The following is a 47,648-nucleotide window of genomic DNA, read 5'->3' as shown; positions in this document are numbered from 1 at the left end:
CTGCTCGGCACACCCGTCGGGCAGATCGTCGGCCGGATGAACAGCGAGCGCAGTGTCCAGGCCGTCTTCGACGACCTCACCCGCGGCTTCGAGCGGGCCGTCGACCGAATCAACCGGATCGCTGGAATCCCGGGCTCGTGGTGGTAGGCGACGTCCGCGGGAGCGGCGGTCCAGGGTTCGTCCGCGGGGGCGGTAGCCCAGGATTCGTCTGCGGGCGCCGTGGGCCAGGATTCATGCGTGGGCTCGGCGGTCCAGGATTCGCCCGAGGTCACGGACACGACCGGGCCGGTCGGGGCCTCCTCCGCGAGCGGGGCCGTGGGCGGCTTCTCTGGGAACGGACCCGTGGGCGGCTCCTCCGGGATTGGGCCCCTGGATGGCCTCTCCGCTATCGGGCCCCTGGATGGCCTCTCGACGAACGGGTCCCTGGGTGGCCTCTCCGCGAACGGGCCCATGGGGGCCTCCGCCGCGACGGGGCCCGCCTGTGCCTTCTCAATGCGGGCACGGCGGCCGGGCCGGGAATCGAGATACGGCCGTGCTCCCCAGCCGAGCACCGCCTCGGCCAGCAGCACCGGCCGCCGGCCGCCCGTCTGGTCCAATTGGTCGGCCGCATAACGGCAGTACCCGCACTTGTTCATGTGCCGGAGCAGATCGCGGCAAGTCTTGGTGCTGCCTTGCCGGACCGACGCCTCCAGCAGTCGGTTGTAGCGACGGCACTCCTCACGGGGGGCGAGTGCGGTGTGCGCCTCAAGCGTGGCGGTGCGTAAGAGCTCACGCGCCCGCTCCAGTTGGGCGGGAGCGTCGGCGGCGGTCAGGCCGAGCAGTTCGGCCGGTATCGCGAGGTCCTCCGCCTCGACTTCCGCGTGCCACAGAATGCCGCGGGCCGTCTCCGGCAGCTCCTTGAATGCGCGGGACACCAGGAGCCGGTTCTCCGGCGGAAGAAGCCGTACCGAGGCGCGGTCCCCGTCCTCGGGCCCGGAGTGGAGATCGGGGTGGAGCTGTGAGCGCCGGTGGTCCGCGTCCCATTCCGCCGCGATACCGCGCACGGCGACCAGCAGCCGTGGCAGCCACGCCACGGTCTCTCCGGGCCGCCGCCCGAATTCCCCGAACGTTCGTGTGAATGCGGCGGTGGTGAGCATTCCGGCGTACTGCGTGCTGCTGGTGCACAGTCGCGCGTACGAGTGGACCGCTGCCCAGTGCCGAGCCAGCAGTTGCTCGTCCGTCGCTTCGTTCACGTGCTCTTTCCTCCGCAGACCCCGCCGAAATCAGCCCATACCTCTCGGTATGGAATGGGCACACGCCGCCAATCGCAGCCTTCCACAGCGCACCGCCCCGTACAAGCCAAACCAGTCAATGCCCGTTTCTGCCCGAGTAGTTGGAGAGCGGCTTGAGAGCGGTTGAAGCGTTTCAAAGTGTCAACCAGAGTTTGCCGCAAGGTGATTCGAATTTCGTTTCTCTAAGTCACCTGGAGTATGTGCCGATTTGCCGTCCTGGAACACAGGGCATCGGATCTTCTACGGGGCTCGGAGTCCCGCCCGGTACGCGCCGGGAGGCGTCCCGTAACGCTGCCGGAATACGCGGTTGAAGTGGTACGGGCTGGTGAAACCGGAGGCCGCCGCCACCCGTTCCACCGGCAGATCGGTGGCCTCCAGGAGGCGGGCCGCGTGCAGCAGTCGGGCGGCGAGCACGGCCCGCATCGGGGACTGGCCGAGCTGCTGGCTGAAGAGGTGCGCGAACCGGGAGGGCGACAGCGAGACGTCCGCGGCCAGTGACTCCACGGTGTGCGGCGCGCCCGGGTCCGCCGCGATCAGCGCCTCGGCACGGCGGATCCGTACGTCGATGCCGGACCGCTGCGGCTCCGTGCGCGCGGTGGCGGCCGTGAGGAGCACGACCGACTCCAGGGAGCAGAGGGCGAGCTCGCGGGCGGCGGCTCCGTGGGCGACGGCGACCTGGCCGGCTTCAGCGGTGGCGACCGGCGTGGCGGTCCGGCCGGGCGGCGCGCCCTGCCCCGTCCACCGTGCGTCGGCGAGCATCCGCCGGAACGCCGACTCCACGCGGTCGTGGACGCCGTCGGGGGCCGGCGTCACGACGTACAGCCGGTCCCCGCGCGCGTACGGCCGCAGCCAGCCCGCCCACGACGCCCTGGCCTGGCAGTGCACCCACCAGAACGCCCAGTGCCGTGCGCCCGGCGCGACCGCGTACCGATGGGGAACGTCCGGTCCGAGGACCACCAGGTCCCCCGCGCCCGCCCGCGCTTCGACTCCGCCCTGGCTCAGCCGTCCGTGCCCGCCCGTGGTCCAGGTGAACAGCCAACTGTCCGCGCCGTGCGGGCGGTTGACGCTGTAGGCGGGCCGTTCGTCGAAACGGCCGACGGTGACGAGGCCCGGTGGCGGGGCAGGGACAGCAGGCTCGGGCAACCCGTCAGCGTTCACGGGCATCCTCCCGAAGGATGCGGCGGCCTAGCGTGAGAGGGACGGAGCCTGCCGGAAAGGGTTGACGCATGACAGTCACGGACATCGGAGCCTTCCATGAGCCCATCCTGCCCGAGGCCGGACACCGCCAGTTCGAGGAGGACGGCTTCACGGTGCTGCGCGGGCTGTTCGGCCGGGACGAGATCGCCGAGCTGAACGCGGAGTTCACGGCCCTGCACGCCGCCGGTCCGGTGCCCGGCCATTTCGAGCCGCGCGCGACGGAGACACTGGGGTCCGCCGATCCGCTGCACAGCTACCCCCGTGTGATGCATCCGCACCGCATCAACGACCTGGCGCTGCGTTTCCTCCTCGAACCGCGGCTGCGCGGCGTCCTGGAGACCCTCTTCGGCGAGGAGGTGCTGGCCGCACAGAGCATGTTCTACTTCAAGCCGCCGGGCGCGCGGGGCCAGGCCCTCCACCAGGACAACTTCTATCTCCGGGTAGAGCCCGGCACCTGTGTGGCCGCGTGGATCGCCTGCGATGTGATCGACCGGGAGAACGGCGGACTGGAGGTCGTTCCCGGCACGCACAAGATGGACCTGTTCTGCCCGGAGGAGGCCGACGAAGGCGTGTCGTTCGCGCGGGAGTATGTACCGCCGCCGCCCGGCCTCGCCGCCGTGCCGGTCGACATGTCGCCGGGTGACGTTCTGTTCTTCAACGGCACGCTGGTCCATGGCTCGCAGCCGAATCGCTCCGCTGAGCGGTTCCGTCGGTCGTTCATCGCCCACTACGTGGGGCGGTCTTCCGAATGCATCGGGAGCCACTACCGCACGCTGACGATGACCGGGGATCCGGTTCCGCTGCGGGAGGCCGCGGGGGCGGGGCCGTGCGGGACGGAGTTCGCGGCGGGCCCGCACTGAACGCTCCGCGGGGTGCCTCCGGCGGTTAGGCGGGTGTGGGTGCGTGGGTGGTTGCTCGCGTCAAGACCGCAACAGCCGCGGAGCGGTGAGGTGCAGGACTCCGTCCTGCCAGGTCACGCCGCTCAGATCGGGCACGACTACGCGGGCCTCGGTGGCCAGACCGCGCGAACCGACTCCGATGACGTACGCGCCGGCCGCGGCCCCCGCCTTCGCCCCCGCGACGCTGTCCTCGAAGACAACGGCCTCCGCGGGATCAAGCCCGAGCTTCTCGGCCGCCGCGAGGTAACCGTCCGGCGCCGGCTTGCCACCGGCGACGTCATCCGCGGCGATGAGCACGGGCGGCACCGGCAGACCCGCGGCACCGAGCCGGGCCCGGGCGAGCGCGGTGACGCCCGAGGTCACGACGGCCCAACTCCCGTGCGGCAGGCTCGTAAGGAGGTCGAGCGCACCGGGCAGCGCGGTCGTGAGGCCGGCGGCCTCGATCTCCAAACGATCGATCCGGCCGAGCGCAGCGTCCCGCTCGGCCGGATCGTCGACGAGCAACGCGACGGTGTCGGCGGAACGCCGCCCATGCACCATCGCGGTGACCTCCTCAGCCGGCAGCCCACGCTCCCGGGCCCACCGGCTCCACGCTTGGTCGACACCCGCGTCGGAGTCGACCAGAACGCCGTCGTTGTCGAAGAGCAGGCCTTGGCAGGGGATCTTCATGCGGGGTCCTTCAGCTGACGGGACGGTTGCGATAGCGGCCGACGAGTTCGCGTGCGGCGACCTGCATACGGGCGGGCGGCAGGCCCCGGGCGATCAGGGTCAGGTCGTCGACCACCATGTCGCCGATGGTCAAGAACGCCTCCGGGATGCCGCCCGCCCGGTGGGCGGAGAGCACGAGCCCTTCCAGGGTGCGGGCGGGGTCGTCGGCGGCGACGGGTTCCTCGGGCCAGACGTCGATGCCCGCCAGCAGCCGGCCTTCGGCGACCCGCGCGAGGAGCGCCGGAAAGTCGACGACGGGTGCCCGGCTGATGAGCACGAGCCGGGCACCGTCCGGCAACAGGTCCAGTTCGCGCGCGCCGAGCAGATGGCGGCTCTCGTCGGTGACAGTGGCCAGCACGAACACGAACCGGCTGCGGGTCAGGGTCTCGTCCAGCGTGGCGGGCACGAGCCCCTGCTCGCGCAGGACGGCGGGCGGCAGCCAGGGGTCGTACACCCGCAGCGTGGGACGGAAGGCCGCCAGCAGCGGGTGGAGGGCGCGGCCGAGCTGGCCGAAGCCGATCAGGCCGATGTCGGAGCCCCGCAGCAGTACGGCGTCGGCGTTGCCCTCGGACACGTACCGCTCCCGTCCGGCGCGGAAGGCCCGGTCCTCGCGGCTGATGCCGCGCGCCAGGTCGAGGGCGAGCCCGAGTGCGTACTCGGCGACGGCCTGGGCGTATGCGGGACCGCAGTTGAGGAGGTGGATACCGCGCTCGAAGCAGGCGTCGTAGTCGACGTGCGGGTAGAAGTTGCCCTCGACGTTGAGCACGGCCCTCAACTTCCCTGCGCGAGCGAGCCGTTCGGCGGGCAGGTCGGGCTGCCCGACGACGGCGAAGGCTTCGGGCAGGGCCTGGTCGAGGGCTTGCTCGGAGTCCGGTTCGATGACGGTGAAGCGTTCGCGCAGGCGGGCGAGGGCGTCGGGCGTGAAGATGCGGTCGGTGGGGTGCGGGGCGGCGCGCAGGATCACGAGCGGTTTGTCCGGGGTACTCACGGCTCTCCTTGCATCCGTACGGTGGGGAAGGCGGCGACCTCCCGGAACGGTAACCGCGTTCGCCGCCGCGCCGCGCCTGTGCCAACTTGACGCGCCCGTCGCCCTGCGGCTTTGATCCTGGCGTGTCGAGGCGCGCAGGACTCCCGATGGACCGAACGGGCATGACCGTCAAGCGCGTTGCCGTTGCCCTGGTCGCCGTCGTGGCACTGGCCGCCTGCACGTCGGGGTCCGGAGAGAACGGCGAGACAGGCGGGGCCACGGGCGGCAGCGCCGCACCGTCGAAGCCCGGAGCCGTTCAACTGCCGCCCCGCAACGCCGGCTTCGACTACCAGATCGGCGGTGCCTATACCCCGCCGGCCGGCGTCCGTATCGTCGCCCGCGACCGCGCGGCGGAGCCCGCGCCGGGCCTCTACAACATCTGTTACGTCAACGCCTTCCAGGCCCAGCCGGACGCCCGGGACGACTGGCCCGCCGACCTGCTGCTTCGTGACAAGAAGGGCGAGGTCGTGGTGGACGCCGACTGGGACGAGGCGCTGCTCGACATCGGGACGCCGGCGAAACGGGGGCGTATCGCCGACCGGGTCAACCAGTGGGTCGACGACTGTGCGGCCAAGGGGTACGACGCCGTCGAGCCGGACAACTACGACAGCTACACCCGTTCGCGCGGCCAGCTGACCGCCGACGACGCCATGTCCTTCATCAAGTTGCTCTCCGCGCACGCGCACGCCCGTGGTCTGGCCGTCGCGCAGAAGAACACCGTGGAGCTGGCCGGCCTCAAGTCCCGTACCGGGCTGGACTTCGCGGTGGCGGAGGAGTGCGGCGCGTACGACGAGTGCGGTGCGTACGCGAAGGCCTTCGACGACCGGGTCGTGGTGATCGAGTACACCGACCGTGGTGTGGAGAAGGCCCGTTCGGGCTTCGGGGAGCGGCTGAGCATCGTGCGCCGGGATGTGGAGGTGTCGACGCCGGGCGACGCCGGCTACGTCCGCGAGTGAGTCAGCAGTTCCAGGCCCTGCTCCCAGCGGAAGCCGTCACCCGGTCCGCCGAACCGGACCCCCATCCCGCGCAGCCGCGTAAGGCTCTCCTGGTACGCGGGGTGGACGGTCAGTGCCTCGCCTATGCTGGGCAGTACGGCGATCGGCACACCGAGGCCGTACGCCTCGCACAGGGTGCCGAGGGCCAGGGTGTCGGCGATTCCGGCGGCCCATTTGTTGAGGGTGTTGAACGTCGCGGGCGCCACGAGGACGGCGTCCGGGGCCGGAAACGGCCGCGGATCGCCGGGAGACCGCCAGGCGGACCGGATCATCCGGCCGGTCTGCTTCTCGACCGCCGCGGTGTCGAAGAAGCCGGTGGCGGGTGGCGTGGCGATGACTCCGACGTCCCAGCCCCGCTCCTGTGCCAGGGTGATCAACTCGCCGACGTTCTCGGCTACTTGGGCGGCGCACACGATGAGGTAGAGGAAGGGTTTCCGGGTCTGTTCGGTCACTCGGAAACCGTACTCAGCGGACCGGGGATCCGGTGATGATGTTGATCGACGTCTGATCAACATCACTGATTGACGGGGACCGGGTCACGTTGCAGACTCAATCCAACATTCAACGAAGAAGCGTTCACCAGGCGGACAAGCGGCTGAGCCCCGGGCGTGGGCATGGTCGTCCTGCCACGCATGACGGGAAGAGCCCCCATGACCCTCCATCGTGATCTGCTGATCGGCGGCAAGGACCAGCCCGCCGCCTCCGGCCGCACCGCTGAGGACGTGAATCCGTACAGCTCCGAGGTGTACGCCACGGTCGCCGCGGCCGGCGTCGAGGATGTCACGCGGGCCGTGGACGCCGCGGATGCCGCGTTCGCCGACTGGGCCGCGACCAGCCCGGTGCTCCGCCGCAAGATCTTCCTCGACGCGGCCGACCTGCTGGAAGCCCGTGTCGAGGACGCCGTACGGACGATGGCGGGCGAGGTCGGCGGGACCCGGCCCTGGGCCATGTTCAATGTCGGCCTCGCCGCGAACATGCTCCGCGAGGCCGCCGCCGCGGTGACCGCCCCGCGCGGCGAGGTGCTGAGCGCACAGAAGGAGGGCGCGCTCGGCCTCGCGGTCCGGGAGCCCGTCGGCGTCGTGGCGGCATTCTCGCCGTGGAACGCGCCGGTCATCCTCGGCGTCCGTGCCGTCGCCGCGCCGCTCGCCGCGGGCAACACCGTGGTGCTGAAGCCGAGCGAGGACGCGCCGCTTTCCTGCGGTCTCTTCGTCGCGGACGTCCTGCGGGACGCGGGCCTGCCCGACGGCGTACTCAACGTGATCACCAACGCCCCCGAGGACGCGGCCACCGTCGCCGAGGCCCTGATCGCCGACGAGCGGGTACGGTCCGTCAACTTCACCGGGTCCACCGGAGTCGGCCGCATCATCGGCGTCCACGCCGCCAGCTATCTCAAGCCCGCGCTCCTCGAACTCGGCGGCAAGAACTCCGTGATCGTGCTGGCGGACGCCGACGTCGACTACGCGGTCGACGCCGCCGTCTTCTCCGTGTTCATGAACGCCGGCCAGATCTGCATGTCGGCCGACCGGCTCCTCGTCCACGAGAGCCTCGCCGAGGAGTTCACGGCCAAGTTCGTCGCGAAGACCGAGTCGCTCGCGGCCGGTGACCCGGCCATCGATCACACGGTGGTCGGCCCGCTGGTCACCCCGGACGCCGCCCGCAGGGTCGCTGCGCTGGTCGAGGACGCCGTCGCCAAGGGCGCCACCGTACTGACCGGCGGCACGGCTCCCGAAGGTGCCGTACACCCCGCGACCGTGCTCACCGACCTGCCGCAGAGCGCCGAGCTGTACCACGGCGAGGCCTTCGGCCCGGTCGCCGTGATCAGCACGTTCGCCACGGACGACGAGGCGGTCGACTTCGCCAACGCCACCGAGCACGGACTGACCTGCGGCATCATCACCGAGAACGGCACCCACGGGCTGAACGTCGCCCGCCGGATCCGTACCGGCATCGTGCACGTCAACGACCAGTCCGTCGCCGACGAGCCGAACGCTCCCTTCGGCGGCTTCAAGGCCAGCGGATACGGCCGGTTCGGCGGGCGCTGGGGCATCGAGGCGTTCAGCAACACCCGCTGGGTGACACTGGCGACGCAGCACGCGCACTACCCGTTCTGAGCCGCTCGCATACGCTGAACCTTTCGCATACGACGATGGGAACGAGCATGCCTCTTGAGGGCGAGTACGAGCCCAGCACCACCGGCTGGGTACGTGAGCAGGTGGAGTTGATCGAAAGGTCCGGCGGGACCGAGGGGATGACGTTGATGGACACGGGCATGCCCGTGATCCTGCTGACCACCCGAGGCGCCAAGAGCGGCAAGATCCGCAAGACACCCCTCATGCGCGTGGAGCACGAGGGCGTGTACGCCGCCGTCGCCTCCCTGGGCGGCGCCCCCAAGCACCCGGTCTGGTACTTCAACGTCAAGGCCGACCCCCGCGTGGAACTCCAGGACGGCACGGTCCGCACGGACATGAGGGCCCGCGAGGTGACCGGCGAGGAGAAGGCGCTGTGGTGGGAGCGCGCCGTCGCGGCTTACCCGCCCTACGCCGACTACCAGGAGAAGACCGACCGCGAGATCCCGGTCTTCGTCCTGGAACCGGTCGAGGGCAACTGATCCCGTAGCCACGGTGCTCGGCAGGCCCAGCCGGTTCCTTCGATCCCGAAGGCATGAAGCGTCGTGCGCCGGGCACACGACCCTCAGGCCCCGCCGCGCTCCCCCGTCGCGGCGGGGCCGCCCACTGTCCGGGGCGAGGGCGAAGGCACAGGTCAGCTGCCGCGCGGCTGGCGGCGGGCGGTTCGCTTCGCGGTCAGTGCGTCGGTGATGTCGAGGAAGATCTGGTCGGCTTCCGGGATCGTGTAGGACACGGTGCGCTTGATGCGTTCGGCGACCAGTTCGACCTCTTCGCTGTCCAGGCCGGGGGTCAAGTCGACCCTGGCGGCCACCAGGGTCGAGTCCAGGCCCAGCTCCATCGTCAGCAGGGACTCCACGGAGTCGATCTCCGGCTGCGCCTGCAGCAGCGCCCGGATACGGTGGCTCTGCTCGGGGTCCGCGGCCCTGCCGATCAGCTGGTCGCGGGCGTCGCGGCCCAGGCGGTACGCCACGTACACGAGCAGCGCCCCGATGGCGCACGAGGCCAGTGCCTCCCAGATGACCTGGCCGGTGGCCATGTGGAGGGCCATCCCGGCGATCGCGAGGGACACACCGAGCACGGCGGTGCCGTCCTCGGCGACGACCGTCCGCAGTGCCGGGTCACGGGCCCCGGAGGCGGCGCCGCCCTGGACGCGCACCTGGTGCAGGGCCCGCAGCAGGGAGATCCCCTCGGAGATGAGGGCGACCCCGAGGACGACGAGCCCCGCCACGTAGCCGTCGTACGACTCCGCCGCTCCCCTGCGCAGCGCCTCGAAGGCCTGGAAGAAGGAGAAGCAGCCGCCCATCACGAAGATGCCGACGGCTGCCAGGAGCGACCAGAAGAAGCGTTCCTTGCCGTAACCGAAGGGATGGCGGCTGTCGGCGCGACGCCGGCTGCGGCGCAGGGCGGCGAGGAGGAACACCTCGTTCATGCTGTCGGCCACGGAGTGCGCCGCCTCCGAGAGCAGCGCGGGTGAGCCTGCGATCAGGCCGCCCACCGTCTTGGCCACGGCGATCACGACGTTCGCGGCCAGCGCCACCAGCACGGTGACACGGGTCCTGCGGTCCGACATGGTCAACGGCTTACGGCTCACTTCGGCCGATTGCCCCAGTCGCGCGCCCTCACACGAGGTGAGCGGCGAAATCGGGGAACTCCTGTCATCAGGACAGGTCCCGGCACGTCCGCACACCCCGGGGAAGGACAGGAGACAGGAGCCATGAGCGACACCGACAGCAACACCGCGTACGGCAGGAAGTCGTTCCAGCGGTCCAAGAGCCACTTCGCGGACCGCGTCACGGCGGACGCCCGGGACGGCTGGCCGGTCGAGGCCGGACGGTACCGGCTGGTCGTCAGCCGCGCCTGCCCCTGGGCCGGCCGCGCGGTGATCTCCCGGCGACTGCTGGGCCTTGAGGACGCCCTGTCGCTGGCCATCGCCGACCCCCTCCAGGACGACCGCAGCTGGCGTTTCACGCTGGACCCGGACGGCCGCGACCCGGTGCTCGGCATCCGCTTCCTCAGCGAGGCGTACGACGCACGGGAGCCAGGGAGTCCTGACTACCCGGGTGGCGTCAGCGTCCCCGCGCTCGTGGACGTGCCCAGCGGCCGCCTGGTCACCAACGACTTCCAGCAGATCACCCTGGACCTGGCCACCGAGTGGACGGAACTGCACCGGGAGGGAGCGCCCGACTTGTATCCGGCCCGGCTGCGCGACGAGATAGACGAGGTCATGCAGGAGGTGTACGAGGACGTCAACAACGGGGTGTACCGGGCCGGCTTCGCCACCGGCCAGGAGGAGTACGAGACGGCCTGTGAGCGGCTCTTCCGACGGCTGGAGCTGCTGTCGGCGCGGCTCGCCGACCGGCGCTATCTGGTCGGCGACACGATCACGGAGGCGGACATCCGGCTGTTCACCACCCTGGTCCGGTTCGACGCCGTCTACCACGGCCACTTCAAGTGCAACCGCTGGAAGTTGACCGAGGACCAGGTGCTGTGGGCGTACGTCCGCGATCTCTACCAGACGCCGGGCTTCGGCGACACCGTCGACTTCGACCACATCAAGCGGCACTACTACCAGGTCCACACGGGCATCAACCCGACCCGCATCGTGCCCATCGGCCCCGATCTGTCCGGCTGGCTGACGCCGCACCACCGTGAGGAACTCGGTGGCCGCCCGTTCGGCGACGGGACCCCGCCGGGGCCCGTGCCCGAAGGTGAGCGGGTCCCGGCAGCGGGGCGGCCCTGACCCGCGTGTGCAGGATCATCACCAACGACAAATAGACAAAGGCATAAGGACACAAGGAGTCAGCGATGCCGAAGAGCAAGCAGAAGAAGATGAAGCTGCCCCTCGCCTACAAGCCCCTCGGTTTCCTGCTCGGCTGGACGAGCGGAACCCTCGCCACCACGGCCTTCCAGAAGACGTGGAAGGCGATCCGGCACGAGGACGACGCGCCCGACGCGCTGGACAAGGAGCGGGGTTGGGGCGAGATCCTGTTGGCCGCGGCCGTCCAGGGGGCCATCTTCGCCGTCGTCCGCAGCGCCGTGGACCGTACGGGTGCCGCGTTCATCGAGCGCAGGACCGGAGTGTGGCCGTCCGGCGAACAGGGAGGCCGGGACTGAACTGCCTTACCGTCGCGTAAGGTTGGCTTCCGGATCGACGGCCGGAAGCCAGGCAGGCAGGAGAACGAGCTGTGAGCAACCAGCCAGAAGTGGGCGACACCGTCGAGGACTTCGCGCTGCCCGACGAGACCGGCACGTCCCGGAAGCTCTCCGAGCTCCTGGCCGAGGGTCCCGTCGTCCTCTTCTTCTACCCGGCCGCCCTCACCCCGGGCTGCACCGCCGAGGCGTGCCACTTCCGCGATCTGGCCGCCGAGTTCGCCGCCGCCGGGGCCCGGCCGGTGGGGATCAGCGGCGATCCGGTGGACCGGCAGCAGGAGTTCGCCGGAAAGCACACGCTCGGGTTTCCGCTGCTGTCCGACCCCGATGGCGCGATCCGGGAGCGGTTCGGTGTGAAGCGCGGTTTCACGATGGCGCCCACGAAGCGGGTCACCTTCGTCATCTCCCAGGACCGGAAGGTACTCGAGGTGGTGCGCAGCGAGTTCCGGATGAGCGCACACGCCGACCGCGCCCTGGCGGTCCTGCGCTCAGCCTGACCGCGGAGCCCCCGCCCCTGAACTCGACCGCGCTCAGCCCGACTTGGGCGCCGTGTCGCGGGTGATGCGGCGCAGGGTGAACGAGTGGCCGGCCGGATCCGCGTACCCCCGCTCCTCGAAGGGGCCGGAAGCCTCCTTGGTCTCCAGCGGCCGCCCGCCGAGTGAGACGACCCTGCGTTCCGCCTCGTCGAGGTCCTCCACATGGAAGTCCAGGTGGACCTGGAGGGAGTTCTCGGGGCGCGGCCAACTCGGCGGAGTGGCCGTCATGTCCCGGCGGAACGCCATCCGGGTCCCGTCGGCGCCTTTGATCTCCACGCGGTTCGCGCTCGCGTCCGTCTGCTCGGCCTCCAGCAACTCCGTGTAGAACAGGGCGAGTTTCTCCGGTTCGGCGCAGTCCAGCACCACGACGCCTGCCACTACGAGTGCCATGTCTCCTCCGTACGGGGCCGAACGCGGCGGCGTTCCCGGCCGCCGCCCGTCGTCCACGGGTACCCCGCCACCTGGAATCAAGCCGTCCCCGAAAGGACGCCTCCGCCCGGCGTAGACATTTCGCCAAGGTCGCCGGAGTCGCCGGAGTCGCCGGAAGAAGTAACCAAGGTCACGGTGAAGTCACGGAGGTCACGGCATAGATCATTTACGATCAGGGCAGCCTCGTAGCGATATCGAGTCAACTTTCGTCTCGGGAAGTGCAGTTCGAGTCGGCGGAAGATCGGTTTCGATCGCTCGCTCGCAGGGTGGGGGGCTCTGTGAATCGTCTCCAAGAGAGGATGCGAATGCCGCAGGACGTCAAATTCGACCTCCCCTTCACCACCCCCATCAGTGAGCATCTCGAGTACGCCCGGGCGCGTCATCTGCGCTGGGTCTGGGACCGTCGCCTGGTCCGCAGCAAGGCGGGCTTCGAGGAGTACCAGTCGTGGGATCTGCCGCAGGCCGCGGCCCGTACGTATCCGCATGCTTCGGCCGAGGACATGGTCGTCCTCATGAACTGGTTCTCGCTGGCCTTCCTCTTCGACGACCAGTTCGACGCCGGCCGGCCGGACCGCGCCGACCGTATAGCGGAGGTGGCGCGCGAGCTCATCGTCACACCGCTGCGCCCGGCGGGGAGCACGCCCCGGGTGGACTGCCCGATCACGGTGGCCTGGGCGGAGGTCTGGGCACACATTTCGGAGGGCATGTCGCTGACGTGGCGTACGCGGTTCGCGGCCTCCTGGGGACGGTTCCTCGTGGCGCACACCGAGGAGGTCGACCTGGCGGCCCGCGGCCTGGAAGGCACGCTCGGTCTTGAGGAGTACGCCGAGTTCCGCCGCCGTACGGTCGGCATTCACCACAGTATCGACGCAGGTGAGCGCAGTCGCGGCTTCGAGGTTCCGGCGCAGGTGCAGGCCCATCCGCTGATGATCCGGATGCGGGATCTGGCCGCGGACACCATCGGCTTCATGAACGACATCCACTCCTTCGAGCGCGAGAAACGCAGAGGAGACGGCCACAACCTGATAGCCGTGCTGCACCGGGAGCGCCGGTGCAGCTGGGAGGAGGCGGCCGATGAGGCGGTCCGGATGACCACGGACTGCCTCGACCAGTACCTCGAACTCGAGGCCCAGGTACCGAAGATGTGCGACGAGCTCGGTCTGGACGAGGAACAGCGGGACCAGGTGCGGATGGGCGTCGAGGCCATCCAGCACTGGATCAACGGCAACTACGAGTGGGCCCTGACCTCGGGCCGGTACGCCGCGGACAAGGAAACCCCGGCGGCTGCCGCGGAGTTGGCGGGGAGGGGGTCGGTGGACGATCTGCTTACGGTCTGAAGTAGAGCACTTACAGGTACGTACGAAAACTTTCGGCCGGCCACCCCCACGGGTGACCGGCCGAACCAATTCCCAAGCCGCCGTACGGACTTCTACGCGGCGAACTCCACCGGCAGCCGGTCCAGTCGTGCCTCCCACGTGGACGCTGTCGACGTCAGCTCCTCGGGTGCCACCGCCAGGCGCAGGCCCGGCAGTCGGTGCAGCAGGACGTCGACGGCCGTCTCGATGATGGCCTGGCCGATGTTCTGCCCGGGGCACTCGTGCGGGCCGCCACTGAACGCGAGATGCGACTGGTTGCCGTGCACGGAGACGCCGACGTCGGGCCGGATCTCCGGGTCGACGTTGCCCGCGTTCAGGCCGAGCACCAGCAGATCGCCCTCCCTGATGCGGTGACCGCCCAGTTCGAGGTCGGCGGTGGCGAACCGGCCGGGCAGAACGGTCAGCGGCGGGGTGTTCCACATCACCTCCTCGACGACGGCGGAGATGTTCAGCTGCCCGCTGACCAGGCCGGCGAGCCGGGTGGTGTCGGTGAGGACCAGCTGCAGCACCCTGGCGAGGAGGTTGCTGGTGGTGGTGTGCGCGGCGATCAGCACCAGCCGCAGGTGACTGAGGACCTCGTCCTCGTCGAGATCGGCGTGGTGTTCCATGAGCCCGGTGGTGAAGTCGGAGCCCGGCTCCAGGCGCTTGCGCTCAGCGAGTTCGCCGAGGATCCGCACGATGCGGTCGTTGTGGACGAGGGCTTCCGCACCGCCCTTGATCACCTGGGCGCAGGATTCGGCGAGGGTGCGTCCCTCGCCCTGTGGGAGGCCGAACACCCTGGTCAGTACGAGCATGGGGAGGTACTCGGCGAAATCGGCCACGAGGTCGGCGCTGCCCGCGTCCGCGAAGGCGTCGATCTGCTTGTTCGCGAAGTGTGTGACATGGCGGCGGATGCCGCGGCCGGTCACGGCTTGGAGGTTGTCGGTGACGGCGCCGCGCAGCCTGCGGTGCGGTTCGCCGTCCTGGGAGACGCAGTCGGGGCGCCAGCCCACCATCTGCATCAGCGGCGAGGCGTTGTCGACGCGGCCCTCGGTCCAGTCCCGCCAGATCCGCGAATCGCGGGTGAACTGGCGGGGGTTGTCGAGCACCCGCCGGTTCTCCCGGTAGCCGAGCACCAGCCATGCGGGTACGTCGCCCTCGAGCAGGATCGGCGCGACGGGCCCGTGTTCCTTGCGCAGCCGGGCGTAGATGCCGTGTGGGTCGATGGCCGCCTCGGGCCCGTAGAGGCGGGTGAGGTCGCCGCCGCCGTGGGCGACGGGGCAGCCGTTCGGGGCATCGGGCTGGTCGGTCATCGGGACTCCAGAGCGACGGCGGAGCGTTCCTTGAGGTGACGTATCAGGGCGATGAGTACGTCACGGCTGGAGGCCCGGTCGCGGGCGTCGCAGGCCACGACCGGGGTGTGCGGGGAGATGTCCAGGGCGTCCCGGATCTCGTCGATCGGGTGCTCCTTGGAGTCGGGGAACACGTTGAGGGCGATGACGAAGGGGACGTTCTGCCGCTCCATCTCCTCGATGGCCCGGAAGCTGGAGTCCAGCCGCCGGGTGTCGACCAGGACGACCGCGCCGAGCGCGCCCTTGAACAGGCCGTTCCACAGGAACCAGAACCGCTCCTGGCCGGGCGTCCCGAACAGGTACAGCACCAGCTGCTCGTTGATGCCGATCTTGCCGAAGTCGAGGCTGACGGTGGTCTCCTGCTTGTCCGCCACCCCGATGAGGTTGTCGACGTCGGCACTGGCCTGGGTCAGGGTCTCCTCGGTGGTGAGCGGCTTGATGTCGCTGACCGAGCGGACCATGGTCGTCTTCCCGGTGCCGAATCCTCCGGCGATCATCACCTTCACCGAGCGGGCGCCGGCCGGCAGGGTGCCGTCGGCCGTCGGCCGGCCGGGATGGTCAAAGCCTTTCAAGTCCACTGAGTACCTCCTCAAGGAGCGCGAGGTCGGGCCCGCGACCGGCGCCGGACGCCGGGATGGGATCACGGGCTTCGATACGGCCTGCGTCCAGCAGATCGGCCAGGAGCACCGCGAGAATGTTGAACGGCAATCCGAGGTGGGCGCCGAGTTCGGCGACGGACAGCGGATCGCGGCAGCGCCGGAGGATCTCCTCGTGTTCGTGCTGCATACCGGGGACGGCGGCGGCACGGGAGATGATGAGGGTCGCCACGTCGAGACTCGACGCCGAACCGCCGCCCGGTCCGCTGCGGCCGCCCGTGAGGACGTAGTAGCGCTCCAGACCGGACGGGTTCAGAGGTCGGCTGGGACCACTCATCCAGAGTGCTCCTCCAGGCGCGGCGTGGTTCCGAGGAGCTCACCCATCCTGCGGGCCAGATCCCTCATCTGATGGCCGAGCAGGCCCTGGTCGAGGCCTTCCCTGGCGAGGACTCCGAGGTACGTCTCCACGCCGGCCCGCACCACGAAGAGATGGCCGCCGTCGACCTCGATCATCGCGAGGCGCAACTGCCCGGCGTACTGCGGGAACTGCTCGGCCACCGGCTGGGCCAGCGCCTGCAGTCCCGCGACCACGGCGGCGAACCGGTCCACGTCGTCGGGGTCGTCGGCGCCGTAGGAGGTGATGGCCTTGCCGTCGCTGGAGGCCACCAGGGCGAAGCGGATCTCCTTGATGCTCTCGACCAGATCGCGCAGCGCCCAGCTCACGTCGGTTCCCTGTTGCGTCATGTGGACTCGTCGCTCTCTTCAGTGCTGTGCTCGGTGGACTCATGTCCCGCGGCGGACTCATGTCCCGCCGGGGCCCCGGGTCCGTCGGTCGGCTCGCGTCCGGCCGTGGCGAAGGCGGCCAGGCCGGCGAAGGACGCGTCCGGTGGCACGGCGTGCGAGGCCGTGTCCGCAGACGTCGCGGCCGCGTCGCGTACGACCGGTTTCGGCCGTCCCGGTTCCGTCCCCGAATCCGCGCGCCTGCGGCGCCTGGGCAGACCGCCGGGCGTGGTGTCCACGGCTATCCCGGTATCCCCGTTTTCTTCGGAGGGTGCGTGCGCGGGCTCGGCCTCGGTGCTCGGCGCCGTGGGCGTGGCGGAGACCTGCGCGGCCTGGGCCGGAGCCGGAGTCGTGACGGCGGCGGGCAGCGGGCTGAAGTACTTGTGCGGTACGACCACGACGACCGAGGTGCCGAGCCAGGGCGAGTCCGCGAAGGTGACCCTGATGCCGTAGCGGCGGGCGAGCGCGCCCACGACACGCAGCCCGAGGTGGGCGTCCTCGGACACACCGCCGAGACCGGGGCCCGCCGCTTCGCCCGCGAGCGCCTGGAGCGCCTCCTGCTTCTTCTCCTCGTTGAGGCCCTTGCCGGAGTCCTGGATCTCGATGCCGACGCCGTTCGGGACCTCCTTGCCGGAGACGACGACGGGCTCGGTGGGCGGCGAGTACCGCGCGGCGTTGTCCAGGAGGTGGGCGAAGATCAGCGTGAGGTGGTCCACCAGGCCGCCGTCGACGCCGAGTTCGGGCAGATGACGGACCTGGATCCGGTCGAAGTCCTTGATCCGGCCGATGCCGCCGCGGACCACGCTGAGCAGCCGCTGCGGTTCCTGCCATTGCCGGCCGGGCCGGTCCGAGCCGCCGAGTACGCCGATGCTCGCGGCGAGACAGTCGGCGGGGCCGATCTCCTGGTCGAGTTCCATCAGTCCCTGGGCCACGGCGGGCAGCCTGCCGTGCTCGCCCTGCATCTCGTGCAGCCGGCCGCGCAGTTTGCTGGTGAGGACGTGGATACGGCTGCCGACGCTGATGACGGCAGCCTCGGCGGAGGTGGAGCGGTTGAACTCCTCCTCCACGCCGATCAGCGCGGTCCGCAGGATCTTGCGCAGCTCGGCCCGCAGATCAGGGCTGACCTCAGCGCACTGGTTGACCGTGGGCAGCACATCGTCGATGGCCTCACCGGCCCGCAGCCGCTTCAGCGCGTCGGGCAGCTGCTCGTCGGCGAGCAGCGCGACGGCGGCCTGCTGCCGGTCCAGCTGCTCCTGCCAGGCCCGGGCCTGCTCGGCGATCCGTGCCTCGTACGCCTGGGCCTGCTCGGCGAGTTGGGCGTCGAAGACCGAGCGCTCGGCGGCGTACTTCCGCTCCAGGCCTGCCACATGCTGCTGCCACTGCTGGGCGTGCTCGGCCTGTGCGTTCCGGAACTCGCCCGCGCTGCTGCGCAGTTGGCGCTGCGAGCGGACAAGTAAACGTACACAGAACGCACTTGCCGTCGTCACCAGCGCACCGGCGACGATCGAAGGTATACGGGACTGATCGGATCCCGCGACGGCGGCGACCACGGTTCCGGCGCCCAGGGACAGGGGCAGCAGCCACCAGCTGTACCAGGAGACCGGAGCCCGCGCCGCCGGTGGCGGAGTGGCAAGTTCCATCTGCATCCTTCGAAGCAACATGGTCGAACAGGGGGGTGGAGAAGCTCGGGGACGCACTCGACGCGCGGCGGTCGACCACGCGGCGGCATGCGTGAGCGGCGAGCGACAACAGAGTGCTACGGAGTCAACTCGCCGCGCCACATGGAACCTTATCGGGTTTGATCTCGTCAGGATCAACCTCCCGGCCAAGCTCGCGTCCGGATCAGGGCACACGGCAGTGGCCGATACCACGCGGATGACGGGATTGCCCGGAGTGCCGAGAAGGGAAGTGATCACGCACAACTTCCGCGAAGGGACCAGCTCGTGACCATCGCAGCGCCTTCCCCCATACCAAAGGCGGCGGGCTCGCTCCCGCTGCTCGGCCACGCGATACCGCTCATGCGCGACAACCTCTCGTTCATCGCCTCACTGCGTGCGTACGGCCCTCTCGTCGAGATCCGCCTCCAGCCCCAGCAGCCGACCCTCGTCGTCAACGACCCGGCCTTGATCCGCACGATGCTCGTCGATGTCGCTCCCACCCTGGACAAGGGCCGGTTCTTCGAGAAGATGGGCCAGTTGCTCGGCGACAGCGTGGTCACCGCCGCCGGCACCGAACACGTCCGCAAGCGCCGCCAGCTCCAGCCGGCCTTCCGCCACACCGAGATCACCCGGTATGTCGACCTCATGCGCGAGCAGGTCACCACCACCATGGCCCACTGGCGCCCCGGTCAGGTCCTGGACGTACGCGAGGTGATGGTCAAACTCTCCCTCGACATGCTCTCCGCGACCGTGTTCTCCTCCAGCATCGACGAGGCGGCCTTCCACCGACTGCGCCGTGATCTGTCGGTGGTCATGAACGGCGTCGGCACCCGCATCATGCTGCCGGACTGGGCGGAGAAACTGCCGCTGCCCGCCAACCGGCGCTTCACCGCCGCCCGCGACGCCGTGCGGGCCACCATCGGCGAGGCGGTGGACACACTGCGGGCGTCCGGCCGCGACACCGACGACATGCTGTCCCTGCTGCTACGGGCGGAGGACGAGCAGACCGGACAGCCGCTGACGGCTCACCAGATCTGCTCGGAGGTCCTGACGCTGGCGGTGGCCGGTACGGAGACCACCGCGTCCGTACTGTCCTGGGTGCTGTACGAACTCGTGCGCAATCCCGCGATCGACGAGCGTGTCCAGACCGAACTGGACGAGGTGCTCGGCGAACGGCCGGTCGCCTTCGACGATCTCACCCAACTCCCCTACCTGGGCCGCGTCATCACCGAAGCCCTCCGCCTGCACCACACCGGCTGGCTCGTCACGCGCCGCACCCTGAAGCCGACCCGTCTCGGCCAGTGGGAGATCCCGGCCGACACCGAACTCGCCTACTGTCAGCACGCACTGCACCGCGACCCCGCACTCTTCCCCGACCCCCTGCGCTTCGACCCCGACCGCTGGCTGGACGAGAATCAGGCGCAGCTCGCCGACGGAGCGTTCCTCCCCTTCGGCGCGGGCAAGCACAAGTGCATCGGCGACCGCTTCGCCCAGGCCGAGATCACCACCGCGATCGCGACCATCACCCGGGCCTGGTGCCTCAGCCTCGCCCCCGGCCAGAGCATCCACCCCGTGGCCCGCGCCACCGTACGGCCCAGCACCCTGAAGATGACGGCCCGGCCCCGCGAACGCGTCGGGCGGAAGGGGGAGCAGCCGGCGTGATGACGTGAACGTGATCCTCACACTTGAGCCATGAGGAGCTCCCGGCGCTCGGGGTCACTGACTCCGAGGCCGGGGGCGGGCGCCAGGGAGAGGACGCCGACCTTGCCGAGGTGGTCGTTGTTCTGGACCAGTCGGGCGGCCTCCGCCGTGGCGGTGAGGGGGTAGGTCGCGGTGAGGGCGGGCTTGAGGTGCCCGAGGTCCAGGAGGCGCCCGACGGCGGCCTGTTCCTGCAGGTTGGAGCCGTGGCTGCCGATGACGCGCTTGAGCCGCATCCAGAGGTAGCGGTTGTCGAACTCGTGCTGATAGCCGGTGCTGGACCCGCAGGTCACGACCGCGCCGCCACGCCGTACGACGAACACGGAGACACCGAAGGTGGCCCGGCCCACGTGCTCGAAGACGATGTGCGGGTCCTCCCCCGTCGCGGCCCGGATCAGCTTGCCGAGCCGCTTGCCGACCACCGTGGGATCGTCGGGCGCCGCATTGCTGGTGAGACCGATCTCCTCCCGGTTGATCACTACGTGACAGCCCAGACCGCGGGCGTACTCCGCTTTCTGCTCGCTGCTGACGACGCCGACGGCGATCCCGCCGCCGTTGCGGACGAGTTGAACGGCGTACGCCCCGAGCCCGCCGGCCGCTCCCCAGATCAGCACCACATCGCCCTGCGTCATCCGGGCGCCCCGGTCGCTGACGAGCATGCGGTACGCCGTGCCCGCGCACAGCGGGTTCGAGGCCGCCTCCTCCCAGGTCAAGTGGGCCGGTTTGGGGAGGAGTTGGCTGGTCCGGGCCACGCAGTAGTGGGCGAGTGCGCCGTAGTTGGTCTCGAAGCCCCAGGCCAGCATGCCCGAGCCGAGCATGCCGTCGGCGTGAGTCGCCGGGTCCTCCTCGTCGACGTACACCGGGCTCACCACGACCTGGTCGCCGACCTTCCACCTGCGTACGCCGGAGCCGGTGCGCACGACGACCCCGGACGCGTCGGATCCGATGACGTGGAACGGCTGGTCGTGCCGGGCCGCCCAGCGGTCCTGGCGGCCGAAGTGCTTCAGGAAGGTGAAGGTCGGGATGGGCTCGAACATCGCCGACCAGACGGTGTTGTAGTTGATGCCGCTGGCCATGACGGCCACCAGCACCTCGTTCGGGGCGAGTTCGGGCATCGGTACGGAGCCGAGATGGATGGACTTGCGGACGTCCTTGTCCGCGACTCCGGTGAAGCTTTCTACGTCCTCCGCCCGCAGATGGGCGGCGGTGTAGTGACCGGGGAGGGGAAGCTGCTCCAGTTCGGCATGGGCGGCTCCCGCCACCACGGCCTCGGCCAGCGCGTCCATGAGGTACCTCCTTGGTGGGGCCTTGAGTGGGGCTTGGGGGGGTCAGCTCAGGCCGAGGCCCGCTGCGAGCGTCGGCCACGAGGCCTTGAACTCCTGCCGCCAGTTCGGCCAGTTGTGCACTCCGCCGTTGTAGAAGTGCACCTGCGCCGGGATGTTCAGAGCCTCCAACTGCCTTGCGAATCGGTGCGCTTGGGACCACAGCACGCCTTCGAGCACCGCACCTTCGATGTCGCCGATGTCGTCGCTGGGCAGTCCGCTGCCCTGCGAGACGTACAGCTTGGTGCCCTTGAGGTGGCGTGCCTGGGCGTAGGGGTTGTGCCGGGTCCAGTTGTCGCGCTGGAGCAGCGGGCTGCCCCACAGTGTCTGGGGCGGCAACTGTTCGCGGGCGACGATCGCGTTGAGGACGGTGGGCATGCCGAAGGCGGTGGTGTCGAGGATCCCGCTGTACGAGGCCGCCGCCCCGAAGGTGCCGGGGTGCCGTGCGGCGAAGGCGAGGGCTCCGTAGCCGCCGGTGGAGACTCCGGCGACGGCTCGCTTCGTACCGGCCCTGAATCTCTGCGCCAACAGCCCCATCAGCTCGTCGACTTGGAACGTCTCGTAGTCCGGTGCGTCGGCGCTGCCGTTGTTCCACCAGTCGGTGGGGATGCCGGTGGGGCCCGAGGAGGGCATCACGGTGAGGACGTCCTTGTCCGCCGTGAAGGCGGCGACGTCCGTCTCGCGAGTCCAGGAGGTGTAGTCGTCGTGGGCGCCCTGGAGGAGGTAGAGGACGGGCCAGGTGCGGTTCGGCTGCGCGGCGTAACGCGTCGGCAGGATCACGCGTACGGGCAGGGTGGCGCCGACCGCCGGGGAGTCGACCATGAGATCCACGGTGCGGGCGTCCAGCCAGTTCTCCCCCACGATGGCGGCGCCGTCCGCGTCTGCGGCGGTCGCCGCCGTGGGGGCCGCGGACGACTGCGGGGCGAGTACAACTCCCGTGCCGAGCAGGGAGGTTGTGAGCGCGAGGGCGAGAGCGCAGCGACGCTGCAGGCGCGGTATCGGACGCGGCATGGGTGAAGTCCCTTCAGGATTCCTTCAGAGGTCCCGCAGATCGCGTGTCAGCAGTCCGGCGAGTACGTCGACGACCGGTGGGTCGAGCAGTGACAGGTGGTGGCCGGGCAGCGGGACGACGGTGAGGTCGGTGCAGTGGGGGTCCCAGCCCAGCGCCTGGTCGTCGCGTTCGTAGCGGGGGTCGCGGACCGTGTGCGGGGCCGGCTCGCTCGCGCGGTAGAGGAGGGTGCGGCCGGGGTGGGGCCCGGGTGTGTGGCGTTCGCCGCTGCGGAGGTCCAGATACGAGGTGCGCTGGTGCTCCAGTACGGAGTCCGGCAGTTCGACGGTTTCGCTCAGCACCTTGAGGACGAGCTCGATGCGGTCCGTGTCGTCGAGTTCGGCGAGTTCGTCGTACGGGAGGTCGAGGCGGGTGCCGTAGGTGCGTTCCACGTACGCGGCGAAGTCGTGGAAGTGGCGCAGGGCCCGCTCGGTGGCGGTGAGCCCGGTAGGCAGCGGCAGTATCGAGTCGATCAGGACGAGGGCGGCGACGGTGCCGTACGGGGAGAGGAGCCGGGCGGTCTCCTGGGCGACGACACCACCGTACGACCAACCTCCCACCGTCCAGGGTCCGTTGGGGCTGACCTCCCGTATGCGCCGGGCGAACTCGGCGGCCCGGCCCGGCACATCGTCGGGATCAGGCTGCCGGTCGAAGCCGTGAACCTGGCGGTCGCCGTCGAGGCGTGCGGCCAGCCGGGCGTAGACGTCGGCGGATCCGCCGGCGGCGTGGGCCAGGAAGAGGGGGGCGTGCGGGCCGGTGGCCGAGAAGGCGCGGAGGCGGTCAGAGGCGACGGGTCGCGCTCGTACGGGGAGGGCCGGACTCCCCAAGTCCGTGTTGCCGCCGAGGAGTTCGGCGACTCCCCGCAACGTCCCTTGTTTCAGCAGCACTCCGGGCTCGACGTCGACGTCGAACTCCCGCTGCACGACGGTGCGTATACGCACAGCCGTGAGCGAGTCCAGGCCCAGGTCGGTCAACGGCGTGTCGGGATCGATGTGTTCGGGGCTGTATCCCATCACTCCGGCCACGCACAGCCGTAGCCGTTCGACTGGGCTCGCGGCGCGGTCGGCGGACCCGGCCTGGGGCTCGGCCGGGTCCACCGCCGTGTCCTCCCCCACCCAGAACCTCCGGTGCCGCCAGCGCGGCGGCGGTACGTCCACGATGCGGCCCTCGGGGTGCAGGCGTTCGCGCGGCCGGGCCGTCCGTACGCCGTGGACGAGGAGGGTGGCGAGCGAGGTGCCGAAGGTGAGCGCGTCGTCGGTGTCACGGCGCAGGGTGGGGACGACGAGGGAGTCCCCGGCGCCGGACGCGCGCAGAGTCTCCGTCAAGGGGTGCAACTGCGTTGCGTGCGGGGCCACTTCGACGAAGACGCGGTGTCCGTCCTCGGCCGCCGCGTGCACGGCCTGGGTGAAGCGGACGGGATTGCGCAGATTGGCCGCCCAGTACGCCGTGTCGGCGGGCGCGGCCTCGCGGGGGTCGTCAAGGACGGTGGTGTAGCGGCGGCACCGGTGGGCTGGCGCGGAGTGCCGGATCTCGCCCAGCTCGCGGGTGAACTCCCCCAGTAGCGGCTCCACTTCTGGCGAGTGACCGGCTCCGGACACGCCCAGCGCACGGGCGAAGCCGCCGTCGCCGTTCACCCGGGCGACCAGTGCGGCGACGTCCTCGGCGGAGCCGGTGATCACGCACTGCACAGGGGATGCGTGTACGGCGACGTCGAGGGTGCGCGTGCGCAACTCCCTTGCCAGTACCGGGATTTCGACGGCCGGTAGATCCACGACGGCCATCGACCCGCCGGTGAGCCGGTCCAGCAGCCGGGAGCGTACGGCGATGATGCGGGCGCCGGTGGCCTCGTCGAGGGCTCCGGAGACGACCGCGGCGGCGATCTCGCCCAGGGAGTGGCCGATGACGGCGGCGGGTTCGAGGCCGTACGAGCGCCACAGTTCGGCGAGGGCGACCTGGATGCCGTACAGGACGGGCATGACGGTGGCGGGGCTCGACAGGACGGTGTCGGGGTGGAGCCCGGCACGCAGGGAGACGCCTGCGTGTTCCCGCAGCAGTGGTTCCAGACGGTCGATGGCGTCCGCGAACGCCCCTTCCGTGGCGAGGAGTTGGCTTCCCATGCCGGGCCACTGGGAGCCGTAGCCGGAGAACACCCAGACCGGGCCGGGGCCGCCCGGCGTCCCCTCCCCCGTGATCAGGTGCGGGGAGGGGGCGCCGGTGGCGAGGCGGGTGAGCGCGGTGACGGTCTCCGCGCGGTCGCGGGTGACGAGGGCCGCGCGGTGCCGGCCACGTCCGGTGCGGCCCGCGAGGGTGCGGGCGAGGTCGGCGTCGCGTACGCGTCGGCTGTCGGGGCTGTTGAGCCAGGCGGCGAGCTCGGCCGCGTACGACCGCACCCTTTCCTTGGTGGGCCCGTCGAGCAGCAGGAGCCGGGGACGCTCCGGCATGCTGCTCGCCCGACGGGCCGGTCTGTGGTCGGGTTCGGCGAGGACGACATGCGCGTTCGTGCCGCCGAAGCCGAAGGCGGAGACGCCTGCGGTCGCCGTTCCCGAGTAACGGGGCCAGGGTTCCGGGGCGGTGACCACGCGCAGGGCGAGTGCGTCGAGGTCGGCGTGCGGGCCCTGGCGGGTGAAGTGGAGCTGGCCGGGGATCTCGCCGTGGTGCAGGGCGAGGACGGTCTTGATCAGACCCGCGATGCCTGCCGCGGCCTCGAGGTGTCCGAGGTTCGTCTTGGCGGAGCCGATGAGCAGGGGCTGGTCGGCGGGGCGACCGCGGCCGAGTACGGCGCCGAGGGCGCCCGCCTCGATGGGGTCGCCGAGGGCGGTGCCGGTGCCGTGCGCCTCGACGTAGTCGACGGTGGCTGGCCCGGGGTGTGCCTGGTGCGCTTCGGTGAGAAGGGCGCGTTGGGCTTCGGCGTTGGGGGCGGTCAGCCCGTTGGAGCGACCGTCGGAGTTGACGGCTGTCGCGTGGATGACCGCCAGGACGCGGTCGCCGTCGCGTTCGGCGTCGGCGAGGCGTTTCAGTACGACCACGCCGCAGCCCTCGCCGCGTACGATCCCGTCGGCCTCCGCGTCGAACGCCTTGCACCGGCCGTCCGGGGCGAGGGCGCCCGCGCGCTGGAGGCCGAGGGTCACGGCGGGGCTCAGCAGCAGGTTCACCCCCGCGGCGAGCGCCGTGTCGCTCTCGCCGCTCACCAGGCTCCGTACCGCGTGGTGCACCGCGACCAACGACGACGAGCACGCCGTGTCGACGGACATACTGGGCCCGCGCAGGTCGAGGGCGTACGACAGACGGCCCGCGGCGATGCTCAGGGAGGCGCCGGTGGCCGTCCAGGCGTCCACGGCGCCGGGGTCGGCGGTGGTGAGATGGGCGTATTCGTTGCCGCTGATGCCGACGAAGACACCGGTACGGGTGCCGGCGAGCGCGGGCGCCGGAAGGGCCGCGTGGTCGAGGGCCTCGCGGGCGACTTCGAGGAGCATGCGGTGCTGGGGGTCCATGGCGACGGCCTCGTGCCCCGCGATGCCGAAGAACTCGGCGTCGAACCCGGCGATCTCGTCGATCCCGCCGAGAAACGCGCCGTGCAGGCTCACGTCGTCCGGCAGCCGAGCCGGGTGGCGTACGAAGGGCTCCCATCGTCCCGGCGGGAGCGTGCCGACCGCGTCGTGGCCCTCGCTGAGGAGCCGCCAGTACGCCTCGGGCGAGCGGACTCCGCCGGGGAGCCGGCAGCCGAGGCCGATGATGGCGACGGGGGTCTGGGCTCCCCGGCCGTCCGCGGCACGTGGGGTGTGGGCGCCAACACCGGGTGTGGGGCGGGTGGTCGGGGAACCCGGCGCACAGCCGCCGCCCTCCGCGCGCGCCGGGCTGTCAACAGGCGTCGCGCCTGCCGCACGACCGTCGGCAGCCACGTCCGCCATCCGGCCGCCCCCTGTGGCAAGCGGCGCACTGACCACCGGACCTGCGGCGACGCCCAGGGCCCGAGCCGCCGCGCCGGGCCCCTGACCGTCGGCCGGCACACCCGGCGCGCCGCCGTCCGCCGCCGCTGCATCCGCCGCCCAGCCGCCGGCAAGCGCGAGCGGCACGTCGCCCGGCTGCGGGCCGCCCTGCGCCGGCGGGGGCGCGGATTGCCCCTCGGCGGCGCCAGTCACCGCCCCCGCGTCCTCCGCCAGACGCATCACCATCGCGTCGATCGTCGGGGCGTCCCACAAGAACGTGTTCGGGAGGCGGCGTCCGGAAAGTTCGCTCAGGGCGGCCGTGAGGGCTATCGCGTCTCGGGAGGTGAGGCCGGTTTCTGCGAGGGGCAGGTCGTCGGGGAGGTCGGAGGGAGCGAGGCCGTACCAGGTGTGGAGCCGGTCCGTCACCAGGGCGCGGATTGCCATGCGGGACGTGGTCATCGGGTGGCGAACCCTCCTTCCAGGTACCGGTTCCGGGTCGCCGTGCGGGAGACCTTGCCGCTGCTGGTGCGGGGCACGGAGCCGGGTGGGACGAGGAGCAGGCCGGCAAGGCGCAGGCCGTGGCGGGTGGAGACGGTGGCGCGCGCGGTGCGTTCGGCCGCGCGGGCGTCCTCGGCCGTCGGTTCGGTGTCGCGGCGGTGTTCGGCGATCACGACGAGTTCCTCGCCCGTGCCGTCGGGCCGGGTGACGCCGAACGCGGCGAGCCGGTCGCGGCGGACCAGGGAGACGGCCGTCTGTACGGTCTGCTCGACGTCCTGGGGGTAATGGTTGCGCCCGTCCACGATGATCACGTCCTTGTGCCGCCCGGTGACGAGGAGCCGCCCCTCGTGCAGGGCGCCGAGATCGCCGGTGCGCAGCCAGTCGCCCGTCGTGCCGAAGCCGAAGGTCTCGGCGGAGAGTTCGGCGCGCTTCCAGTAGCCGAGCCCGACGTTCGGCCCGCGTACCTGGATCTCGCCGACCCGCCCTTCCGGGAGCGCCGCACCGTCCGCGCCGACGATCCGCACCTCCTGCCCGACGGGCGTCCCGCAGGAGACGAGCACCGCGGCCGTCGCCGCGTCCGGCGCCTCCTCGACGCGTCCCTCCGCGAGGGCGTCGGCGTCGCAGGCCAGAGCCGAGGGCGGTACGTCCGACACGTCCGCGGTCACGAACACCGTGGCCTCCGCCAGTCCGTACGCCGGGCAGTGCGCGGCGGGGTCGAGTCCTGCGGGCGCGAACCTGGTGCGGAAGCGGTCCACCGTCTCCGCACGCACCGGCTCGCTGCCGTTGATGAGCACGCGTACGCGGTCCAGGTCCAGTTCGCCGGCCAGCGCCGGATCCGTACGCGCGACGCAGTAGTCGTACGCGAAGTTCGGGGCGGCGCTGACGGTGCCCTCGTACGAGCCGAGGAGGCGCAGCCAGCGGGAGGGGTCCTGGAGGAAGGCGAGGGGGTCCATGAGGACGGACGGGAAGCCGCCGACCACGGGGGCGGCGATGCTGAGGACCAGGCCCATGTCGTGGAAGAGCGGCAGCCAGCCGACCGTCGTGGTGGTCCGCGGATCGGCGACGAAGGCGTCGATGGCCTGGCGGGCGTTGGCAACGACGTTGGCGTGGCTGATCATCACGCCGGACGGGCTGCGGGTGGAGCCGGAGGTGTACTGGAGGTAGGCGATGTCGTCGGGCTCGGGCCGCGCGTCCGGCTCGTCCGTAGCCTCGAATCCGGCGCCAGAGGCGGGCAGTTGGTCCAACGGGACGACCGGCACGTCCGGCAGTTCGCGGTCCCGTGCGAAGGCGCGTACCGCCGGTGCGGTGGCGGAGTCGGTGAGCAGGCAGGCGGGTTCGCAGTCGGCGAGGACTCCCGTGAGTCTTCCTTCGTGGCCCGGCAGTCCGGGGCCGAAAAGGGGTACCGCGATGACGCGGGCGTACAGGCAGCCGAGGAACCCGGCCGCGTAGTCGAGCCCTTGGGGCAGCACGAGGGCGGCCCGTTCGCCGGGGGACGCGATCGTGGCGAGGTGGTCGGCGACGGCTCTGGCGCGGGTGTCGAGTGCGCGCCAGCCGAGGGTGCGGTGCCGTCCCGTGGGGGCGCTGTCGGGGAAGTCGACGTGGCTGAAGGCGCGTTGCTGCGGCCGGTGCCTGGCCCAGTGCCGCAGATGGTCCGTCATGAGGGTGGCTTCGACAGTTGGCCGGGCGGGCGGCATGGCGACTCCAACTGTGAGGGGGACGGCGCGAGTTGAGGCATTGCCTGTTCAGGCGGTGCCCGATCGGGCGGTGCGCGTTCGGGCGCTGCACGTTGAGGCGGTGCACCAGATTCCGCCTCTCCGGGCTGAGGGGTTAGGGGACGTACTGACAGTTCGTCTGCCGCGTTCTGTCAGTTCGCTGACAAAGCCGGCCGCCGATTCCATGCCGTGGGCCAGAGCCAGTGCGAGGCCGCGCCGCCCACAATCCGGGGCTACGGCTGCCCCGGCGGAAGGAGCGACTCTTGGGACGTACACGGCTGTTCGCGTTGTTTGCCCTGCTCACGCTCACCGGGTTCATCACGACGCTCGACAACACGGTCATCAACGTGGCCCTGCCGACCGTGCAGCGCGAACTGGGGCTGAGCGTCACCGACTTGGAGTGGGTGGCCAGCAGTTACGTACTCAGCTTCGGCGCGCTGCTGCTGCCCGGCGGGCGGCTGACCGATCTTTTCGGGCGCCGGTCCGTATTCACGGTCGGGGTCGTGGTCTTCACGGCGGCGTCGGCAGCCGCGGCCGTCGCGGACAGCGGTGGCACGCTGATCGCCGCCCGTACGGTGCAGGGGGTCGGGGCCGCGCTGGTGATCCCGGCGTCGCTGGCCGTGGTCGCCGTCGATCTGCCTGCGCGGCGGCGGTCGATGGCCGTCGGCCTGTGGACGGCGGCGCTCGCCGTGGCGCTGGCACTGGGACCGGTGGTCGGCGGATTCGTCACCCAACAGTGGAGCTGGGGCTGGGTGTTCGCGCTGAACGTCCCCTTCGGTATCGTCGCTCTGCTGCTGATGCCGGCCGTGCCCGCCAGGACGAAAGGGCCACCCGATTCCTCCGAACCTCGGCGCGGCGGGCTCGATCTGCCGGGTGTGCTGTTCTCCGTCCTCGCGCTGTATCTGCTGACGTACGGGCTGGTGCGCGGCACGGAGCACGGGTTCAGCGCCGCGCCCGTACCGCTGTGCCTGGCTGTCTCGGCCGTCGCCACCTGTGCGTTCCTCCTCGCGGAAGCCCGGACCAACCGCCCCCTCCTCGAACTCGGGCTGCTGCGCGACCGGTTCCTCACGGGCGGGGTGATCGCGCAGGTGCTGTGGGGCATCGGCGTGAACGGCGTCTTCTTCTTCACGGCCCTCTACCTCCAGCAGGTGCTCGGCTTCTCACCGACCAGGGCCGGGCTGGCCTTCCTCCCGCTGGCGGGCGCGCTGCTGCTCTGCACACCGCTGGCCGAGCGGGCAGCTCGCGTGTTGGGCGCCCATGTATCGATCGCGGCGGGCCTCGTCATGGTGGCGGCCGGCCTGCTGTACGTCTCGGGCACGGGCGCGCACTCCGGGTACTGGGACCTCCAGCCCGGCCTGCTACTGATCGGCGCGGGCTCGGCCCTCACCACTCCCCTGACCGTGCGCTGCCTCGCCCAAGTCCCGGACGCCCGGGCGGGCATGGCGACCGGCCTGGTGAGCGCGGCACGCGAAGTCTCCGGGGTCTTCGGGGTGGTACTGGTCGGCGTCGTCCTCACCCGCCGCGAACGCTCCGAACTGCGCGCAGGCGCAGACCCGCGCAGCGCGTTCCTGGAGGGCTACGACCTCGGCCTGCGACTCGCGGCGTGCTGCGTCCTGGCAGGCGCACTCGTCACACTGACGACACTGCACCGCCGCGGACGGCATCGACGGGTACGGCAACGGTGGATACGACCGCGCCGGGAGCCGACGCGGACCGGGACTCCCCCGGTCGCCAGGACGCTCACAGGGACACGCCCGAGGTGACGAGCCGCGCCGTGAATCCGTTCCGTTCGTAGAAGCGTATGGCGTCACCGTTGGCGGCGTAGGCGGTCACTTCCGCCTCTTGGGCCCCTTGCTCCTTCGCCCACCTGAGAAAGCCCTCCACCAGCCGCGTCCCCGTACGAGCGCCACGGTGCTCCGGGCGCACATACATGCTGACCAGGGTGGCCACCTTCACGGGCCGCATCGCCGTACCCTCCGCCACCGCCCCGGCGAGGTGGCCTACGACCTCCCCGCCTCGCTCGGCGACGAGCAGAAGCCGGCTCGGATCGTCCACGCCTGACGTGAAGCGCTCCGCACCATGTTCGAGCGGCCAGTTGATGTCGACGGTCGCATCGCGCGCGCCCGCGTCCTCGGCGGACAGGGCCGCGCTGCAGGCGACGAGCGCCGGGACGTCGTCGAGCACGGCCGGGCGTACGGCTGCATCTTCGTGATGATCAGTCATGTCTCCCGACCGTAGCGGGCGGGTCTGACAACGGGTCGCGAGGAGCTACCCCGCGTGGCAGTTCCTGGGCAGCTGTCCATGTATGATGGACACCTGTCCAGGAATTTCCAGGGCGGCAAGCCAAGCCCCCACCCCCTCAGAGGAGCCCCCATCATGCAAGCGCTCGCAAACATACTGGTCGGGCTGGTGGCTGCCCTGCACGCCTACATCCTCGTTCTGGAGATGTTTCTGTGGGAGAAGAAGCCGGGGCGGGGGCTGCACGGGTTTGAGCCGGAGATGGCTCGGGCTACCGCGGCGATGGCTGCCAATCAGGGGCTCTACAACGGGTTTCTTGCCGCAGGCCTTGTGTGGGGATTGGTTGCCGGGGATCCGACCGGGTTCCGGGCGCAGGTCTTCTTCCTGGTGTGTGTGATCGTCGCGGGGGTTTATGGAGCCGTGACCGCGAACCGCCGGATCCTGTTCGCCCAGGCACTGCCCGGCACGCTCGCCCTGATCGCCGTCCTCGTCGCCCAGTGACCCCCGCCGCCGACCCCCGAGCGGAGCGCACCCGGGCCAAGCTGCGCCGCACGCTGCTCGACGAGTGCGCGCGGCGCCCGCTGTCGGAGGTCAGCGTCGCGGCCCTGGTGCGGGGGGCCGGAGTCGGGCGGGCCACGTTCTATCTGCACTACGCCGACCTGGAGGCGCTCGCGGTCGACGCCTGCGCCGATGTCGTACGCGAGGCCGTGGACGCCCTGCACGCCTGGCGCGGGCGGCCCGACCCGAGGACCGCGCCGCCCGCGCTGCTGGCGTTCTTCGAGGACCTGCCCCCTCATGCCCCGCTCTATCGCGCCCTGTTGAGCCCGGGCGGCGGAGGCCCGCTGGGTCGCGTACTGCATCACGATCTGCGCGCCCGCAGCCAGGCCGAGCGCGAACTGGTCGGCGCGCCGGAGGCACCGCTCATCGCCTCAGCCGTGGCCGCGACCTTCGCCGGAGTCCTCGCCGACTGGCTGCACGGACTCATCGACGCCACCCCGGAGGAGATCGCCCACCGGGTGTGGCGCCTGCTCGTCACCTTGAACCTCAGCCAGTAGCCGGCAGGGGCGCCCCATCTCTCGGGAAGATGGGGCGCCCCTTGCGAAGCCGGATGCCGGCGTCAGGCGAAGGTCATCACCGGCTTGATCGCCTTGCCCGCGCCCATGTCCTGTACGGCCTGACCGATGTCCTCGAAGGCGTACTTGCTGATCAGCCGCTCCAGCGGCAGCCGGCCCTCGCGGACCAGCTTCACCAGCGCGGGTATCGCGGTCTGCGTCTCGTGGTCGCCGAGGGTGAGGCCCACCACGCGCTTGCCGCCGAGCATTCCGTTGACGTCCAGCGCGACCTCCGAGCCGAACGGCGGGGCGCCGACGATGACCGCCGTGCCGCGCGCTGCGAGCGCGTCCACGCCCTTGCGCAGGACGGCGACGCTGCCGGTGGTCTCCACGACCCCGTCGGCCCCGGCGCCGTCCGTGATCACCTGGATCGCCTCCAGGATGTCCCCGTCACCGGCGTTCACGGTGTGCGTGGCGCCCAACTCGCGGGCCAGCTCCAGCCGTTCGGCCACCAGGTCGACAGCGATCACCGTGGTCGCAGGTGTCATGGCGGCGGCCATCACCGCGGACAGACCGACCGCACCGGCCCCGAGGATCACCAGCGTGTCCCCGGTCCGGGGCGCGAGGACGTTCCACACGGCGCCCACCCCGGTCTGCACACCGCAGCCGAGCGGTGCGATGGTCTCCAGCGGTACGTCCCGGTCGACCTTGACGAGGCTGCGCTGGTCCACCAACGCCCGCTCGGCGAACGAGGACTGGCCGAAGAAGTGGCCGCCGAGGGGTTCGCCGTCGCGGCTGATCGGGCTGGTGCCGTCGGGCCGGCGCCCGCCGATCAGGTTCAACGGCAGCCAGGTGGAGCAGTAGGCCGGGTGGCCGTCGCGGCAGTTCTTGCAGCCGCCGCAGGAGGTGAAGGACATCAGGACGTGGTCGCCGGGCTCGATGCCGGTGACGTCCGAGCCGACGGCCTCGACGACGCCCGCGCCCTCGTGCCCGAGGACTCCGGGCAGCGGGAAGGGCAGACCCCCGCCGGCCACACCGAGGTCGGTGTGGCAGAGCCCGGCGGCGACCATCCGGACGAGCGCCTCGTTCGGGCGCGGTTCGTCGAGCTCGACGGTGGACAGCGTGAACGGCGCTCCCCCGGACTCGACCACGGCTGCACGAGTGGTGGACATACTCAACTCCTTACGAGAGTTACGAGAGACGAGAAGCGGGAGCGCTCAGTCGAGCGAGATGACGACGGACTTGACCTTGGTGTACGCGGCGAGCGCCTCGGGCCCGTACTCACGGCCGAAGCCGGAGGCCTTGACCCCGCCGAAGGGGACGTTGGGGTCGAGCATCGCCCAGTCGTTGACCCAGACGATGCCGGCCTCGATACGGTCGGCGACGCGGTGCGCGCGGGCGAGGTTGGTGGTCTGGATGCCCGAAGCCAGGCCGTACGGCGTGGAGTTGGCCATGGCGACGGCCTCGTCCTCGGAGTCGAAGGGCTGCACGGTGAGGACCGGGCCGAAGATCTCCTCCTGGACAACACGCGAGTCGTTGGCCAGGTCGGCGATGACCGTGGGCTTGTAGTAGAAGCCGCCGTTCAGGTCGAGGCGCTCACCGCCGCAGACGATGCGGGCGCCCTCCTTGCGGGCCAGTTCGACGTACTCCTCGACCTTCTTCAGGTGCTTCTCCCCCGCCATCGGGCCGATGACGGTCTCGGGCTGCCGGGGGTCGCCGATGGGCACGCCGGGCACGGCGTCGGCGAGGATGCCGACCACGGTGTCGTACAGCGGGCGGGCGACCAGCAGGCGCGGGCCGCCCATGCAGAACTGGCCCGTGTTGAAGACGAAGCCCTTGATGACGGCGCCGATGGCCTTCTCGAGGTCGGCGTCCTCGAAGACGATGTGGGCCGCGTTGCCGCCGAGCTCCATCGTGACCGGCTTGAGTGCCTCACCGGCGACGCTCGCCGCGTGCCGGCCGACCGCGGTGGAGCCGGTGAAGGCCACCTTGTCGATTCCGGGGTTGCGCAGCAGCGCCTCGCCGGCGACCGGTCCGCTGCCGGTGACGACGTTGTAGACGCCGTCCGGGACGCCTGCCTTCTTGAGCAGGCCGGCCATGTAGAGAGCGCTGAGCGGGGTCTCGTCGGCGGGCTTGTGCACCACCGTGTTGCCGGCCGCGAGCGCCGGGGCGATCTTCGAACCGGCAAGGATCAGCGGGAAGTTGAAGGGCGTGATCGCGGCGACCACCCCGAGCGGACCGCGCCGGGTGTAGGCGTGGGCGTTGAGCGGGGTGTCCCTGGTCGCACCGTCCAGGGTCCAGGCGAGGGAGGCGTAGTACTCGTAGTCGTTGGCCGCGTTCGTCACGTCGACGGCATGGGTCAGTGTGATCGGCTTGCCTACGTCGAGGCTCTCCAGGTTCGCGATCTCATCCGCGTTCTCCCGGATCAGCTCGGCGACCCGGTGCAGCACACGGCCCCGCTCACGGCCGCTCAGCTGGGCCCAGCCGCTGTTGTCGAAGGCGTCGCGCGCGGCGCGTACAGCCGCGTCGACGTCGGAGGCGTCGGCCTCCGCGACCGTCGTGACCACCCGGCCCGTGGACGGGTCGATCACATCCGTACGCGCCCCGCCGGACGCCTCCCGCCACTGGCCGCCGATGAACAGCTGCCCGGGCTCGCTATCGAAGGTGGTCATGGCCACTCCCCAGCCTTGTTCGCCAAGATTTCAATCAACAGGATTCCTGTTGGTTCGCAGTCTCATTACAGACAGGTTTCCTGTCAATGCCTTACGCTGACCCCATGGTCGGCACCAAGGCATCCACCAAGGCACCTCCGTCGCTCCTCTACATGATCAAACAGGTGGAACTCGTGGTGCGCTCCCACCTGGACGAGCTGCTGCGCCCGGCGGGGATCACGGCGTTGCAGTACACCTCACTCACCGTCCTGGAGCGGCACGACGGTCTGTCCGCGGCGCAGCTCGCGCGCGACTCGTTCGTCACCGCGCAGTCCGTGGCCGATGTGGTCCGGGCCCTCGAGACCCGCGGTCTGGTACGCCGCGAGCGCAACCCCCGCAACCGCCGGGAGCTCCTCATCCTTCTCACCGAGTCTGGCCGCGATCTGCTCGCCCGGCACGCCGAGCCCGTACGGGAACTCGAGGAGCGCATGGTCCGGAATCTCACCGCGCACCAGACCGAACAGTTCCGGCTGGCCTTGTCGAAGACGTGGCAGGCGCTCTCGTAACCAATGGGCGCGGAACCCCGCAAACCCAAGACATATGTCAATCGAACATGCTGGAATTCACCCCATCGGGGTCGGATCGCAGGGTGCTCCAGGGTTTTCCGGGCGGGGAACGGTGAGGTGATGTCGGCGTGCGCAACGGTACCGAGACCCTCACCCCGCAGCTGCACATCCACCGGGACCGCGGATACACCGTGCTCGAGTTCCACGGCGAGATCGACATCGTCGCGGCGCTGGACATCGTGCCGTTCCTGGACACCGCGACGGGACGTCCCGGCGCGCAGGTCGTGCTCGATCTGCGGCACATCGAGTTCCTCGACTGCTCGGGACTGCGCTTACTCCACCGGGCCCGGCTCCGGGTCCTCGACCGGGGCGGACGGCTGCGACTGGTCTGCACCCATCCGCTGGCTCTGCGCATCTTCCAGGTGACCGGTCTCGATGCGCTTCTGCCCCCAATGTCGACTCTGGACGAGGCCCTGGGGCAGTCCGAGGCCACCTCCGGTTCCGTATGACCTGCCTGTGACCCGGCCCGGAGGTGCGCCCCGGAAATCCCCGGCGGCTACTTCACGATCTTGGTGACCTGGCCGGCGCCGACCGTCCTGCCGCCCTCACGGATGGCGAACTTCAGCCCCTCCTCCATGGCGACGGGCTGGATCAGCTCGACGTTCATGGTGGTGTTGTCGCCGGGCATGACCATCTCGGTGCCCTGCGGCAGGGTCACCACGCCGGTCACATCCGTCGTACGGAAGTAGAACTGCGGACGGTAGTTGTTGAAGAACGGCGTATGCCTTCCTCCCTCGTCCTTGGACAGGATGTACGACCGCGCCTCGAACTCGGTGTGCGGAGTCACCGAGCCCGGCTTGATGATGACCTGGCCGCGCTCCACATCCTCGCGCTTCACCCCGCGCAGCAGCAGACCGCAGTTCTCCCCGGCCCGGCCCTCGTCGAGGAGCTTGCGGAACATCTCGATGCCGGTGACCGTGGTGGTGGTCTTCTCCGGCTTGATGCCGATGATGTCGACGGTCTCGTTGACCTTGAGGACACCTCGCTCGATACGGCCGGTGACGACCGTACCGCGGCCCGTGATGGTGAAGACGTCCTCGATCGGCATCAGGAACGGCTGGTCGACATCGCGTACCGGCTCGGGCACGAACTCGTCGACGGCCCTGAGGAGTTCGACGACCGACTGGCCCCACCGCTCGTCGCCCTCGAGGGCCTTGAGCGCGGAGACGCGGACGACCGGGACGTCGTCGCCCGGGAACTCGTACTCGGTGAGGAGCTCGCGCACCTCCAGTTCGACGAGTTCGAGGATCTCCTCGTCGTCCACCATGTCGGCCTTGTTCAGGGCGACGACGATGTACGGCACGCCGACCTGACGCGCGAGCAGGACGTGCTCCTTGGTCTGCGGCATCGGGCCGTCCGTGGCGGCGACGACGAGGATCGCCCCGTCCATCTGGGCCGCGCCCGTGATCATGTTCTTGATGTAGTCCGCGTGACCGGGGCAGTCGACGTGTGCGTAGTGGCGGTTCTCCGTCTGGTATTCGACATGCGCGATCGAGATCGTGATGCCGCGCTGACGTTCCTCGGGCGCCTTGTCGATCTGCTCGAACGGCGTGTACGGGTTCAGGTCGGGGAACCTGTCGTGCAGCACCTTCGTCACGGCTGCCGTGAGGGTCGTCTTACCGTGGTCAATGTGACCGATGGTCCCAATGTTCACATGCGGTTTGGTCCGCTCGAACTTCGCCTTGGACACTGCAGGCCCTCCTGATCACCTGGGTGACGCCGAGCGCGCTTGGCTTGGTCCTGTCGCCGCGTTCTTTCAGTGGAATGCGGCCTTTTCTTCAGAATACGCGGCTGGGACGAGCCTGTGACATTTTGCGGCTCCGCCGCGATGGGCCCCCGCTCGAGCGCTGCCGAGGTGGGGAGTGACCAGCCACGACCCCACCCACAGCTCCGAACCGCACCTCCGGCGGAGCGCTGAGTACGCCCTCTGTGCGCCCCGTCATCCGTCGCATTCGGCCAAGGAAGCGGTCCGGCAAGGGACTTGATGGGTATTCAACAGTCGGGAAGGAGGTCGTTCGACATGACGACGTCCCTGAAGCGCCTGCCCGGATGGGCGAAGCTCCTGAGTGCGGTGCTCCTGGTACTGGTGGTGCTCTTCGCCGGGCTGCGGCTGAGTGTGCTGCCCGGACTGGGCGATGTGTTCCGCGAGGACACCCACGACCGTTCGGGGCCCACGCTCCTCAAGTCGATCCAGGACATCAGCCGTTACGACGCCGCCTCCGGCAACTTCCAGGTGGTGGTGGATCTGGAGAAGGACGCCCGTTTCCTGCCCGACGCGCTCCGCGGCACCCGCACCCTGTACGTGGGCGCCGGCACCGTGGACGCCTACGTGGACCTCGGAAAGGTCGGCGAGAACGACGTGACGGTCAACGAGGACCGCACGTCCGCCACGCTCAACCTCCCGCACGCCGCACTGGGCAAGCCCGCCCTCGACCCCGAGCAGTCGTACGCCGTGTCCAAGCAGCGCGGTCTCCTCGACCGGCTCGGCGACATCTTCTCGGACAACCCGAACGACGAACGCGCCGTCCACCGGCTCGCCGCCCGGCACATCGGTGACGCGGCGAAGGACAGCAAACTCACCGCCCGCGCCGAGGAGAACACGACCGGCATGCTCAAGGGACTGCTGGGCTCCCTGGGCTTCAAGGAGGTGAACGTGACCTACGGGACGTGAGTCCGACTCCTCGACCCGTGCCGTCCTCAGCCGGTATGGATGCCGGGCAGGGCCAGGCCGCCCAGCAGCGCCGCGCCCGCGAGCAGCCAGGCCACGTAGTCCCCGATGTGCCCGGACTGCAGGCGGCGCAGCGGTCCGGCCCAGGCCTCGCCCGGCAGCCAGGTCCGCCGGGTGACGGCGAGCCCGGCGAGGCCCACGGCCGGCAGGGTCGAGGTCAGGCCGAGCAGCACTCCGGCCGGGGTCCAGTGGGGTGAGGCGAACGCCGCCGCTGCGCCCGCCTCGTTCACCGCGTGGTCCACGACGGTGGCGAAACCCGGCGCCACGCCGGCGGTGAACGAGGCGCCCAGCAGCACGGTGGGGACGGTCGTCATCGTGTCCGGTACGCGCCTGAGCCGCCGCCGGGTCTCGGGCGGCTCGCCGGCGCCGGTCGTCTCGTACGAGGCGTGTTCCTCGGGTTTCGGACCGAGCCCGAGGAACACCCGCGCGGCGACCCGTAGCACGGCGGCCGCGGTCACCGTCGACACGGCCACGTACAGCACGGTCAGCGCGGGCCCGGCCGCCTCCTCGGTGAGCGCCTTGCCCAGTGCGGTGCCGAAGGGCGGCAGTCCGGCCAGGCCCGGCGCGCCGACGACGAAGAGCACCGCGACACCGCGCAGTTCCCGGGCGCGCCCGTGCAGCGCGTACTCGTCGACGCTGCCGAACCGGTCGAGGACGATGCCCGCGCAGGCGAAGAGGGCGGCCTTCACTCCGGCGTGGCCGAGGATGTAGAGCGCGACTCCGCCGTCCGACGCCGGGGTGAGGACGCCCCGACGCCGGTGAGGAACAGCCCTATGTGGGCGACCGTCGAGTACGCCAGCAGGCGTTTGATGTGCCGCTGGTACCAGCACATCACCGCGCCGACCACCCCTGTCAGCACGCCCAGCACCAGCAGCACACGCTGAAGGTCCGCCGCCGGGATGCCGCCCGGGCCCGCGAAGACGTCCCCGTACACCCGCCAGACCCCGAACACGCCGAGTTCGACCATCACGCCGGACATCAGCATGCACAAAAGTGCCGTACGGGAGCAGCGTGTCGGCGAGGAAGGCCGTGCCGGCCAGCACTCCCGCGAGCCCCAGCACCAGATACGCGGACGCCGCGAGCGCGTCGCCGACCTCGTACAGGCCGACCGGCCGGATCCGCTCCAGGGCGCGGTAGTCGGCGCCGAGGTACAGCAGGTGCAGGGCGGTCGCGGCGACCACGCCGCCCTGGAAGCCGCCGCCGGGGCTGAGCTGTCCGTGGGCGATGACGTACAGGCCGGTGAGGAGGGCCACCGGGAGCGTGAGGAGCGCGTAGCGGCGTACGGGGACGGCCACTTGCGCGGGTGCCGGGTGGGCGCGGTGTTCCTCGCGGGTCTGGCGGAGCAGCACGACGGTGCCCAGGACCGCCGAGAAGAGGATGGTCATCTCGCCCAAGGTGTCGAAGGCCCGCTGGTCGAAGATGACGGACGACACCGTGTTGGCGGTCTGCCGGGCCAGCGACTCGCGTACCGCCCGGTCCCCGTAGGGGTGTTGGTCGCCGCCGAAGCCGGGCAGTTCCAGGCAGGCGGCGACGAGGAGCACCGCGAGGCCCCCGCCGCAGACGGCGAGGATCCACAGCCGTACGCGCCTGGTCATTCCGTACGCCCCTTCCGCTGCCGTCGCACCTTGCGCACCGAGAGGAGGAGCAGCAGTGGGGTGAGGGCCGATCCGACGGCGAGTTGGGAGAGGGCCACGTCGGGGGCCTGGAGCACGGTGAACAGCAGGGCGAGCGCGACGCCGAGCACGGCGAGGACCAGGGCCTGGCTTACGGGATCGCGGACCGCGACGGCGGCGGTCGCGGTGGCGGCGACCAGCAGCAGGGCGACGACGATCACCGCGTCAGCCATGGCGGTCCTCGCCCTTGGGCATGCCGTGGGCCAGCGCCCGGGAGGCGACGAGGGTGCCGCCGATCAACAGCGCGCCCGTCACCAGGAGTTTCGCCATGGCCCGGCCCGGTCCGGTGGCCACGCACGCCGCGAGGACGACCGCCGCGCCGAAGCCGACGGCCCGCCAGGTGAGCGCCCGGGCGCGGGGCGGATCCTCGTCCAGGTCCTCGGCGAGCAGCCGGGCGAAGACGAGGGTGCCGACGGGGCCCAGGAGGGCGAGGACCAGGGCGATATCGACGTACGACGGCCTGCCGTAGCCCTGGGCGAGCAGCAGCAGGGCGGAGCAGAACAGCGTCGTGGACAGGTTCTGTGCGATGACCCGGCGCCGCAACGGGCCCGTGGCCACGCCCCACACCACCGCCGCGCCTCCCCCGGCGAGCGCGGCCGTCGCCGTGACGGTCCAGCCGTTCATTCCGCGTCCACCGCCCGGCGCGCGGCACGCGCGGCGACGGCGCCGACGAGGGCGACGCCCGCACCCACCACCAACTCCAGGGCGTCCACGGTGGTGATGAACACCAGCCAGAGAACGGCCAGGGCGGCCCACCAGGCGAGGACTTCGGACACGGCGCGGATCAGAGTCGTACGTCGCGTCATGCGCACCACCTCCGAACCGCTGACCCTTTTCACCTGATATATCCGACACGTCATCCAAACACCGCCGGAGTGCCGTCCGGCGACGGCGCGCGACGGGTTTGTGGCCGGAGCGCCCCTGTAGTGCGGAGGAAAACTCGATGTGACGTGTTCGGTCGCGGTCGTCGGCATCGTCGACCGTTTCGCGGGTAACTGTCTTTGTTGAAGCGTCAGTTGAACGCTGGAGGGTTGCATGGCCCGTGCCCCGAAGTCACGTTCGAGCACCCCGAAATCAGGCTCAAGCACCCCGAAGTCCCGCTCAGGGACCCCGAAATCCCGCTCAAGCGCCTCAAAGGCTCGCTCGAGCACCGCGAAGTCCCGCTCCCGTACGTCCCGTACGGCGAAATCGGGCCGTAAGCCGGCGCCCGCACCGAGCGGCCGACGTCCCCTGCCGCTGGTCGTACGCCTGCTGGTGCTGCTGGTCGCCGTCGCCGCCATGGTGGCGTTCGCCGCCGCGCTGGCCCAGATCACGCTCCAGCCGTCGCCCGCCTCAGAGGCGCTGACGCACACCAATCTGCGCCCGGGCCGCTCCCTGCGGGCCTACCTGGACCAGCCCGAACTCCGCGACGCGGCCAGGCAGATCGGCGGCAACCTCCTCCTCGGCGTCCCCTTCGGGATCCTGCTGCCCGTGGTGCTCCCCCGGGCGCGCGGCATCCTGCGGGTGCTCACGCTGACCGCGGCGGTGATGCTGCTCGTCGAGCTGGTGCAGGGGGCGATGGTCACCGGGCGCGCCTTCGACATCGATGACGTACTGCTCAACACCACCGGGGCGATGGTTGGTTATCTGCTCCTCGGCAGGCGGATGGGCCGGGCCGTGCACCCGCGTAAGCCCAAGGGCACGGCCTGAACCATGTCCGGTTCGCTCGCCTCGCGACGGCTAGACCAGTGCCTTCGCGAGGAGGGCGGCGGTCTTGGCGACGAGTGGTTCGTCCATCGGGGTGTCGGATTCGGTGTCGGGCTTCGTGGACAGTACGGCCAGCACGACCGGGGCCCCGTCCGGTGTCCAGGCGATGCCCGCGTCGTTGGTGGTGCCGTACTTGCCGGTGCCCGTCTTGTCGCCGAGGGCCCAGTCCTCGGGCAGGCCCGCGCGGAAGCGGTTCGTGCTGGTGGTGTTGGCGAGCAGCCACGCGGTCAGCTGCCGCCGGTCCGGGGCGTGAGGCCGTCGCCGAGGGCGAGCTTCGCTCAGGTGCGCCCGATGGCGGACGGGCTTGAGGTGTCCGTCACGCGCCCTGGTTCGGCGGCTGGGGCGTACTGCTAAGAACTCCACGTGCACTGTCTCCTCGTAACGATGATCAGTGTTCGCAGATGCAGATTCCCCGCCGGTGCCGCCCGGTTCCCTCACTCAGGCCGTGTCGTGGGCCACACCGGACGCTCTCAGTGGATCTTCCACGTGTGTTTGTCGCCGCCTACCCAGCGGACAGCCTCCGGGTCGTCGGCGTCGTGCACCGGGACGCCGTACGCCGCGGCGGCGACCAGGACGTCGGTGAAGGACTTGGCCTCGCCTATGACGGCGCCGTCGATCTTCACGATGCGGAAGGGCGGATTCCCAGGCTGGACGCCCAGCACCATGATCCGCGGGTGCGAAATGTAGGGGCTTGCGATTTCAGTCATGATCCCACCAGTTCCACACGCCGGTCGCCGACAGCCTGCCGGGGCGGCGATGTCAGTCGTGGCACTCGGCTGCGCCGATAGGCCAGGTGGCCGAAAGAGGGTCGCACTTCATGGTGGCACAGCGGGGCTCCGGTGGCCGCTGTGCGGAGCCGTCCGGGTGGCGCGACTCTGGTGACATGGAACCGGCCGAGGCCCTGGACCGGATCGCTTTCCTGCTGGAGCGGTCCCAGGCACCCACGTATCGCGTACGGGCGTTCCGCACGGCGGCGAACGCGGTCGCCGCGCTGCCCTCCGAAGAAGTGGTCAAGAGGGCGGCCACCGGATCGCTGGAGTCGCTGAAGGGCGTCGGGCCGAAGACCGCACAGGTGGTGCGGGAGGCGCTGGCAGGCCAGGTGCCGGGGTATCTGGAGCGGCTGGAGCAGGAGGCGCCGGATCCGCGCGCGCAGGGCGGTGAGCGGCTGCGTGCGTTGCTGCGTGGCGACTGCCATCTGCATTCGACATGGTCGGACGGAGGGAGTCCGATCGAGGAGATGGGGCGGGCGGCGGCCCGGCTCGGGCACGAGTGGGCGGTGCTCACCGACCACTCGCCGAGCCTCACGATCGCGCGTGGGCTGTCCCCGGAGCGGCTGCGGGAGCAGCTCGACGTGGTGGCGGAACTCAACGCGCGCTGGGCTCCGTTCCGGCTGCTCACCGGCATCGAGTGCGACATCCTCGAGGACGGTTCGCTGGACCAGGAACCCGAGTTGCTGGACCGGCTCGACGTCGTGGTGGTCTCGGTGCACTCGAAGTTGCGGATGAAGGCGGCGGCGATGACGCGCCGTATGGTCGCCGCCGTACGCGATCCGCACTCCGACGTGCTCGGGCACTGCACCGGCCGGCTCGTCGGCGGGCGCGGGCGGCCGGAGTCGGAGTTCGACGCGGACGCGGTCTTCGCGGCCTGCGCCGAGTCGGGGACGGCGCTCGAGATCAACTGCCGTCCCGAACGGCTCGATCCACCGCGCCGGCTGCTGCGCCGGGCGGTCGACGCTGACGTGCTGTTCTCCGTGGACACCGACGCGCACGCGCCCGGCCAGCTGGACTGGCAGGGGTACGGGTGCGCGCGGGCCGAGGAGTGCGGGGTCCCCGCCGAGCGCGTGGTCAACACCTGGTCAGCGGACGAGCTGCTGGCGTGGACGCGGCATCGGGATGTGCCGGGCGGCGTGACCTCGTAGCACCGAGGCGGCCCGGATGCGCGGTACCGAGGAGGCCGGGAGGCGTGCGCGTCCCGCTTCTCCGGTTACTCGGCCCGGATGATCCGTCTGACCGAGGCCAAGGACCGGGTGGGGAACGAGATGCGGACCGTGGCCGAGGCCGCGCGGCGGGCGGCGCGCGGGCCGGGCAGGGAACGCGACCTCCTCGTTCAGTCGCTCAAGGCCGCCGCGGCGGCGCTGCTCGCGTGGACCGTGGCGGACGAATGGCTCGGCGATCCGATGGCGCTGATGGCGCCCTGGGTGGCCGTGGTCCTGGTGCAGGCCACCGTGTACAGCTCGCTGCGGCAGGCGGCCCAGCAGTTCGCGGCGATCTGCGTCGGCACGCTGCTGGCCTCGGCGGCACAGGTCCTCACGGGCAACATCCTGGCCGCTCTCGCACTGTCCGTCCCGGTGCTGATGCTGCTGGCCAACTGGCGCCGCTTCGGCGACCAGGGCATTTACGCCACGACCACCGCTCTGTTCACCCTCGCCTCGGAAACCGTGACGACCTCCGCGATCAGCCACCGGGTCGCTCAGGCCGCGCTCGGGGCCGTCATAGGGGTCGCCGTCAACGCCTTGGTCCTGCCGCCGGTCCACCTGCGCGACGTACGCGAGAACCTGGCGGCTCTCGCGCAGGAGACCGGCGACGTACTGGCCGATATCGCCGAGGACCTGCGGCACGACGACTGGGACGCCTCGAACGCCGCACACTGGTCGCGCGCCTCCGCCCGTCTGGCGCGCCGGCTCGACGATCTGCGGGCGGCCAGGGGCTGGAGCCAGGAGAGCCTGCGGCTCACGACGGACTGGCTGAGGGCGTTCCACCGGGTGCCGCTGGATGTTCCGGCGGCGGACGAGGACGAGCGGTGGAGCAGGATCACCGGGCATGTGGCGGCGCTGATCCGGGCCCTGGCGGTCTCGGTCGACGGTGAGCGGACCGCCGGCCCGCCGGACGGGGCGGCCCTGCACCGCTACGCCCGGCTGCTCGCCCTGCTCGGGGAGGCCTGCCACCGCGAGAGCCGGTGGCTGCTGGAGCTGGGCGGACGCCGGGACGATGCGGAGGCGTACGGTACGGACCGCCGGGCGGAGGCGACGATGCGGGAGCTGCACGAGGCGCTGCAGACCAGCCTGCGCGACCACGCCGGCCTGGGCGCACCCCGCGCCGCCGTCCTGGGCACCCTGCTGCTCCAGGCCGAGAACATCTGGGCAGAGACGGAAGGGCCGGGCCCGGCGCGTCGCTCGTGACGCATATCACGGTTGACCTGCGCGAACCAGGGAACACTGACCAGTAGTTTGCCGTTAAATAAGTCGTGGGGCCCCGACCGTGATTCCCCCGTCCGGTCGGGGTCCCTTTCCGTTGCCAGGGCTCAGTCGAGTGCGTCCAGGGCAGCCGTCAGCTCCGGAGCGACGGCGTCCCGGATCCAGGACTGCCGCTCGTCGATCTGGGCTCGGGGGACTATCTCGATGTGCATGATCAGGTAGAGGTAGCTGCGGTAGAGGGCGAGGCGTCGACGGGCTGCCGACGTGAACTCGGCTTTGCCGCCCGCCTCTTGATATCCCTTCAGGAACGCCTCGTCCTTCTCGATGTCACCGAGCAGCGCGAGCGAGACGAAGTCCGCCAGCGGATCGCCCCAGAACATGCGCTCGCCGTCGATCAGCCCGCCGATCCGTGGTGCCGCGCCGCCCTCCGGACGCTCGACCAGGATGTTCCCGTCCCACAGGTCGAAGTGCACGAGGCGCGGCTCCGAGACCTCGTCGAGCGCGTCGTACGCGGCCTTGGCCGACCGGGCGATCTCGTCCACGGGCCGGGGCAGCCACGCCGCGTAGCGGCGGGCGTCATCCAGAACGGCGTCGTAGATCGTGGTGAAGGCCGTACGCCAGTCGCCGGCCAACGGCCCGAGGGCACCGGACGGGTACCCGAACCCGGGTCCAGTCACCCGGTGAAGCCGGGCGACCTGGCGCCCCAACTCCCCACGAAGGCCTGCCCGTTCGCCGTCCGTGACGGAGGAGTCCCACGGTTCACCCGGGCACGCCGTCATCAGCAGATACCGCCCCGTGGACGCGGCTCCGTCGAAACAGACGCCCACCACATGCGGCGCGGCCACGTCGACGGTGGCGGCGGCGCGGTAGAACTCCGCCTCGGAGACGAGCAGTTCACGTTCGTGACGCATACCGGGGTCGGTGGGCGGGGGCGGAACCTTCAGTACGTAACGACTGCCGTCGTCGAGCAGCAGCTCCTCGACGAGGTTGTACGTTCCCCCGTCCATCGACCGGCACCGGACAAGCCGCTCCCCCGGCACCCCGACCGCCTCGAGCACCCGCCGAGCCCGCGCCTCCGACATCCTGCCCCCACCCAGTTGATGATCCGGCCTACGGTTCAGGTACAGCGTACGGGGCCGGAAACCCATTAGCTCTCGCCGAAACGGCTATGTAGCGTAGGTACAAACCTAGGCACCCTAGGTTCTTCACCTGGCCCGACCGGCTCTCCGGCAGCCCGATTCCCCACAAGGACCCCCACGATGCGACCACTCACCGAGCAGGACATACGCACCTCGTTCATCAACTGCTCCAAGGGAGAGGCGAAACGTCTCGCGATACCGCGTGACCTCGCCGAACGCCCGTGGCACGACCTCGACTTCCTCGGCTGGCGAGATCCGGGAGCGCCCGACCGCAGCTACCTCGTCACCGAGCGCGAGGACCGGCTCGTCGGCGTCACCCTGCGCTTCCCGTCTTCCCAGCGCGGCTTCCTGCACCGCAGCATGTGCTCCCTGTGCATGACGACCCACCCGGGCAACGGCGTCTCTCTGATGACGGCGCGCAAAGCGGGCGCGGCCGGACGCGAGGGCAACTCCGTCGGCGTGTACATGTGCGCCGACCTGGCCTGCTCGCTGTACGTACGCGGCAAGAAGATCCCGGAGTCCGGACTCCGTATCGAGGAAAGCCTCACGGTGGAGCAGCAGATCGCCCGGGCTACGGGCAATCTCTCCGCTTTCCTGGACAAGCTGTACACATAGGGGGCCTGTCCCGGCCTGCCGACCGGCCTGTGTCACCGTCGGACACGTTCGGTGGGGCTACGGAACGGGAAGTGGCGAGAGATGCGGGATGTACGTGAGGCATGGGCCGCCGGCGCGGTCCGGGTCGCGAAGTGGCGCCAGGAGCCCGTTTTCGTCCAGACGGTGCGGTCGGCCGCGGCCGCGACGATCGCGTACGTGGTCGCGCTGCAGTTCAGCCCGGAGGTGGCACCGCTCACCGCTCCGCTGACCGCACTCCTCGTCGTCCAGGTGACCCTCTACTCCACGCTCACCACGGGCGTGCGCCGAGTGAACTCCGTGGTGGCGGGCGTGCTGCTCGCCATCGCGTTCAGTGCCATCGTCGGACTCACCTGGTGGAGCCTCGGTCTGCTGATCCTCGCCTCGCTGGCCGTCGGCCATCTGGTGCGGGTGAGCGAGTTCGTGCCCGAGGTGGCGATCAGCGCGATGCTGGTCCTCGGCGTCACCAGAGTCGGTGACACGGCCTGGGCGCGAGTGCTGGAGACCTTCATCGGAGCCGTGGTCGGGCTCGGCTTCAATCTGCTCTTCGCTCCCCCGGTGTGGGTGGTCGCGGCCGGGGAGTCCATCGAGGATCTGGCGCGCCGGATGCGGCAGTTGATGCTGCTGGTCGGCGAGGAGGCGGGCGGGCGCACCCCCGTGGCGTACGCGGCGGAACGCCTGTACGAGGCCCGTCGCCTCGACCACGACATCGTCGAGGTGGACGCGGCCCTCAAGCAGGCCGAGGACAGCCTGAAGCTCAACCCCCGGGTACGCGAAGGGCTGCTGCACCGTGTCGTCCTGCGGACCGGGCTCGACACGCTGGAGATCTGCACGGTGGTCCTGCGGGTGCTCGCCCGCAGCCTCACCGACCTGGCCAAGCTGCGTGAGCCCGAGCCGCTGTTCGAGCGCGAGACCGGCGCCACGGTCGAGCAGCTGCTGGGCGAGGTCGGTGACGCCGTGGTCAGCTTCGCCGTCCTGGTCACCTCCGACGTCAGCCGCAGCGCGGAGTCCGCGGAGGCCCGGCTCGCCACCGAACTGGCCTCGGCGACCGCCACCCGCGACAAACTGGCCCAGCTCATGCTCGACGAGGTCCAGCGGGACGCGCGCCAGTGGCAGCTGCACGGCGCGGTGCTCACCGAGGTCACCCGGATCCTCGACGAACTCGACATGGAGCACCGCTCCGACCGGCTCCTGGAGGAGCTGGACCGCTGCACGCGCGAGCAGCGCGAACGCCTGCCCAGCCTGGCCCGCCTGCGCCGCGGTCTGCGCAAGCTCCGGCGGAAGCCCCGTACCGCCCCGGATCGAGCTGCCTGACCAGCCACCACTCGGAGCCGCATTTGCCCCGCGCCGCCGCGAGCGGTCAAGGTGGCTGTCACGGCCGAGGCGAGCGAGACCAGAGGTGCGGGCAATGATCAAGGGTGCGGAACCGGCACGAGGCGTGCTCGGCAGGCGCCGTTTCGTCGGGGCGCTCGCGGCGGTCGCGGTGACGGGCCCGGCCGGCTGCGGCACCCAGGACACGCAGGACCGCCCTGAGGCCGGCACCGCCTCCACCCCCGCGCGCGCCGCGTCCACGGGGTCCGCGGGCGTCAGGCGCCGGTGGGCGGTGGGAGCGGTATGGGTCGGCCGGGTCCTCGGCACGCCCAGCAGCTCGCGGTAGCAGGCGTCGAGGCGGGCGCACATGTCCTCTGG

Annotated in this window: 46 protein-coding genes and 3 pseudogenes; 22 read left to right on the top strand and 27 right to left on the bottom strand. The window is 70.6% G+C overall.

The genetic code is table 11. The annotated features are described in order from the left end of the window. Nucleotides 1-147, top strand: a pseudogene (locus G6048_RS20260) (nitronate monooxygenase); the annotation flags it as partial. 1,364 nt (nucleotides 148-1,511) lie between these two features. Here the strand turns inward: G6048_RS20260 and G6048_RS20255 are convergent. Next, the gene (locus G6048_RS20255) at nucleotides 1,512-2,435 is read right to left on the bottom strand and encodes a helix-turn-helix domain-containing protein (RefSeq protein WP_165340978.1); all 924 of its coding nucleotides are present in this window, start codon (nucleotides 2,433-2,435) and stop codon (nucleotides 1,512-1,514) included. Nucleotides 2,436-2,497: 62 nt separating this feature from the next. On the opposite strand from G6048_RS20255, the gene G6048_RS20250 reads away from it, so the two are divergent. Then, nucleotides 2,498-3,328 (top strand): phytanoyl-CoA dioxygenase family protein, encoded by an 831-nt coding sequence (locus G6048_RS20250; RefSeq protein WP_165340977.1) that lies wholly within the window; start codon nucleotides 2,498-2,500, stop codon nucleotides 3,326-3,328. A gap of 60 nt (nucleotides 3,329-3,388) precedes the next feature. Here G6048_RS20250 and G6048_RS20245 read toward each other — a convergent pair whose 3' ends face one another. Beyond that, nucleotides 3,389-4,036: an HAD-IA family hydrolase gene (locus tag G6048_RS20245; protein ID WP_165340976.1), complete on the bottom strand. Its 648-nt coding sequence runs from the start codon at nucleotides 4,034-4,036 to the stop codon at nucleotides 3,389-3,391. Between the two features lie 10 nt (nucleotides 4,037-4,046). Further along, nucleotides 4,047-5,063 carry a hydroxyacid dehydrogenase gene (locus tag G6048_RS20240; RefSeq protein ID WP_165340975.1) on the bottom strand — a complete coding sequence of 339 codons (1,017 nt, stop codon included), beginning with the start codon at nucleotides 5,061-5,063 and terminating at the stop codon, nucleotides 4,047-4,049. Nucleotides 5,064-5,209: 146 nt separating this feature from the next. Here G6048_RS20240 and G6048_RS20235 point away from each other — a divergent pair, with 146 nt between their 5' ends. Continuing rightward, the gene (locus G6048_RS20235; RefSeq protein ID WP_165340974.1) at nucleotides 5,210-6,058 is read left to right on the top strand and encodes an endo alpha-1,4 polygalactosaminidase; all 849 of its coding nucleotides are present in this window, start codon (nucleotides 5,210-5,212) and stop codon (nucleotides 6,056-6,058) included. Here the strand turns inward: G6048_RS20235 and G6048_RS20230 are convergent. Further along, nucleotides 6,043-6,549: a flavoprotein gene (locus tag G6048_RS20230; RefSeq protein ID WP_328826456.1), complete on the bottom strand. Its 507-nt coding sequence runs from the start codon at nucleotides 6,547-6,549 to the stop codon at nucleotides 6,043-6,045. The genes G6048_RS20235 and G6048_RS20230 overlap by 16 nt on opposite strands. Nucleotides 6,550-6,747: 198 nt before the next feature. Between G6048_RS20230 and G6048_RS20225 the strand changes: the two genes are divergently transcribed. After that, complete coding sequence (locus tag G6048_RS20225) at nucleotides 6,748-8,208, top strand: aldehyde dehydrogenase family protein (protein ID WP_165340972.1); 1,461 nt, start codon at nucleotides 6,748-6,750, stop codon at nucleotides 8,206-8,208. A gap of 47 nt (nucleotides 8,209-8,255) precedes the next feature. Beyond that, the gene (locus G6048_RS20220; RefSeq protein ID WP_165340971.1) at nucleotides 8,256-8,705 is read left to right on the top strand and encodes a nitroreductase family deazaflavin-dependent oxidoreductase; all 450 of its coding nucleotides are present in this window, start codon (nucleotides 8,256-8,258) and stop codon (nucleotides 8,703-8,705) included. 152 nt (nucleotides 8,706-8,857) lie between these two features. Here G6048_RS20220 and G6048_RS20215 read toward each other — a convergent pair whose 3' ends face one another. Continuing rightward, entirely contained in the window at nucleotides 8,858-9,793 is a 936-nt protein-coding gene (locus G6048_RS20215) for a cation diffusion facilitator family transporter (protein WP_165340970.1), read from the bottom strand. A gap of 144 nt (nucleotides 9,794-9,937) precedes the next feature. On the opposite strand from G6048_RS20215, the gene G6048_RS20210 reads away from it, so the two are divergent. The 3 genes from G6048_RS20210 to G6048_RS20200 all read left to right on the top strand — a co-directional run bounded on the left by G6048_RS20210 (nucleotide 9,938) and on the right by G6048_RS20200 (nucleotide 11,870). Next, complete coding sequence (locus tag G6048_RS20210; RefSeq protein WP_165340969.1) at nucleotides 9,938-10,963, top strand: glutathione S-transferase family protein; 1,026 nt, start codon at nucleotides 9,938-9,940, stop codon at nucleotides 10,961-10,963. A gap of 65 nt (nucleotides 10,964-11,028) precedes the next feature. Further along, a complete protein-coding gene (locus G6048_RS20205; RefSeq protein WP_165340968.1) occupies nucleotides 11,029-11,337 on the top strand; it encodes a DUF4235 domain-containing protein in 309 nt (102 codons plus the stop codon). 71 nt (nucleotides 11,338-11,408) lie between these two features. Further along, nucleotides 11,409-11,870, top strand: coding sequence for a peroxiredoxin (locus G6048_RS20200; protein WP_165340967.1), 462 nt, complete (start codon nucleotides 11,409-11,411; stop codon nucleotides 11,868-11,870). Between the two features lie 33 nt (nucleotides 11,871-11,903). Here the strand turns inward: G6048_RS20200 and G6048_RS20195 are convergent, their stop codons facing one another. Next, the gene (locus G6048_RS20195; RefSeq protein WP_165340966.1) at nucleotides 11,904-12,299 is read right to left on the bottom strand and encodes a VOC family protein; all 396 of its coding nucleotides are present in this window, start codon (nucleotides 12,297-12,299) and stop codon (nucleotides 11,904-11,906) included. A gap of 344 nt (nucleotides 12,300-12,643) precedes the next feature. On the opposite strand from G6048_RS20195, the gene G6048_RS20190 reads away from it, so the two are divergent. Beyond that, the gene (locus G6048_RS20190) at nucleotides 12,644-13,675 is read left to right on the top strand and encodes a 7-epi-alpha-eudesmol synthase (protein ID WP_165340965.1); all 1,032 of its coding nucleotides are present in this window, start codon (nucleotides 12,644-12,646) and stop codon (nucleotides 13,673-13,675) included. A 92-nt stretch (nucleotides 13,676-13,767) separates the two neighbouring features. Here G6048_RS20190 and G6048_RS20185 read toward each other — a convergent pair whose 3' ends face one another. From G6048_RS20185 to G6048_RS20165, 5 genes are read right to left on the bottom strand one after another with little or no spacing between them, the layout of a single operon-like run. Beyond that, the gene (locus G6048_RS20185; RefSeq protein ID WP_165340964.1) at nucleotides 13,768-15,006 is read right to left on the bottom strand and encodes a cytochrome P450; all 1,239 of its coding nucleotides are present in this window, start codon (nucleotides 15,004-15,006) and stop codon (nucleotides 13,768-13,770) included. After that, on the bottom strand, nucleotides 15,003-15,623 hold the full coding sequence (locus G6048_RS20180; RefSeq protein WP_165340963.1) for a GTP-binding protein: 621 nt from the start codon (nucleotides 15,621-15,623) through the stop codon (nucleotides 15,003-15,005). The genes G6048_RS20185 and G6048_RS20180 overlap by 4 nt, the downstream gene beginning before the upstream one ends. Beyond that, complete coding sequence (locus G6048_RS20175; protein ID WP_165340962.1) at nucleotides 15,604-15,978, bottom strand: DUF742 domain-containing protein; 375 nt, start codon at nucleotides 15,976-15,978, stop codon at nucleotides 15,604-15,606. The genes G6048_RS20180 and G6048_RS20175 overlap by 20 nt, the downstream gene beginning before the upstream one ends. Further along, nucleotides 15,975-16,385, bottom strand: a complete 411-nt coding sequence (locus tag G6048_RS20170; RefSeq protein WP_165340961.1) for a roadblock/LC7 domain-containing protein — start codon at nucleotides 16,383-16,385, stop codon at nucleotides 15,975-15,977. The genes G6048_RS20175 and G6048_RS20170 overlap by 4 nt, the downstream gene beginning before the upstream one ends. After that, on the bottom strand, nucleotides 16,382-18,061 hold the full coding sequence (locus tag G6048_RS20165; RefSeq protein WP_165340960.1) for an ATP-binding protein: 1,680 nt from the start codon (nucleotides 18,059-18,061) through the stop codon (nucleotides 16,382-16,384). Before G6048_RS20165 ends, G6048_RS20170 begins: the two co-directional genes overlap by 4 nt. Before the next feature lie 303 nt (nucleotides 18,062-18,364). Between G6048_RS20165 and G6048_RS20160 the strand changes: the two genes are divergently transcribed. Then, nucleotides 18,365-19,741 (top strand): cytochrome P450, encoded by a 1,377-nt coding sequence (locus tag G6048_RS20160; RefSeq protein WP_165340959.1) that lies wholly within the window; start codon nucleotides 18,365-18,367, stop codon nucleotides 19,739-19,741. Nucleotides 19,742-19,758: 17 nt separating this feature from the next. Here G6048_RS20160 and ccrA read toward each other — a convergent pair whose 3' ends face one another. The 4 genes from ccrA to G6048_RS20140 are packed head-to-tail and all read right to left on the bottom strand — an operon-like array spanning nucleotide 19,759 to nucleotide 28,229. Then, on the bottom strand, nucleotides 19,759-21,063 hold the full coding sequence (gene ccrA / locus G6048_RS20155; RefSeq protein WP_165340958.1) for a crotonyl-CoA carboxylase/reductase: 1,305 nt from the start codon (nucleotides 21,061-21,063) through the stop codon (nucleotides 19,759-19,761). A 42-nt stretch (nucleotides 21,064-21,105) separates the two neighbouring features. Then, nucleotides 21,106-22,110 (bottom strand): alpha/beta hydrolase, encoded by a 1,005-nt coding sequence (locus G6048_RS20150; protein ID WP_165340957.1) that lies wholly within the window; start codon nucleotides 22,108-22,110, stop codon nucleotides 21,106-21,108. 24 nt (nucleotides 22,111-22,134) lie between these two features. After that, the gene (locus tag G6048_RS20145; protein WP_165340956.1) at nucleotides 22,135-26,532 is read right to left on the bottom strand and encodes a type I polyketide synthase; all 4,398 of its coding nucleotides are present in this window, start codon (nucleotides 26,530-26,532) and stop codon (nucleotides 22,135-22,137) included. Then, complete coding sequence (locus tag G6048_RS20140) at nucleotides 26,529-28,229, bottom strand: fatty acyl-AMP ligase (RefSeq protein ID WP_235990074.1); 1,701 nt, start codon at nucleotides 28,227-28,229, stop codon at nucleotides 26,529-26,531. Before G6048_RS20140 ends, G6048_RS20145 begins: the two co-directional genes overlap by 4 nt. A gap of 317 nt (nucleotides 28,230-28,546) precedes the next feature. On the opposite strand from G6048_RS20140, the gene G6048_RS20135 reads away from it, so the two are divergent. Continuing rightward, nucleotides 28,547-30,046, top strand: a complete 1,500-nt coding sequence (locus G6048_RS20135; RefSeq protein WP_165340954.1) for an MFS transporter — start codon at nucleotides 28,547-28,549, stop codon at nucleotides 30,044-30,046. Here the strand turns inward: G6048_RS20135 and G6048_RS20130 are convergent. Continuing rightward, the gene (locus tag G6048_RS20130) at nucleotides 30,024-30,506 is read right to left on the bottom strand and encodes a GNAT family N-acetyltransferase (RefSeq protein ID WP_165340953.1); all 483 of its coding nucleotides are present in this window, start codon (nucleotides 30,504-30,506) and stop codon (nucleotides 30,024-30,026) included. The genes G6048_RS20135 and G6048_RS20130 overlap by 23 nt on opposite strands. A gap of 153 nt (nucleotides 30,507-30,659) precedes the next feature. On the opposite strand from G6048_RS20130, the gene G6048_RS20125 reads away from it, so the two are divergent. After that, nucleotides 30,660-31,022, top strand: coding sequence for a DUF1304 domain-containing protein (locus G6048_RS20125; protein ID WP_165340952.1), 363 nt, complete (start codon nucleotides 30,660-30,662; stop codon nucleotides 31,020-31,022). After that, nucleotides 31,019-31,576, top strand: a complete 558-nt coding sequence (locus G6048_RS20120; RefSeq protein WP_165340951.1) for a TetR/AcrR family transcriptional regulator — start codon at nucleotides 31,019-31,021, stop codon at nucleotides 31,574-31,576. The genes G6048_RS20125 and G6048_RS20120 overlap by 4 nt, the downstream gene beginning before the upstream one ends. 62 nt (nucleotides 31,577-31,638) lie before the next feature. On the opposite strand, the gene G6048_RS20115 is transcribed toward G6048_RS20120, so the two are convergent. Together G6048_RS20115 and G6048_RS20110 are read right to left on the bottom strand one after the other, a co-directional pair. Beyond that, a complete protein-coding gene (locus G6048_RS20115; protein WP_165340950.1) occupies nucleotides 31,639-32,745 on the bottom strand; it encodes an NAD(P)-dependent alcohol dehydrogenase in 1,107 nt (368 codons plus the stop codon). Between the two features lie 45 nt (nucleotides 32,746-32,790). Further along, a complete protein-coding gene (locus G6048_RS20110; protein WP_165340949.1) occupies nucleotides 32,791-34,245 on the bottom strand; it encodes an aldehyde dehydrogenase family protein in 1,455 nt (484 codons plus the stop codon). Nucleotides 34,246-34,349: 104 nt separating this feature from the next. On the opposite strand from G6048_RS20110, the gene G6048_RS20105 reads away from it, so the two are divergent. Then, complete coding sequence (locus G6048_RS20105; RefSeq protein WP_165340948.1) at nucleotides 34,350-34,790, top strand: MarR family winged helix-turn-helix transcriptional regulator; 441 nt, start codon at nucleotides 34,350-34,352, stop codon at nucleotides 34,788-34,790. Between the two features lie 128 nt (nucleotides 34,791-34,918). Continuing rightward, nucleotides 34,919-35,299 (top strand): anti-sigma factor antagonist, encoded by a 381-nt coding sequence (locus G6048_RS20100; RefSeq protein WP_165340947.1) that lies wholly within the window; start codon nucleotides 34,919-34,921, stop codon nucleotides 35,297-35,299. Nucleotides 35,300-35,346: 47 nt separating this feature from the next. On the opposite strand, the gene tuf is transcribed toward G6048_RS20100, so the two are convergent. Further along, nucleotides 35,347-36,540: an elongation factor Tu gene (gene tuf / locus G6048_RS20095; protein WP_165340946.1), complete on the bottom strand. Its 1,194-nt coding sequence runs from the start codon at nucleotides 36,538-36,540 to the stop codon at nucleotides 35,347-35,349. A gap of 330 nt (nucleotides 36,541-36,870) precedes the next feature. Here tuf and G6048_RS20090 point away from each other — a divergent pair, with 330 nt between their 5' ends. Continuing rightward, complete coding sequence (locus G6048_RS20090) at nucleotides 36,871-37,521, top strand: DUF4230 domain-containing protein (RefSeq protein WP_165340945.1); 651 nt, start codon at nucleotides 36,871-36,873, stop codon at nucleotides 37,519-37,521. 742 nt (nucleotides 37,522-38,263) lie between these two features. Here the strand turns inward: G6048_RS20090 and G6048_RS51440 are convergent. The 5 genes and pseudogenes from G6048_RS51440 to G6048_RS20065 all read right to left on the bottom strand — a co-directional run bounded on the left by G6048_RS51440 (nucleotide 38,264) and on the right by G6048_RS20065 (nucleotide 40,057). Next, entirely contained in the window at nucleotides 38,264-38,545 is a 282-nt protein-coding gene (locus G6048_RS51440; protein ID WP_328826461.1) for a proton-conducting transporter transmembrane domain-containing protein, read from the bottom strand. A gap of 22 nt (nucleotides 38,546-38,567) precedes the next feature. Continuing rightward, nucleotides 38,568-39,173: pseudogene (gene mbhE / locus G6048_RS51435) on the bottom strand (hydrogen gas-evolving membrane-bound hydrogenase subunit E); the annotation flags it as partial. Next, entirely contained in the window at nucleotides 39,170-39,424 is a 255-nt protein-coding gene (locus G6048_RS20075; protein WP_165340944.1) for a Na(+)/H(+) antiporter subunit B, read from the bottom strand. The pseudogene mbhE and the gene G6048_RS20075, both read right to left, overlap by 4 nt. Then, on the bottom strand, nucleotides 39,417-39,875 hold the full coding sequence (locus G6048_RS20070) for an MrpF/PhaF family protein (protein ID WP_165340943.1): 459 nt from the start codon (nucleotides 39,873-39,875) through the stop codon (nucleotides 39,417-39,419). The genes G6048_RS20075 and G6048_RS20070 overlap by 8 nt, the downstream gene beginning before the upstream one ends. Beyond that, nucleotides 39,872-40,057, bottom strand: a complete 186-nt coding sequence (locus tag G6048_RS20065; RefSeq protein WP_165340942.1) for a hypothetical protein — start codon at nucleotides 40,055-40,057, stop codon at nucleotides 39,872-39,874. The genes G6048_RS20070 and G6048_RS20065 overlap by 4 nt, the downstream gene beginning before the upstream one ends. A 229-nt stretch (nucleotides 40,058-40,286) precedes the next feature. Between G6048_RS20065 and G6048_RS20060 the strand changes: the two genes are divergently transcribed. Continuing rightward, the gene (locus G6048_RS20060) at nucleotides 40,287-40,940 is read left to right on the top strand and encodes a VanZ family protein (protein ID WP_165340941.1); all 654 of its coding nucleotides are present in this window, start codon (nucleotides 40,287-40,289) and stop codon (nucleotides 40,938-40,940) included. 30 nt (nucleotides 40,941-40,970) lie between these two features. Here G6048_RS20060 and G6048_RS20055 read toward each other — a convergent pair. Together G6048_RS20055 and G6048_RS20050 are read right to left on the bottom strand one after the other, a co-directional pair. Continuing rightward, nucleotides 40,971-41,335 (bottom strand): annotated as a pseudogene (locus G6048_RS20055) (serine hydrolase); the annotation flags it as partial. A 132-nt stretch (nucleotides 41,336-41,467) separates the two neighbouring features. Next, nucleotides 41,468-41,704, bottom strand: a complete 237-nt coding sequence (locus G6048_RS20050; RefSeq protein ID WP_165340940.1) for a hypothetical protein — start codon at nucleotides 41,702-41,704, stop codon at nucleotides 41,468-41,470. Nucleotides 41,705-41,880: 176 nt separating this feature from the next. Between G6048_RS20050 and G6048_RS20045 the strand changes: the two genes are divergently transcribed. Together G6048_RS20045 and G6048_RS20040 are read left to right on the top strand one after the other, a co-directional pair. Further along, nucleotides 41,881-42,915: a PHP domain-containing protein gene (locus tag G6048_RS20045; protein ID WP_165340939.1), complete on the top strand. Its 1,035-nt coding sequence runs from the start codon at nucleotides 41,881-41,883 to the stop codon at nucleotides 42,913-42,915. Between the two features lie 78 nt (nucleotides 42,916-42,993). Then, the gene (locus G6048_RS20040) at nucleotides 42,994-44,175 is read left to right on the top strand and encodes an FUSC family protein (protein ID WP_206341817.1); all 1,182 of its coding nucleotides are present in this window, start codon (nucleotides 42,994-42,996) and stop codon (nucleotides 44,173-44,175) included. Between the two features lie 122 nt (nucleotides 44,176-44,297). Here G6048_RS20040 and G6048_RS20035 read toward each other — a convergent pair whose 3' ends face one another. After that, on the bottom strand, nucleotides 44,298-45,272 hold the full coding sequence (locus tag G6048_RS20035) for a phosphotransferase family protein (RefSeq protein ID WP_165340938.1): 975 nt from the start codon (nucleotides 45,270-45,272) through the stop codon (nucleotides 44,298-44,300). Between the two features lie 177 nt (nucleotides 45,273-45,449). On the opposite strand from G6048_RS20035, the gene G6048_RS20030 reads away from it, so the two are divergent. The 3 genes from G6048_RS20030 (at nucleotide 45,450) to G6048_RS20020 (ending at nucleotide 47,616) form a co-directional block, all read left to right on the top strand. Continuing rightward, entirely contained in the window at nucleotides 45,450-45,944 is a 495-nt protein-coding gene (locus G6048_RS20030; RefSeq protein WP_165340937.1) for an FBP domain-containing protein, read from the top strand. An 81-nt stretch (nucleotides 45,945-46,025) separates the two neighbouring features. Next, complete coding sequence (locus G6048_RS20025) at nucleotides 46,026-47,273, top strand: FUSC family protein (protein WP_165340936.1); 1,248 nt, start codon at nucleotides 46,026-46,028, stop codon at nucleotides 47,271-47,273. A gap of 94 nt (nucleotides 47,274-47,367) precedes the next feature. Next, nucleotides 47,368-47,616 (top strand): hypothetical protein, encoded by a 249-nt coding sequence (locus G6048_RS20020; protein WP_165340935.1) that lies wholly within the window; start codon nucleotides 47,368-47,370, stop codon nucleotides 47,614-47,616. Nucleotides 47,617-47,648 lie beyond the last annotated feature (32 nt).

It is taken from the genome of Streptomyces ureilyticus (assembly GCF_011045025.1).
GTDB lineage: Bacteria > Actinomycetota > Actinomycetes > Streptomycetales > Streptomycetaceae > Streptomyces > Streptomyces ureilyticus.
Note: the sequence above shows the minus strand (reverse complement) of the source record. Positions and strands in the feature narration are given on the sequence as shown.

Excerpts from the sequence above, each read along its gene's own strand:
- G6048_RS20255 (WP_165340978.1), bottom strand. The coding sequence starts at position 2,435 with ATGCCCGTGAACGCTGACGGGTTGCCCGAGCCTGCTGTCCCTGCCCCG.
- G6048_RS20250 (WP_165340977.1), top strand. The coding sequence starts at position 2,498 with ATGACAGTCACGGACATCGGAGCCTTCCATGAGCCCATCCTGCCCGAG.
- G6048_RS20245 (WP_165340976.1), bottom strand. The coding sequence starts at position 4,036 with ATGAAGATCCCCTGCCAAGGCCTGCTCTTCGACAACGACGGCGTTCTG.
- G6048_RS20235 (WP_165340974.1), top strand. The coding sequence starts at position 5,210 with ATGGACCGAACGGGCATGACCGTCAAGCGCGTTGCCGTTGCCCTGGTC.
- G6048_RS20225 (WP_165340972.1), top strand. The coding sequence starts at position 6,748 with ATGACCCTCCATCGTGATCTGCTGATCGGCGGCAAGGACCAGCCCGCC.
- G6048_RS20220 (WP_165340971.1), top strand. The coding sequence starts at position 8,256 with ATGCCTCTTGAGGGCGAGTACGAGCCCAGCACCACCGGCTGGGTACGT.
- G6048_RS20215 (WP_165340970.1), bottom strand. The coding sequence starts at position 9,793 with ATGTCGGACCGCAGGACCCGTGTCACCGTGCTGGTGGCGCTGGCCGCG.
- G6048_RS20210 (WP_165340969.1), top strand. The coding sequence starts at position 9,938 with ATGAGCGACACCGACAGCAACACCGCGTACGGCAGGAAGTCGTTCCAG.
- G6048_RS20205 (WP_165340968.1), top strand. The coding sequence starts at position 11,029 with ATGCCGAAGAGCAAGCAGAAGAAGATGAAGCTGCCCCTCGCCTACAAG.
- G6048_RS20195 (WP_165340966.1), bottom strand. The coding sequence starts at position 12,299 with ATGGCACTCGTAGTGGCAGGCGTCGTGGTGCTGGACTGCGCCGAACCG.
- G6048_RS20190 (WP_165340965.1), top strand. The coding sequence starts at position 12,644 with ATGCCGCAGGACGTCAAATTCGACCTCCCCTTCACCACCCCCATCAGT.
- G6048_RS20185 (WP_165340964.1), bottom strand. The coding sequence starts at position 15,006 with ATGACCGACCAGCCCGATGCCCCGAACGGCTGCCCCGTCGCCCACGGC.
- G6048_RS20175 (WP_165340962.1), bottom strand. The coding sequence starts at position 15,978 with ATGAGTGGTCCCAGCCGACCTCTGAACCCGTCCGGTCTGGAGCGCTAC.
- G6048_RS20170 (WP_165340961.1), bottom strand. The coding sequence starts at position 16,385 with ATGACGCAACAGGGAACCGACGTGAGCTGGGCGCTGCGCGATCTGGTC.
- G6048_RS20165 (WP_165340960.1), bottom strand. The coding sequence starts at position 18,061 with ATGGAACTTGCCACTCCGCCACCGGCGGCGCGGGCTCCGGTCTCCTGG.
- ccrA (WP_165340958.1), bottom strand. The coding sequence starts at position 21,063 with ATGGACGCGCTGGCCGAGGCCGTGGTGGCGGGAGCCGCCCATGCCGAA.
- G6048_RS20150 (WP_165340957.1), bottom strand. The coding sequence starts at position 22,110 with ATGCCGCGTCCGATACCGCGCCTGCAGCGTCGCTGCGCTCTCGCCCTC.
- G6048_RS20145 (WP_165340956.1), bottom strand. The coding sequence starts at position 26,532 with ATGACCACGTCCCGCATGGCAATCCGCGCCCTGGTGACGGACCGGCTC.
- G6048_RS20140 (WP_235990074.1), bottom strand. The coding sequence starts at position 28,229 with ATGACGGACCATCTGCGGCACTGGGCCAGGCACCGGCCGCAGCAACGC.
- G6048_RS20130 (WP_165340953.1), bottom strand. The coding sequence starts at position 30,506 with ATGACTGATCATCACGAAGATGCAGCCGTACGCCCGGCCGTGCTCGAC.
- G6048_RS20125 (WP_165340952.1), top strand. The coding sequence starts at position 30,660 with ATGCAAGCGCTCGCAAACATACTGGTCGGGCTGGTGGCTGCCCTGCAC.
- G6048_RS20115 (WP_165340950.1), bottom strand. The coding sequence starts at position 32,745 with ATGTCCACCACTCGTGCAGCCGTGGTCGAGTCCGGGGGAGCGCCGTTC.
- G6048_RS20110 (WP_165340949.1), bottom strand. The coding sequence starts at position 34,245 with ATGACCACCTTCGATAGCGAGCCCGGGCAGCTGTTCATCGGCGGCCAG.
- G6048_RS20105 (WP_165340948.1), top strand. The coding sequence starts at position 34,350 with ATGGTCGGCACCAAGGCATCCACCAAGGCACCTCCGTCGCTCCTCTAC.
- G6048_RS20090 (WP_165340945.1), top strand. The coding sequence starts at position 36,871 with ATGACGACGTCCCTGAAGCGCCTGCCCGGATGGGCGAAGCTCCTGAGT.
- G6048_RS51440 (WP_328826461.1), bottom strand. The coding sequence starts at position 38,545 with ATGGTCGAACTCGGCGTGTTCGGGGTCTGGCGGGTGTACGGGGACGTC.
- G6048_RS20075 (WP_165340944.1), bottom strand. The coding sequence starts at position 39,424 with ATGGCTGACGCGGTGATCGTCGTCGCCCTGCTGCTGGTCGCCGCCACC.
- G6048_RS20070 (WP_165340943.1), bottom strand. The coding sequence starts at position 39,875 with ATGAACGGCTGGACCGTCACGGCGACGGCCGCGCTCGCCGGGGGAGGC.
- G6048_RS20065 (WP_165340942.1), bottom strand. The coding sequence starts at position 40,057 with ATGACGCGACGTACGACTCTGATCCGCGCCGTGTCCGAAGTCCTCGCC.
- G6048_RS20060 (WP_165340941.1), top strand. The coding sequence starts at position 40,287 with ATGGCCCGTGCCCCGAAGTCACGTTCGAGCACCCCGAAATCAGGCTCA.
- G6048_RS20050 (WP_165340940.1), bottom strand. The coding sequence starts at position 41,704 with ATGACTGAAATCGCAAGCCCCTACATTTCGCACCCGCGGATCATGGTG.
- G6048_RS20045 (WP_165340939.1), top strand. The coding sequence starts at position 41,881 with ATGGAACCGGCCGAGGCCCTGGACCGGATCGCTTTCCTGCTGGAGCGG.
- G6048_RS20040 (WP_206341817.1), top strand. The coding sequence starts at position 42,994 with ATGATCCGTCTGACCGAGGCCAAGGACCGGGTGGGGAACGAGATGCGG.
- G6048_RS20035 (WP_165340938.1), bottom strand. The coding sequence starts at position 45,272 with ATGTCGGAGGCGCGGGCTCGGCGGGTGCTCGAGGCGGTCGGGGTGCCG.
- G6048_RS20030 (WP_165340937.1), top strand. The coding sequence starts at position 45,450 with ATGCGACCACTCACCGAGCAGGACATACGCACCTCGTTCATCAACTGC.
- G6048_RS20025 (WP_165340936.1), top strand. The coding sequence starts at position 46,026 with ATGCGGGATGTACGTGAGGCATGGGCCGCCGGCGCGGTCCGGGTCGCG.
- G6048_RS20020 (WP_165340935.1), top strand. The coding sequence starts at position 47,368 with ATGATCAAGGGTGCGGAACCGGCACGAGGCGTGCTCGGCAGGCGCCGT.